This window comes from Streptomyces sp. NBC_01446 (assembly GCF_026340095.1).
GTDB classification, from domain to species: Bacteria; Actinomycetota; Actinomycetes; order Streptomycetales; family Streptomycetaceae; genus Streptomyces; species Streptomyces aureus.
In genome coordinates this window covers 450,086-504,442 of record NZ_JAPEPO010000003.1, presented here as the reverse complement: position 1 = coordinate 504,442, position 54,357 = coordinate 450,086, and the positions used below count along the sequence as shown (strand labels likewise).

General features: G+C 67.9%; 55 protein-coding genes and 13 pseudogenes (2 of these 68 only partly in view). 33 read left to right on the top strand and 35 right to left on the bottom strand.

Going from position 1 to position 54,357, the window contains the following annotated elements:
• Positions 1-215, top strand: the 3' portion of a protein-coding gene (locus OG456_RS46785; protein WP_323136493.1) for a tautomerase family protein. 67 nt of this gene lie to the left of the window's left edge; 215 of the gene's 282 nt are visible here — the last part of the coding sequence; its start codon lies off the left edge, out of view; it ends in the stop codon at positions 213-215.
• 95 nt (positions 216-310) lie between these two features.
• Here OG456_RS46785 and OG456_RS46780 read toward each other — a convergent pair whose 3' ends face one another.
• The 4 genes from OG456_RS46780 to OG456_RS46765 form a co-directional block, all read right to left on the bottom strand.
• Positions 311-574, bottom strand: a complete 264-nt coding sequence (locus OG456_RS46780; RefSeq protein WP_266571196.1) for a hexameric tyrosine-coordinated heme protein — start codon at positions 572-574, stop codon at positions 311-313.
• Positions 575-662: 88 nt separating this feature from the next.
• Entirely contained in the window at positions 663-2,018 is a 1,356-nt protein-coding gene (locus tag OG456_RS46775; protein WP_266571195.1) for an NAD(P)/FAD-dependent oxidoreductase, read from the bottom strand.
• Between the two features lie 195 nt (positions 2,019-2,213).
• On the bottom strand, positions 2,214-5,180 hold the full coding sequence (locus tag OG456_RS46770; protein ID WP_266571194.1) for an aminotransferase: 2,967 nt from the start codon (positions 5,178-5,180) through the stop codon (positions 2,214-2,216).
• 52 nt (positions 5,181-5,232) lie between these two features.
• Positions 5,233-5,673 carry an Lrp/AsnC family transcriptional regulator gene (locus tag OG456_RS46765; protein ID WP_323136470.1) on the bottom strand — a complete coding sequence of 147 codons (441 nt, stop codon included), beginning with the start codon at positions 5,671-5,673 and terminating at the stop codon, positions 5,233-5,235.
• A 779-nt stretch (positions 5,674-6,452) separates the two neighbouring features.
• On the opposite strand from OG456_RS46765, the gene OG456_RS46755 reads away from it, so the two are divergent.
• The 5 genes from OG456_RS46755 (at position 6,453) to OG456_RS46735 (ending at position 10,105) form a co-directional block, all read left to right on the top strand.
• On the top strand, positions 6,453-6,665 hold the full coding sequence (locus OG456_RS46755) for a hypothetical protein (protein WP_266571193.1): 213 nt from the start codon (positions 6,453-6,455) through the stop codon (positions 6,663-6,665).
• A 161-nt stretch (positions 6,666-6,826) separates the two neighbouring features.
• The gene (locus tag OG456_RS46750) at positions 6,827-7,066 is read left to right on the top strand and encodes a hypothetical protein (protein WP_266571192.1); all 240 of its coding nucleotides are present in this window, start codon (positions 6,827-6,829) and stop codon (positions 7,064-7,066) included.
• Positions 7,066-7,443 carry a fic family toxin-antitoxin system, toxin component gene (locus OG456_RS46745; protein WP_266571191.1) on the top strand — a complete coding sequence of 126 codons (378 nt, stop codon included), beginning with the start codon at positions 7,066-7,068 and terminating at the stop codon, positions 7,441-7,443. The genes OG456_RS46750 and OG456_RS46745 overlap by 1 nt, the downstream gene beginning before the upstream one ends.
• A gap of 501 nt (positions 7,444-7,944) precedes the next feature.
• Entirely contained in the window at positions 7,945-9,120 is a 1,176-nt protein-coding gene (locus tag OG456_RS46740) for a serine hydrolase (RefSeq protein WP_266571190.1), read from the top strand.
• A 262-nt stretch (positions 9,121-9,382) separates the two neighbouring features.
• A complete protein-coding gene (locus OG456_RS46735; protein WP_266571189.1) occupies positions 9,383-10,105 on the top strand; it encodes a hypothetical protein in 723 nt (240 codons plus the stop codon).
• Positions 10,106-10,321: 216 nt separating this feature from the next.
• On the opposite strand, the gene OG456_RS46730 is transcribed toward OG456_RS46735, so the two are convergent.
• The 3 genes from OG456_RS46730 to OG456_RS46720 form a co-directional block, all read right to left on the bottom strand.
• Entirely contained in the window at positions 10,322-11,068 is a 747-nt protein-coding gene (locus tag OG456_RS46730; protein WP_266571188.1) for a hypothetical protein, read from the bottom strand.
• On the bottom strand, positions 11,061-11,651 hold the full coding sequence (locus OG456_RS46725) for an RNA polymerase sigma factor (RefSeq protein WP_266571187.1): 591 nt from the start codon (positions 11,649-11,651) through the stop codon (positions 11,061-11,063). The genes OG456_RS46730 and OG456_RS46725 overlap by 8 nt, the downstream gene beginning before the upstream one ends.
• A 169-nt stretch (positions 11,652-11,820) precedes the next feature.
• Complete coding sequence (locus OG456_RS46720) at positions 11,821-12,015, bottom strand: hypothetical protein (RefSeq protein ID WP_266571186.1); 195 nt, start codon at positions 12,013-12,015, stop codon at positions 11,821-11,823.
• 552 nt (positions 12,016-12,567) lie between these two features.
• On the opposite strand from OG456_RS46720, the pseudogene OG456_RS46715 reads away from it, so the two are divergent.
• A pseudogene (locus OG456_RS46715) lies at positions 12,568-13,754 on the top strand (RNA-guided endonuclease InsQ/TnpB family protein); the annotation flags it as partial.
• Positions 13,755-14,145: 391 nt separating this feature from the next.
• Complete coding sequence (locus OG456_RS46710) at positions 14,146-14,769, top strand: hypothetical protein (protein ID WP_266571185.1); 624 nt, start codon at positions 14,146-14,148, stop codon at positions 14,767-14,769.
• A 313-nt stretch (positions 14,770-15,082) separates the two neighbouring features.
• Here the strand turns inward: OG456_RS46710 and OG456_RS46705 are convergent.
• Positions 15,083-15,352, bottom strand: a pseudogene (locus OG456_RS46705) (IS630 family transposase); the annotation flags it as partial.
• A gap of 15 nt (positions 15,353-15,367) precedes the next feature.
• On the opposite strand from OG456_RS46705, the pseudogene OG456_RS46700 reads away from it, so the two are divergent.
• The 5 genes and pseudogenes from OG456_RS46700 to OG456_RS46680 form a co-directional block, all read left to right on the top strand.
• Positions 15,368-15,544: pseudogene (locus OG456_RS46700) on the top strand (IS630 family transposase); the annotation flags it as partial.
• A 1,075-nt stretch (positions 15,545-16,619) separates the two neighbouring features.
• Complete coding sequence (locus OG456_RS46695; RefSeq protein ID WP_266571184.1) at positions 16,620-16,913, top strand: hypothetical protein; 294 nt, start codon at positions 16,620-16,622, stop codon at positions 16,911-16,913.
• Positions 16,910-17,095, top strand: a complete 186-nt coding sequence (locus OG456_RS46690; RefSeq protein ID WP_266571183.1) for a hypothetical protein — start codon at positions 16,910-16,912, stop codon at positions 17,093-17,095. Before OG456_RS46695 ends, OG456_RS46690 begins: the two co-directional genes overlap by 4 nt.
• 123 nt (positions 17,096-17,218) lie before the next feature.
• A complete protein-coding gene (locus OG456_RS46685; protein ID WP_266571182.1) occupies positions 17,219-17,845 on the top strand; it encodes a hypothetical protein in 627 nt (208 codons plus the stop codon).
• A 438-nt stretch (positions 17,846-18,283) separates the two neighbouring features.
• Entirely contained in the window at positions 18,284-18,766 is a 483-nt protein-coding gene (locus OG456_RS46680) for a hypothetical protein (protein ID WP_266571181.1), read from the top strand.
• Positions 18,767-19,096: 330 nt separating this feature from the next.
• On the opposite strand, the gene OG456_RS46675 is transcribed toward OG456_RS46680, so the two are convergent.
• The gene (locus OG456_RS46675; protein ID WP_266571180.1) at positions 19,097-20,104 is read right to left on the bottom strand and encodes an NAD(P)H-binding protein; all 1,008 of its coding nucleotides are present in this window, start codon (positions 20,102-20,104) and stop codon (positions 19,097-19,099) included.
• A 123-nt stretch (positions 20,105-20,227) separates the two neighbouring features.
• Between OG456_RS46675 and OG456_RS46670 the strand changes: the two genes are divergently transcribed.
• Positions 20,228-20,371 (top strand): hypothetical protein, encoded by a 144-nt coding sequence (locus tag OG456_RS46670; protein WP_266571179.1) that lies wholly within the window; start codon positions 20,228-20,230, stop codon positions 20,369-20,371.
• Between the two features lie 233 nt (positions 20,372-20,604).
• On the opposite strand, the gene OG456_RS46665 is transcribed toward OG456_RS46670, so the two are convergent.
• The gene (locus tag OG456_RS46665) at positions 20,605-21,324 is read right to left on the bottom strand and encodes a TetR/AcrR family transcriptional regulator (protein ID WP_266571178.1); all 720 of its coding nucleotides are present in this window, start codon (positions 21,322-21,324) and stop codon (positions 20,605-20,607) included.
• 129 nt (positions 21,325-21,453) lie between these two features.
• On the opposite strand from OG456_RS46665, the gene OG456_RS46660 reads away from it, so the two are divergent.
• The 3 genes and pseudogenes from OG456_RS46660 to OG456_RS46650 form a co-directional block, all read left to right on the top strand.
• Positions 21,454-22,131 (top strand): SDR family oxidoreductase, encoded by a 678-nt coding sequence (locus tag OG456_RS46660; protein ID WP_266571177.1) that lies wholly within the window; start codon positions 21,454-21,456, stop codon positions 22,129-22,131.
• 262 nt (positions 22,132-22,393) lie between these two features.
• Positions 22,394-22,813: pseudogene (locus OG456_RS46655) on the top strand (IS21 family transposase); the annotation flags it as partial.
• A 7-nt stretch (positions 22,814-22,820) separates the two neighbouring features.
• Positions 22,821-22,937: pseudogene (locus OG456_RS46650) on the top strand (TetR family transcriptional regulator); the annotation flags it as partial.
• An 8-nt stretch (positions 22,938-22,945) separates the two neighbouring features.
• Here OG456_RS46650 and OG456_RS46645 read toward each other — a convergent pair.
• A complete protein-coding gene (locus tag OG456_RS46645; RefSeq protein ID WP_353963583.1) occupies positions 22,946-23,521 on the bottom strand; it encodes an ATP-binding protein in 576 nt (191 codons plus the stop codon).
• Between the two features lie 188 nt (positions 23,522-23,709).
• Between OG456_RS46645 and OG456_RS46640 the strand changes: the two genes are divergently transcribed.
• Entirely contained in the window at positions 23,710-24,309 is a 600-nt protein-coding gene (locus OG456_RS46640; protein ID WP_266570991.1) for a TetR/AcrR family transcriptional regulator, read from the top strand.
• Between the two features lie 249 nt (positions 24,310-24,558).
• Here OG456_RS46640 and OG456_RS46635 read toward each other — a convergent pair whose 3' ends face one another.
• From OG456_RS46635 to OG456_RS46615, 5 genes and pseudogenes are all read right to left on the bottom strand, one after another.
• Positions 24,559-24,981: a hypothetical protein gene (locus OG456_RS46635; RefSeq protein WP_266571175.1), complete on the bottom strand. Its 423-nt coding sequence runs from the start codon at positions 24,979-24,981 to the stop codon at positions 24,559-24,561.
• Positions 24,982-25,085: 104 nt separating this feature from the next.
• A complete protein-coding gene (locus OG456_RS46630; protein ID WP_266571174.1) occupies positions 25,086-25,598 on the bottom strand; it encodes a DUF402 domain-containing protein in 513 nt (170 codons plus the stop codon).
• Between the two features lie 150 nt (positions 25,599-25,748).
• A pseudogene (locus tag OG456_RS46625) lies at positions 25,749-25,841 on the bottom strand (HAD family hydrolase); the annotation flags it as partial.
• A gap of 273 nt (positions 25,842-26,114) precedes the next feature.
• Entirely contained in the window at positions 26,115-26,288 is a 174-nt protein-coding gene (locus OG456_RS46620; RefSeq protein WP_266571173.1) for a hypothetical protein, read from the bottom strand.
• Between the two features lie 564 nt (positions 26,289-26,852).
• Positions 26,853-27,200 carry a hypothetical protein gene (locus OG456_RS46615; protein WP_266571172.1) on the bottom strand — a complete coding sequence of 116 codons (348 nt, stop codon included), beginning with the start codon at positions 27,198-27,200 and terminating at the stop codon, positions 26,853-26,855.
• Positions 27,201-27,736: 536 nt separating this feature from the next.
• On the opposite strand from OG456_RS46615, the gene OG456_RS46610 reads away from it, so the two are divergent.
• Positions 27,737-28,000 carry a PepSY domain-containing protein gene (locus OG456_RS46610; protein WP_266571171.1) on the top strand — a complete coding sequence of 88 codons (264 nt, stop codon included), beginning with the start codon at positions 27,737-27,739 and terminating at the stop codon, positions 27,998-28,000.
• Between the two features lie 492 nt (positions 28,001-28,492).
• Here OG456_RS46610 and OG456_RS46605 read toward each other — a convergent pair whose 3' ends face one another.
• Complete coding sequence (locus tag OG456_RS46605; protein WP_266571170.1) at positions 28,493-29,044, bottom strand: hypothetical protein; 552 nt, start codon at positions 29,042-29,044, stop codon at positions 28,493-28,495.
• A gap of 86 nt (positions 29,045-29,130) precedes the next feature.
• Between OG456_RS46605 and OG456_RS46600 the strand changes: the two are divergent.
• A pseudogene (locus OG456_RS46600) lies at positions 29,131-29,513 on the top strand (hypothetical protein); the annotation flags it as partial.
• Here OG456_RS46600 and OG456_RS46595 read toward each other — a convergent pair.
• Complete coding sequence (locus tag OG456_RS46595) at positions 29,423-29,782, bottom strand: DoxX family protein (RefSeq protein ID WP_266571169.1); 360 nt, start codon at positions 29,780-29,782, stop codon at positions 29,423-29,425. The pseudogene OG456_RS46600 and the gene OG456_RS46595 sit on opposite strands and share 91 nt — an antisense overlap.
• A 204-nt stretch (positions 29,783-29,986) precedes the next feature.
• Entirely contained in the window at positions 29,987-30,481 is a 495-nt protein-coding gene (locus tag OG456_RS46590) for a cupin domain-containing protein (RefSeq protein ID WP_266571168.1), read from the bottom strand.
• Positions 30,482-30,576: 95 nt separating this feature from the next.
• On the opposite strand from OG456_RS46590, the gene OG456_RS46585 reads away from it, so the two are divergent.
• Positions 30,577-31,413 (top strand): LysR family transcriptional regulator, encoded by an 837-nt coding sequence (locus tag OG456_RS46585; protein WP_266571777.1) that lies wholly within the window; start codon positions 30,577-30,579, stop codon positions 31,411-31,413.
• A 107-nt stretch (positions 31,414-31,520) separates the two neighbouring features.
• Here the strand turns inward: OG456_RS46585 and OG456_RS46580 are convergent.
• From OG456_RS46580 to OG456_RS46560, 5 genes and pseudogenes are all read right to left on the bottom strand, one after another.
• A pseudogene (locus tag OG456_RS46580) lies at positions 31,521-31,634 on the bottom strand (DUF6221 family protein); the annotation flags it as partial.
• A gap of 84 nt (positions 31,635-31,718) precedes the next feature.
• The gene (locus tag OG456_RS46575) at positions 31,719-32,342 is read right to left on the bottom strand and encodes an NADPH-dependent F420 reductase (RefSeq protein WP_266571167.1); all 624 of its coding nucleotides are present in this window, start codon (positions 32,340-32,342) and stop codon (positions 31,719-31,721) included.
• A 241-nt stretch (positions 32,343-32,583) separates the two neighbouring features.
• Positions 32,584-33,009: a hypothetical protein gene (locus tag OG456_RS46570; RefSeq protein ID WP_266571166.1), complete on the bottom strand. Its 426-nt coding sequence runs from the start codon at positions 33,007-33,009 to the stop codon at positions 32,584-32,586.
• 120 nt (positions 33,010-33,129) lie between these two features.
• On the bottom strand, positions 33,130-33,699 hold the full coding sequence (locus OG456_RS46565; protein WP_266571165.1) for a TIGR03086 family metal-binding protein: 570 nt from the start codon (positions 33,697-33,699) through the stop codon (positions 33,130-33,132).
• Between the two features lie 164 nt (positions 33,700-33,863).
• Positions 33,864-34,598: an SDR family NAD(P)-dependent oxidoreductase gene (locus OG456_RS46560; protein WP_266571164.1), complete on the bottom strand. Its 735-nt coding sequence runs from the start codon at positions 34,596-34,598 to the stop codon at positions 33,864-33,866.
• Positions 34,599-34,706: 108 nt separating this feature from the next.
• Here OG456_RS46560 and OG456_RS46555 point away from each other — a divergent pair, with 108 nt between their 5' ends.
• Entirely contained in the window at positions 34,707-35,327 is a 621-nt protein-coding gene (locus OG456_RS46555; protein ID WP_266571163.1) for a TetR/AcrR family transcriptional regulator, read from the top strand.
• Positions 35,328-35,344: 17 nt separating this feature from the next.
• Here the strand turns inward: OG456_RS46555 and OG456_RS46550 are convergent.
• Positions 35,345-35,840 (bottom strand): annotated as a pseudogene (locus OG456_RS46550) (transposase); the annotation flags it as partial.
• On the opposite strand from OG456_RS46550, the gene OG456_RS46545 reads away from it, so the two are divergent.
• A complete protein-coding gene (locus OG456_RS46545) occupies positions 35,796-35,984 on the top strand; it encodes a hypothetical protein (protein WP_266571818.1) in 189 nt (62 codons plus the stop codon). The pseudogene OG456_RS46550 and the gene OG456_RS46545 sit on opposite strands and share 45 nt — an antisense overlap.
• A gap of 663 nt (positions 35,985-36,647) precedes the next feature.
• Here the strand turns inward: OG456_RS46545 and OG456_RS46540 are convergent.
• Positions 36,648-37,559, bottom strand: a complete 912-nt coding sequence (locus OG456_RS46540; RefSeq protein WP_266571162.1) for a LysR family transcriptional regulator — start codon at positions 37,557-37,559, stop codon at positions 36,648-36,650.
• Between the two features lie 280 nt (positions 37,560-37,839).
• Between OG456_RS46540 and OG456_RS46535 the strand changes: the two genes are divergently transcribed.
• The 3 genes and pseudogenes from OG456_RS46535 to OG456_RS46525 all read left to right on the top strand — a co-directional run.
• Positions 37,840-38,475 carry an NADPH-dependent F420 reductase gene (locus tag OG456_RS46535; protein ID WP_266571161.1) on the top strand — a complete coding sequence of 212 codons (636 nt, stop codon included), beginning with the start codon at positions 37,840-37,842 and terminating at the stop codon, positions 38,473-38,475.
• 97 nt (positions 38,476-38,572) lie between these two features.
• Positions 38,573-39,508, top strand: a complete 936-nt coding sequence (locus OG456_RS46530; protein WP_266571160.1) for an SDR family oxidoreductase — start codon at positions 38,573-38,575, stop codon at positions 39,506-39,508.
• Between the two features lie 649 nt (positions 39,509-40,157).
• Positions 40,158-40,316: pseudogene (locus OG456_RS46525) on the top strand (RNA-guided endonuclease TnpB family protein); the annotation flags it as partial.
• 21 nt (positions 40,317-40,337) lie between these two features.
• On the opposite strand, the gene OG456_RS46520 reads toward OG456_RS46525, so the two are convergent.
• Positions 40,338-41,564, bottom strand: a complete 1,227-nt coding sequence (locus OG456_RS46520; protein ID WP_266568176.1) for an IS110 family transposase — start codon at positions 41,562-41,564, stop codon at positions 40,338-40,340.
• A gap of 585 nt (positions 41,565-42,149) precedes the next feature.
• Here OG456_RS46520 and OG456_RS46515 point away from each other — a divergent pair.
• Positions 42,150-42,359 (top strand): annotated as a pseudogene (locus OG456_RS46515) (zinc ribbon domain-containing protein); the annotation flags it as partial.
• A 163-nt stretch (positions 42,360-42,522) separates the two neighbouring features.
• On the opposite strand, the gene OG456_RS46510 reads toward OG456_RS46515, so the two are convergent.
• Positions 42,523-43,212, bottom strand: a complete 690-nt coding sequence (locus tag OG456_RS46510) for a hypothetical protein (protein WP_266571159.1) — start codon at positions 43,210-43,212, stop codon at positions 42,523-42,525.
• A gap of 579 nt (positions 43,213-43,791) precedes the next feature.
• Here OG456_RS46510 and OG456_RS46505 point away from each other — a divergent pair.
• Positions 43,792-45,462 (top strand): SWIM zinc finger domain-containing protein, encoded by a 1,671-nt coding sequence (locus OG456_RS46505; RefSeq protein ID WP_266571776.1) that lies wholly within the window; start codon positions 43,792-43,794, stop codon positions 45,460-45,462.
• 65 nt (positions 45,463-45,527) lie between these two features.
• On the opposite strand, the pseudogene OG456_RS46500 reads toward OG456_RS46505, so the two are convergent.
• A pseudogene (locus OG456_RS46500) lies at positions 45,528-45,668 on the bottom strand (AraC family transcriptional regulator); the annotation flags it as partial.
• 259 nt (positions 45,669-45,927) lie between these two features.
• Between OG456_RS46500 and OG456_RS46495 the strand changes: the two are divergent.
• Positions 45,928-46,494, top strand: a complete 567-nt coding sequence (locus tag OG456_RS46495; protein ID WP_266571158.1) for a hypothetical protein — start codon at positions 45,928-45,930, stop codon at positions 46,492-46,494.
• A gap of 141 nt (positions 46,495-46,635) precedes the next feature.
• Here the strand turns inward: OG456_RS46495 and OG456_RS46490 are convergent.
• Positions 46,636-47,042 (bottom strand): annotated as a pseudogene (locus OG456_RS46490) (transposase).
• Between the two features lie 26 nt (positions 47,043-47,068).
• Positions 47,069-47,257: a winged helix-turn-helix domain-containing protein gene (locus tag OG456_RS46485; RefSeq protein WP_266571775.1), complete on the bottom strand. Its 189-nt coding sequence runs from the start codon at positions 47,255-47,257 to the stop codon at positions 47,069-47,071.
• Between the two features lie 533 nt (positions 47,258-47,790).
• Here OG456_RS46485 and OG456_RS46480 point away from each other — a divergent pair.
• The 3 genes from OG456_RS46480 (at position 47,791) to OG456_RS46470 (ending at position 49,680) form a co-directional block, all read left to right on the top strand.
• Positions 47,791-48,540: an SDR family oxidoreductase gene (locus OG456_RS46480; protein WP_266571157.1), complete on the top strand. Its 750-nt coding sequence runs from the start codon at positions 47,791-47,793 to the stop codon at positions 48,538-48,540.
• A 222-nt stretch (positions 48,541-48,762) separates the two neighbouring features.
• Positions 48,763-49,161, top strand: coding sequence for a nuclear transport factor 2 family protein (locus OG456_RS46475; RefSeq protein WP_266571156.1), 399 nt, complete (start codon positions 48,763-48,765; stop codon positions 49,159-49,161).
• A gap of 177 nt (positions 49,162-49,338) precedes the next feature.
• A complete protein-coding gene (locus tag OG456_RS46470; protein ID WP_266571155.1) occupies positions 49,339-49,680 on the top strand; it encodes a putative quinol monooxygenase in 342 nt (113 codons plus the stop codon).
• 79 nt (positions 49,681-49,759) lie between these two features.
• Here OG456_RS46470 and OG456_RS46465 read toward each other — a convergent pair whose 3' ends face one another.
• A complete protein-coding gene (locus OG456_RS46465) occupies positions 49,760-50,080 on the bottom strand; it encodes a glyoxalase superfamily protein (protein WP_266571154.1) in 321 nt (106 codons plus the stop codon).
• Positions 50,081-50,212: 132 nt separating this feature from the next.
• On the opposite strand from OG456_RS46465, the gene OG456_RS46460 reads away from it, so the two are divergent.
• Positions 50,213-50,800, top strand: coding sequence for a TetR/AcrR family transcriptional regulator (locus tag OG456_RS46460; protein ID WP_266571153.1), 588 nt, complete (start codon positions 50,213-50,215; stop codon positions 50,798-50,800).
• A gap of 231 nt (positions 50,801-51,031) precedes the next feature.
• On the opposite strand, the gene OG456_RS46455 is transcribed toward OG456_RS46460, so the two are convergent.
• From OG456_RS46455 to OG456_RS46445, 3 genes are all read right to left on the bottom strand, one after another.
• Entirely contained in the window at positions 51,032-53,125 is a 2,094-nt protein-coding gene (locus OG456_RS46455) for a SpoIIE family protein phosphatase (RefSeq protein WP_266571152.1), read from the bottom strand.
• Positions 53,126-53,538: 413 nt separating this feature from the next.
• On the bottom strand, positions 53,539-53,934 hold the full coding sequence (locus OG456_RS46450) for a DUF2267 domain-containing protein (protein ID WP_266571774.1): 396 nt from the start codon (positions 53,932-53,934) through the stop codon (positions 53,539-53,541).
• Positions 53,935-54,023: 89 nt separating this feature from the next.
• Positions 54,024-54,357: the 3' portion of an Hsp20/alpha crystallin family protein gene (locus tag OG456_RS46445; RefSeq protein WP_266571151.1), read on the bottom strand. The gene runs 98 nt beyond the window's last position; only the last 334 of its 432 coding nucleotides appear in the window; its start codon lies beyond the right edge, outside the window — the gene reads right to left on this strand; its stop codon occupies positions 54,024-54,026.

Genomic DNA, 54,357 nt, shown 5'->3' with positions numbered 1-54,357 from the left:
CCGGCACGGTCATCGTCCACATCTTCTCCCAGCGCGGCCGCAGCACCGAGGACAAGCAGCTCGCGTACCGCACGCTCGCCCAGCAGCTCGCCGAAGCCGGAGTCGACGGCAAGGACCTGTTCGTCAGCTACTTCGAGAACGGCCCCGAGGACTGGTCCTTCGCCGACGGCCGCGCCCAGTACATCGAGGGTGACCTCCCCATCCCCGGCCGCTGACGGCGACCGTCCTGCGACAGCCCACAGGTCCGCGGGCACTGCGTCTGCGCCACACCACGATGTCGGCGAGCTCGTCTCCCTCAGTGTTCCGGCTGTCAGGACCGCCAGTAGTTGTTGGCTGCAGCGATCGTCTGGAACTCGATGGCGACCACATGCGCCGCGGCGGTGAGGCTGCCGGGCGTGGTGGAGCAGTTCGGCCTGCCACCCTTCAGAACGTCCAGGTCAGGCTGGATGTTGTGGATGTTGTGGATGGTGTGGCGGGCCAGGGTCAGGGCCAGCGCACGCCCCTCCTCGGGAGTCTTGGTGAGCAGGGATCCGCCGGGGACGAGGACCATTCCTTCGTCAGGAACTCGGTTCATGTCCCCGATCCTGCGGCCGCGACTTCGCCGACCTGCAGCAATACGCGGTCGGCCGTATTGCCCTCCCTCGGAAGGGGTGCCCGGCACCTCACTCCGGCCAGCGATCAGCTGACCGTTGACGACGGGTCACGCCCCGTGTGAGCTCGGCCGGGGAGATCGGAGCACCGAGGATCCGCTCGGCCGCGCGATGCCCTGAGTGGAGCGCGCCGTGGACGGTGGCTGGTTCGTGTCCGCAGGTTGCTTCTCCCGCGAAGTGGAGAACGCCGTCCACGGGTCCTGCCATCGCATCGTGATCGTCGTGCGAGGAGCCGACGGCGACGTAGGAGTATGAGCCGAGGGCGAGAGGGTCGACGCCCCAGCGTGTGATCCAGTGCGCCACGGGCTCGGGGACGGAGTCGCCGTAGATCTCGCGGAGGGACCTGAGTACCGACGAGACCACCTCTTCATCGGTCTTCTGCTCGATCTCCCGCCCCCAAGCACCGCCGGCGAAGGTCAGCAGCATCGGCTTGCCGCTGACGACGGAGACGTCGTACCAGGAATGCCAGGGGACGCCGGCCCGGCCGTGCTGCCGGATCGCGTAGACGTCGTCCTGCCAGAACCGGTCTGCGAACTGAAGGAAGACCTTGTTGAACACGCCCATTCCGAGTCGAGCGATCGGTCCCGCAACGGCTTCGGGCAGAGCGGGTGTGAACTCGATCGCCCCTGCTTTGAGCACGCCCAACGGCACTGTGACGATCACGTGGGCGGCGTCGAAAGACTCGTCCTCCGTGTCGACTCGTACCCCTGTGGCCGACCTGGTGATGGCGGTCACGGTCATGCCCAAACGCACGTCGAGGCCTTCCGCGAGTGCCCGGGGAAGCGCGTCGTAGCCACCCGGGAAGATCACTTCGTCCCCTTCGATGGTGTCCTCATCGAGGGCGTGAGCGGCCACCTGTTCGATCTCTGCGCCGCATTGTTCCTCCGTGCGATGCCGATAGAACGCGCGGACCCGTTCGGCGCGTTCGGGTTCCCAGCCGGTCGCGGCGAGGGCGCGTTCGGCCGCGGTGGCATAGCTCTCGTCGTGGCCGGACGCCGCGACGGTCAGCTGGAACAGGTCATCTGCCGTGTCGACGTCGATGGTCCACTGCCGTGTCGCGGCGTCGTCCAGCAGGCGCCGCGATTCGTCGTAGTCGGCGATGGGCCGTCCGCCGGCCTGGAAGCTCCCGACCGTGAACTCGTGTGTGTCCATCTCGAGCGCGGCGACAAGTTCCGTGAGGGGGTTGCCGGTGAGGCCATGGATCCATGAGGCGCCGCGGTCGACGGAGAACCCTGCCGTGCGGTCCGTCCAGATCCGCCCACCGACACGGTCCCGCGCCTCAAGCACGACCACACGTTGTCCTGCGGCGTGAAGCAGACGAGCTGCGGTGATGCCGGCGATTCCCGCGCCGACGACGATCGTGTCCATCGTCTTCTCTCTTCTTCAGGGATCGCAAGGTCGGATCTGCATGTCGGCTGTCGGAGGCAGGCGTGCCGTCGACGGTGCGGTTGGCGCGGGCCGAGAAGGCAGCGGTTTGCGGTGTACGAGTTCGAGGGCGGTGCGGTCGCCGGCCGGCAGAGCGAGCTTCACCTCGGCGCCGAATCGCGAAGCGCCGCCCCGGTGTCACCAGGTGTGGCCGTGGCCGAGTTGGGTGAGGGCCAGGTCGAGCATGTCGGCGAAGAAGTCCGCGGCGGTGGTGTCGATGCACAGCGGCGGCTTGATCTTGAGGATGTTGAGATGGTCTCCGGTGGGCTGGACGATGACGCCGAGGTCGAGCATGCGGTCGCAGAGCTCGGCGGTCTCCTCGGTGGCCGGTTCCAGGGTGATGCGGTCCCTGACGAGTTCGAGGCCGAGGTAGAGGCCCGAGCCGTGGACGGCGCCGATGATGCCGTAGCGGTCGGCCAGTGCCTCCATCCGGCGCTTCAGATGGCCGCCGACGCGGACCGCGTTGCCCTGCAGGTCCTCGTCGCGCAGGGTGTCCAGGACGGTGAGGCCGACGATGCTGGAGACCGGGCTGCCGCCAGTGGAGGAGAAGAAGTAGCCCTGCTCGCGGTAGCGATCAGCGACCGTCTTGGAGGTGATGACGGCACCGAGGGGGTGCCCGTTGCCCATCGCCTTGGCCACACACACGATGTCAGGGATGACCTCCTGCTGCTCGAAGCCCCAGAACCAGTTCCCCAGGCGGCCGTAACCGACTTGGACCTCGTCGGCGACGGCGAGGCCGCCGTGACGGCGCACCGCCGCGTACACCTGGGCGAGGTAGCCGTCGGGAAGGGCGACTCCTCCGGCGTTGCCGTAGAAGGTCTCGCCGATGAACGCTCCTGCCGGGCGGCCCGCAGCGGCCAGCTCGTCGATGACCGCGGCGGCTTCGGGCCCGTAGCGCATGGCGTCGACGCCGCGGTGCCGACCGCGGTAAGAGTTGGGCGAGTCCACGGTGTGGACCCAGCTGGGGCGGGTGGCCAGGGCGTTCGGGTTGTCCTGGAGCGAGGTGGAGACCGCGTCGGAAGCGTACGTCCAGCCGTGGTATGCCTCGCGCAGTGCGACGACATCGTGCTGTCCGGAGGCGCCGATGGCCAGCCGGAGGCCCAGATCCACCGCCTCGGAACCGGAGTTGACCAGGAACACCGTGTCCAGAGGTTCGGGAAGGAGGCCGGCGAGGCGTTCGGTGAACTTCACCACCGAGGCGTAGTGGAACCGAGAGTTGGTGTTGACCCGTCGCAGCTGCCGGGAGACCGCCCGCTCGACGCGAGGATGGGCGTGGCCCAAGGGGGTGACGTTGTTGACGATGTCGAGGTACGCGCGGCCGTCGGTGGACACGAGATGATGGCGCCAACCACGCTCGATACGGGGAGGGTTGGCGTAGTAGTGCTCCTGCACGGTCGCGAACACGGCGTCGCGCCGGTCGAGCAGGTCCGTCCCCTCAGCGAGACCGGTGGCCGCCGCGAGACCGAGGAGCGGTGCGGGGTCGGCGGTGAGCGGCAGCCAGCCTGCGGCGTACTCGGGACGTACCAGCGGAGGGACCACGGGTCCGGAAGCGGCACGCAGCGCGACGTGGATCGAGACTCCAGCGGGGAGGTGCGCGATGTCCTCACGCGCCTGGACCGATGCGCCGACAGCGAGGAGAGGTCGAACCGTAGGCGGGAAGGACAGGGTCAGCACCCGTGAGCCGTGGGCGATCTCGACCTGGCCCCGGTCCGCCACGAGGACCTCCCCCGCAGCGGGAGCCTGTGCCACGGTGGCCCGACCGAGCCACAGGTCGATACCGGTGGGCACTGTGGCCGCGGAAACGGCTGACAGTGCCGGGGCCTGGGTGAGTCGCGCCTGGGCATACCGTGTGGCGACTGCGGCCGCGCCGCCGGCGAGCGCGGTGGTCACCAGCCGGGCTTCGGTGCCGGAGTCGACCCAGGCTCCGTCGTCCATGGCATCGGCGTCGGTGGACAGGTCGACGAGGACGATGTCGGCGGCGGCGAGGTCCCGGAGAAGCGGCTGCGGCGGCGAATCGGCCCCAGCGGGTACGCCCGCCAGGCCGGTCGCGTCCTTGACGAGGTGGATCATCACCGGAAGGGGCAGACAGGTGGCCTGCTCGAATATGCGCCACTCGCGGTCGAGCGCCGCCTTGGCATAGGCGTTGTCCCCGTCGACGGCAGCCTGGTGACGCCCGCTGACGACCAGGCCGGCGGCGCGCAGGACCACGAGCGGCCACAACGCCTCCGCCTCCTTCGGGGAGAGCGGCCGGACGGTGTGGAAGGCGCGGATGGCCGGCAGTACGTGGTGAGGTTCGACCCCGTCGTGGTGGAGCATCGAGGAGAGCGACACGGCGAGTTCGCCGACCGCCCAGCTGGTGGTCACGTCACCGAAGTCGATGACGCCGTCCGGCATGGGAGGCCGACTGCCGGGCGTACGGATCAGATTGTCGTCGGTGAGGTCCAGATGCACGGCCTGGGACGGCAGTACGTCGGCAACCTGCTGGACGCGTGCCCAGGCTTCGGCGGTCGCGGCGCGGACGGCGGCGCGCCGCTCGGGCTCGCCGATGTGCCCGGCGAGCTTGGCGACGACACGGTCGGCGTACCGCAGGTCCCATTGGAGTACACGATCGAGGCCCGGGTGCCGGAAGTCCCGCAGCGCGGTGCTGACTTTTCCGACGATCGTGCCCATGGCCGCCACGGTGCTGGGGGAGAGGTGCCGGGGTCCCGAGAACGTCCCGCCGGGCAGATGCCGCAGCAGTCTTGCGACGGCCGGCCCGCTCTCGGTGTCCACCGCCGTACGACGCGGGGAACCGTCAGGACGCCGCAGGACGGTGGCGACGCGCAGTTCCGGGTGCGCCGAGGAGACCAGGTCAGCGGCAGCGTCCTGGGCTTCGATCTCCACAGCGCCGAAAGCGGGGTTGGCGATCTTCAGAACGGCCAGGTCCGCCCCGCTTCCCTCGCGCAGCAGGAAGTTGGCGTCCTGCTGGCTTCCCAGCGCTTGTGCGTGTGCGTCGAACCCAAGGTGCTGAGCAGCGATGCGCTCGGCGTCGGCCGGCGTCACCCGCGGTGCGGGAAGGGCGTCCTCGGCGAAGAAGTCGATGGTGCGGTGTTCGTCGTGCGACATGCAGAGTTCCTCGGCTCGTACGGGCGGGCTGGGCTGGGACGCTCTGGTGCCCTCAGTCGACGTGCCACAGGAAACGGTGGGTGTGGATCGCGAAGTAGGGGAAGTTCTCCACGGATGCGACACCCTCGACGGGCCGCACGACATCATTGATGAAGTCCAGAAGATCACGGGGCTGAGCGCACACGACCTCCGCGAACAGATCGAAGCCGCCGGACGTCAGGACCGTGTACACGACCTCCTCATGCCGGGACAGCTCATCGGCCACCGCCCGGGGATCACCGTCGACACGCAGACCCAGGAGCGCCATCGCCTGCTGGCCCATCGTCATCGGATCGGTCACCCCGACGACCTGGACGGCCTTGGCGTCGACCATTCGCTGCAGTCGGAGCCTCGCAGCCGAGGGCGACAATCCCACCTTCGGTCCCAGATCTGCATAGGGAATCCGGCCGTCGACCTGTAGCTCCCGCAGGATGGCCCGATCGATGTCGTCCATAAGCACCTCTCACTCCTACTCAAACAGCCGCCCCGGCGCCTGTTTCAAGCACAATGCCTGACTACAACGCTCGTATCAAGTGTCCGGGCGATCGAATCGCGCGTATCGAGGGCGCTGGGTCTCGAGAGCGCTCGGGCCCGGCGAAGTCCCCGGTCGTGGCGGCATCCCGAGCCGGCAGCGGCGGGGCGTCGCCGGGGTGACCCATTTCCGGGGCGCCCGCGGAGATCACCAGGGCGCCCAGGGGCCTTGTCGTCCCAGCCGGTTTCACGCGCGACCGGAAGCCCGAGGCCGCCGCAGGCGCACTCCGGAGTCGGCGTCGCATGCTGGCGGCTTCAAGCTGCCGGTGGGCGGCAGCTGAGCCGGCCTTCACCGCCCCGACACATCCAGGGCGTTGGCGGGGTCCTCGTCGTGACGGAGCAAGAGGTGGCCCAGGCGCCCTGCATCACCGAGCAGGCCCTTCCCGCGCGCCTGGCCCGCTGAGAAGTCCCAACGAAATGATCTTCGACGCGGTTGGATCGCTCCGGGCGCGTTGATCCGGGGGCTCGTCCTCACCCCTTACGACACTGAAGACTCCGCATTCTCGTCTCGATGCCGCAGCCGACGGCACCAGCCGCGAACGCGCCACTGACGAGCCCCTGCGCTCCTTCTTCCAGGAAACACCGCCGCAGGACACCATTCGGGCCTGAGGCAGCAAAGGAGGCGGCCCGCTGGCATCGCGTCCGTCCTCGCCGCACGCGCAGCCGCCTCGGGGTCACTCAGGGACACAGGGGAGTGCGGCGGTGAACCAGCTCCGTGCCGAGGACGAGCAGCAACTGCTGCCCAGCGCGGTTGAACTGCCCCTGCGGGGTGGGTTCACGACAGAGGCTGGCCAGCTGTCCGGCCCCGGCTGCGAGTTCACCGCGCTGCGTGAGGTAGTCGGCCATGGAAACCCGGTGGACGGCCTGTGCCCGTTCCAGCAGTGCGCCGTCCACCTTCCCGTCAGCACTCTGTAGAGATCCGGCAAGACCACTGATGTCGGCCATCCGCTGGTGCCCGGCATGCGCGCCCAGTCGCCCTCCTTGGCGGGGGCTGGACGGCCGGGGCCATGGACGGCCGGGGCCACCACTCCTGCGGCTGGAGCCCTCAGGGCGGTAACAGCTGTTACCATCGCGGTATGGCGAAGACACAGTTGGGTGCGCGGGTGGATGGGGACGTCGCGGAACTCGCGAAGAAGCGTGCCGCAGACCTGGGACTGAGTGTGGGCGACTACCTCGCCAAGCTGGTGCAGGACGATGCCAGTGGCCTGCGTGCCCGTGCGGTGGATGCGGCTGCTCGCTTCCTGGCCGACCACCAAGGGGTCTTCGACGAGGCCGAACAAGCTCAGCGGACAGCCCGGGGAGCGCGCGCGGCCTGATGGAACTGCACATCGACGTTCCCTGGATCCTGCAGGTCGCCGAGGCCGCCGGAGCCGACGATCCGGCCCCCGACGACTACGGCGTTCCGGTCTCGGCAGTCGCCCGTCATCGGGCCGAGCTGTTCGAGCAGCCGGTCTACGACGGCCCGTACGCCAAAGCAGCCGCCCTGGTACACAGCCTGGGCCGGTGCCGCTGGCTGGAGCGCTCCAACCTGGCCGTCGCCGCCGCCACCGGTGTCATGTACCTCGACGCGGCCGGAATTCCCGTCAAGCCCGCCCGCGAGGACGCCATCGCCCTCAAGGACCTGCTCCTCGATCCCGCCTGCACTGCGGGGAAGATTGCCGCGTTGCTACGGACCTGGCCCACCGCCACCTGACGCCCGCATACCCGGCGCCGCCTCCTCAGAGAACCACCGCTCGCGCGGGACGGCCCCGCACCGTGCACTGACATGCCGGGCAGTCGTCGGCCCGCTGCCTCCCCCCGTGTCAGTGGGCCGACGCTTGCCGGGTGCCCTGTCCCCGTGAACTTGGCGATGCCCTAATGCCGTGAGCTGCGGTTCGCCAAGTAGGGCGGGGAAGGAGGTCGGTCCTGTCGCCCCGCTGGGCATGGCGAATCCGGGAAACGAGACGACGACCCCAGCTCGCAGGGTTCGGGCGACTGGTGTTGCGGCGGAGCTGCAGGGCTGGTGGCGGCCTCACCTGCGTGCCAGATCACCTCGACCATGATCCCTGCCGCCTTGTACCACTCCTCATCCCCGCTGAACGGGCCGGCGGATGCGCGGGCCATCGCCCGGCGTGATGTCCATCCGGCTGGCACCCGTTCGAGATGGGGCGTATGCCGGATGGTCGGTGGTCCTTGCTGTTCCTAGCCTCGGGTCATGATCTTTCGTCGTTTGTGGTTATCAGCTGCGGTGCTGGCGCTGGCTTTGTCACCTCTGCCGTCCAATGCGGCTTCGGCCGCGCCACAGCCATCCGGCCCCGCTTGGTCTGTCGAACGTGACGCGGACGCAGTGCGGGATACCGGGGTCACCGGGGTAGCGGTCCGCCTGGAAACCCCGCGTGGGACGGTCACAGCCCGCTCCGGGGTGGGGGACCTGCTCACTCGCCGCCCGGTTCCGAACGACGGCTACCTGCGTCTGGGCAGTACCACCAAGACGTTCGTCGCCACTGTCATGCTGCAGCTGGTGGGCGAAAGACGAATCTCCCTGGACCAGACGGTGGAACAGCTGCTGCCTGGGGTCGTTTCCGGAGCCCGAAACGACGGCCGGACCATCACCCTCCGCGACCTGCTGCAGCACACCAGCGGCCTGTCCGACTACATCCACGACGTTTTCCCCGACCTCAGTCCCCAGACGTACTTCGCCAACCGGTGGCGTGCCTACAAGCCCGAAGAGCTGGTGGACCTGGCCATGCGCCATGAACCCGCCTTCCCGGCAGGCACCCGCTGGGCGTACTCCAACACGAATTACGTGCTCGCCGGAATGATCATTGAGAAGATCACAGGCCGCACCTGGGAACAGCAGGTCCACGACCGCATTCTGCGCCCGCTCGGCCTGCAGCACACCGGCACTCCCGGCACGTGGCCCTTCCTTCCGTATCCGCACACGGCCAACTATCAGCAGTTCACCGTGGACGGCCCGATGGTCGACACCACGATCCCCTATCGTCCCTTCGACAGCGGGGCCGACGGCTCAATGACTGGCACGGCCCGCGACCTCAACCGCTTCTTCTCTGCACTGGCAAGTGGACGGCTGCTTAAGCCCGCCGAGTTCGCTGCCATGCGGAACACTGTGCCGGTGCCGCAGGACAGCGGTCATCCGGAAGGCACCCGGGACGGCCTGGGCCTCTTCTTCACGCCCCTGCCCTGCGGAGGCGGCTACCTCGGCCATGGCGGAAGCGGCTTCGGGTATGTCATCCGGACAGCGACAACCATGGACGGCCAGCGCACCGTCACCGTCTCCGCGCACAGCCGCTCCGCAGACCCGCAGATCGCGGCCCGTCAGGAAGACGCACTGCGCAACCTCATCGACCACACCCTGTGTCCCACCACCTGAACGTGCACTTAAGTCACCGGTGTGTGACTGAGCACCGCAGACGGCGGATGGGCATGGGACTTGTCGTGCTGTGCATTCGAGTTGGCGGGCCGGGTCAGCGGTGCCGAACAGTGATCAGGCCGGCTTGAGGCCACCGCGTGCGCGTCGGCGCCTGCGCGATCGTGTGATGTGATGTCCGCGGTTCAGGGCGCGGGCACTCGCGACGAGGGCGGGGACGCAATGAAGGGGGCGGGGCGCAGTGTCGGGGAGGCAGGGCATTCCAGTGACGATCGCCAGTGCCCAACGACTGCTGGTCCGTGCGCTGACCCGCGAGTCGATCCGAGCCCGACAGTTGCTGGCTGCAGGGGAATGGCGCCCCGGCGCGGAGGACACCGACGCGGCGGCCAAGGTCCTTGCCCGCCTCAACGCCCCGCTTCCCACCCGCGGGGCCGGCAGTGCACGGGCGCGGGCCATGGATCGAGACCGGCGGCTCCAGCGGATCTGGCGCACCGCAGTTCACCACCTCGACGCAGGTGCAGTCAGTCCGCCGGCCGCCGCCCTTCTGGCCGCTGTCGCTCGCGCCCTCCTGCCGTGGTTCGCCGCCCCGAATCCGCCGGCCGCTGCGGCTCCGCGCTACCCGATTCCCCAGGACACGGCGGACGGCTTGCCGGTTCCGCCGACCGAGGCGGGCGAAGCCCTCCTACCCGACTTGATCGCGCTGTTCGCCGCACTGGCGGCCCCGCGTTCGTCAGGGACCAGCTCGCGCACGCCCGCAGCCGTTCCCTGGCAGGTCCAGTACGCGGGCCGACTCCGGCACTACGAGAGACCGGCCCACGACGTGTGGACGGCAGACACTGTTCGCTGCTCCAAGTGTGCGAATGCGGACGGCCCTTGGACAGTGGCCTGTGACTGGCATCAGGTAACCCTGGGCTGTCCGTGCGGGCTGGTGACCGACCGGCACGGCCTCACCTTCTCTGAAGTCTTCCTCGTTCTGCCGGACATGTGAGCGGGGGCGTCACCTGCCGCTACTACAGCCGACCCTACGGGCCAGTCCGAGAAACCGTCACTCAGGCCCGGCTGGATGCGTTCCCTTGTCCGCACCGCCGGCGTCGGCCTCATGCGCGGGATCCCCACGACCGCGGGCGGCGCGGTCGTCACCGGCGTTCTGTGGTGGATGCAGCGGCGGTGTCGGCGGTGTTGAGCAGGACACCGACAGTCAGGGCTACCCTGCCCCGAAGTGTGCGGTGGCGAGCACCGTGCCGTCGGCGGAGGTCAGGCGGGCGCCGGAGAGCGTGGTCGGGTTCACGGAGGCCGGGGCTCCCCAGTAGCCGTAGCCGTGGTGCAGGGTGAAGGTACCGACGCGTACGGTGCTGCCGTCCTTGTGTACCAACACGCAGGAGATCTTCCCGCCGTACATGTTGCCGGCGTCCGCGAGGTCAACGGACATGTAGACCCAGGTCGGCGGCCCGCGGTGGAGGTAGATCTCGCCGACCGGCCCCCGGCCGTGCCCTACCGTGGTCAACTGCGCATGCAGCATTCCGGCGCCGACCTCGGCGGGACGGGAAGGAGCGGCCGCCTCATTCGAAAGAACCGTGCCGACGGTCCAGCCGCCGAACCCGAAGGCCAGCGCGAGCGCGGCCGCCGCGGCCGCGAGCCGCATTCGGGCACGGCTGCGGAACCCCTTGCGAGGGAGGAGCCCCCGGCCGTGCAGGCGGCTGCGGTCGTCATGTGCCGCCGCCTGGTGCAGCCGCCGCGCCACCCGGGTTTCGAACCCGGCCGGCGGCTCGCTGCCCGGCAGCAGACCGAGCAGACCGTCGCCGACGAGGGTCAGCTGCTCGATGTACTCCCGGCAGTCCGCGCAGCGGTCCAGATGCTCCACTGCCCCGGCCCGCTGGCGGCCCGGGAGGACGCCCAGAGCCAGCTCGGCGCCGATCTCCCGCAGCTGTTCGCAGGTCACGTCATTACCCATGGTCGCCTCGCTTCGGAGACACGAGCGTGGACCGCAGCTTTCCCATGGCGGTCCTGATCCGTGTCTTGGCCGTGCCCAGCGGGATCTGCTCCACATCGGCGATCTGCTGGCCCGTCATCCCGTAGATGCCCGCCATCACCAGAGCCCGGCCCTGTTCGCGCGGCAGCCGCGCCACGGCGGAACGCAGGGCCGCCGATGCCTCGTCGGCCAGGGCCAGCTGCTCAGGCGTAGCGGTGTCGGTCACGACGTCGAGGAGCGTGTCGAGGTCTTCAGGGGCCACGGGCACCGGTCGGCGCGCTCGGGCGACGTCGATGGCGAGGTTGTGCGCGATGGCCGTCAGCCATGTCGTCACCGATCCACGGCGGGAGTCGTAGATCTGCGCGTGCCGCCACGCCCGCTCGAACGTCTGCTGGGAGACGTCCTCGGCGAGCTGTGGATCGCCGAGGACTGCGATGGCGACGCCGAAGACGGTGTGCTGGAACCGCCGCACGAAGGTGGCGGCGAGCTCGGGGTCGCCCGTTGCCAGCCCGGACAGCAGAGCCTCGTCCGGGAGGCGGCCGACCGGGAACCGAAACCTCTGCATACCTGGATATACGGTCCGCCCCGGCTGACGGATTGCCAGGCGGCCACGGAAGATCACCCTCACATTCTCTCCCGATCCCGCCGCCGCATCCACGGGCCGAGGCGGTCCCTCCCCTGGCGGCGCAGGCGGACATCACCCTTCGGTTCCTGCGGCGCTGTCATCTGCCCGGTCATCTGCCCGCGGGCACCTTCCTGCGCAACGGGGCGGAGGGTGCGTGCGCCGACCGAGTGCCGTACCAGGCGAAGAAGGCGACCAGGTACACGCCTTCAGCGATGATCGACAAGACTCCGTACGGGTGGTCCCAGCCCTGTTCGTGGTAGCCGGGCAGCCCGATGGTGCGCGAGAGGGCGAAGCCAAGGATCATGCCAGCGCTGACCAGCGCCGGCCCACCATGCCGTTACGGAGTTCCGTAGCGCCAGGGCGCCGGCGGTGAGGAGCAGGGCCACGCCGCCGGCAATGAACAGGATTCCTATGTACAACGTCTCCGCAAGGTGTTCGGGGGCGATGACGAGGTGGACCACGGCGCTGAGTAGCGCGCAGCAGACGGCAACCCTTGTCGGCGTTGCGGCGGCGGAACAGGAAGACATCAGATCTCCTGACCAGGAACCGCCGACGGCAGACCAACGCCGCGCAGGTGCGCCTGCGGGTGGGACTCGGATGGGGACGTAGACGCCGACGGGAACTGTTGGGCTGGGGCCGCTGGGCGTCAGCCCGGGCCGACGAGCCGGCTTCATCGTTTCTCCTTCGTGGATACCCCGGGCTTTGGCCGGGGGAGGAAATGGAGCTCCCGCGTGAGCGGGGCTGGGAAAGCGGATTCGCCGCCAGGGCGGATCGGCGTACATCGAAACCGCTGGCGAGGGAGACCGCACAGAGCAATGGGGCTCAACTGTCAGTCCTTCCAGGTAGGTTCCGATGCATGACGACAGATGCGACCACGCAGGGGGCCGGCTATTGCCGGTACACCTACCGTGTGCGTGTGTCGGTGTCGGCCCGCACTGCGCTTGAAGCTGAGTGGGACCGGGCGCGTTGGGTGTGGAATGAGTGCGTCGCCAAGTCCAAGGCCGTCCACGTGCACAACCGGGCGAGTGGCGAGAAGGCGACGTGTGGGCCGGTCCAGCTTGCGGCGATGCTGACCGAGGCCCGATCGCGTACGCCGTGGCTGGCCGATGGTGCCTGTGTTCCTCAGCAGCAGCTGATACGCGACTTCGGTAAGTCGCGTGCGAAGGCCCTCAAGGACATCAAGGCGCGGTTGCCGGTGCGGCAGCGGGCCGGGATGCCGAGGTACAAGAAGAAGCGGGAAGCGCTGCCCACCCTCGAGTACACCAAGCGGGGGTTCCGTCTCAAGGACGGCCGTCTGCATCTGGCCGGCCAGATCGTGGTGCGGCCGGTGTGGTCGCGCGTGCTGCCCGGGCCGCCCTCGTCGGTGCGCGTGTACCGCGATGCGGTGGGGCACTGGTGGGCGTCGTTCGTTGTCCCCGCACAGGCCGAGAAGCTGCCCGCGACCGGTCGCGTGATCGGAATCGACTGGGGCGTGAAGGAGACCGCGACCACCACGTCCGACGACCACGACCTTCCGCATTGCCAGCACGGGCGGAGCGCCGCGCAGAAACTTGCCCGCTATCAGCGGATGATGGCCCGGCGCCGCCCTGCGAAGGGACAGGCCGGATCGAAGGGATACCGCGAGGCAAAGCGACAGGCAGAGGGCGAAACTGCACCGCAAGGTCGCGGCCCAGCGGCAGGACACGGGCCGCAAGTGGGCCAAGAAGGTCGTCCGTGACCACGACGCCTTGGCCATCGAGGACTTCAAGCCGAAGTTCCTTGCGAAGTCGACCATGGCCAGGAAAGCAGCAGATGCCGCGATCGGCGCCACCAAGGCGGCGCTTGTCGAGATGGCCAGGAAGCACGGCCGGACCATCCATCTGGTACACCCCGCGCACACCACGATGGACTGCGCGCAGTGCGGAGCGAGAACCAAGCACGCACTACCTCTTTCGATGCGAACGTATGCCTGCACCGCATGCGGAGCCGTCTCGCCGAGAGACAAGAACTCCGCCCGTGTGATGCTGGTCCGGGCTGGTCTTCAACCCGGCTAGTGCTGATCGTGTAAGACCTGCACCCCCGCCGGGGGACAGGCGACGTGAGCTAGGAATCCCCCTCGTTTACAAGGGGGAGGAGTCAAGTGAGGTATACGCGACGGGGGCTGGCAAACGGTTCATGATCAGCCATGAAGCCGGGCCGACTTCACTTCTCCTTCGGATAAATCATGAACTTATTTCGAGGCAGCGGCGTATATCCATAGACAAACCCATTACGGGATACGGTCCAAGTCCCCTGCACGGTGGGGTGAGTGGCCGAACGATCCGCACAAGGCCGCGCGGTGGGACGAAAATCCCCTCGGTAACGAGACGGCTGAGGTGAGCACGCGGCTATTTCGTCTCATGTTCCGCTACACCTATTCCTCTGCAGCGATGTTCAACTAAGGAGGGCCGCAACCATGAGCGCCCCCATCCTTCGTCGTGGTGCCGCCGTCGTGGTGGCGAGCGCCATCGCCGGTACCGCCGGTGTTGCCCTGGCCGGTCCGGCCGCCGCCGCCCCGGCCCCCAAGGGGCACCGGGTGATCGTGGTCGTCGAGCGGGGTCACGAATTCTGCCGCTTCGGCCACCGGACGGTCGTCATCATCGTGAAGAAGGACCACGGCCGAGTCATCGTCATCCGCAAGATCGTGCGGTGTGACGTCCGCCGGCACAACGACTTCTTCTTCCGGCACCACTTCGTCAAGCACGTCGAATTCCGCCGAGCCCACCGGTTCAACGTCGACAACAACCGCGTCCACGTCATCCTGCCGAAGACACCGATGCGCGTCACCATCACGGCGCCACGCGTCACCACACCGACCACGTCGCCGCAGGTGTCGGTACGGACCGGGCCGACACGGGTCTCCGTGCACACGGTCCCCGCACAGCCCAACGCGGTCGGCCCCAGTCATGTGAGCATCTCCGGCGGCTCTGCCGGCGTGGGGGCAGGCAACACCAGCAGTGCCGGCACCGGTGGCATCAACGTCGGATCAGGCGCGAGCGATGTCAGCGTCGGTTCCGGTGGCATCTCCGCCCGCGGATAGCCGGGGATGGAGACCATCCGAGGACATCGCTGGAGGCCGCATGGCGGGCGAATCTGCCCCGCGGCGGGCGGTATTCCGATCGAGGACCCGACCGCCCGGCCGCAGCATGTCCTCGCCGACGATGTCCGGTACAGCCTCCGCGCCCTCTCGAGGTTGAAGCAGGCAAAGGCGCGGCCGTCATCGAACGCAAGGCGGCGTTGCTGGAACGTATCGCCGTCGAGGACGGGCGCCCGGAGTGCGCACAACAGGCTGACGAAGCCCGCGCTTATGCGGCAGTCCTACGTCAGGGAGCCGCCCTAGTAGACCGTCGTAGCTAATTTTTGGGATAAAGGTGACGTAGTTTGATGCGTGCGTCGTGGGTGGTGAACTGCCAGTCCACCTGACGTTGGTCGGCGTTGGTGGCGTTCTGCCAGGCTGTGAGTTCGGTGTTGAGGATGTCGAGGTCGTTGATCCGGCGGTCGAGACATTGCCGGGTCAGCGCGGAGAGTTCGATCTCGGCGATGTTGAGCCATGACCCGTGTTTGGGCGTGTGGTGGATCTCGAGGCGTTGGGCCAGCGCGAAGGCCTCTTCTGGTTCGAAGGCCGCTGCGGAACGTGCTCAATCTTCGTGTGGGTCGAACCCCTGCGCGGGTGGCGTCGAGTTCAGGCACTGTCCCAGCGGACCCGGATCGACTGGGCCGGCCAGATCAAACAGCTGCTGAGCGTGGATTACCCCGACGCCGAGGCCGTGGTGCTGGTGATGGACAACCTCAACACCCACACCATCGCCTCACTGACGCCGACCGCGCGTGTTGGCCCTTCGAGCCCCAGCCGGAACTACCCAGGAACTTCCGGCGCGGGACACTCCCAAGAGCTTCGTGATCGAGGCGAAGGCAACCGGCTGCTGACCCAGGCCCTCACACCCCACAGCATCACCCGGTCGCAGGCCGAGGTGCTGCGACGCTAGCTGCAGACGCACGGCATCTTGAGCCTCAACGGGCTCGGACAGCTCCTGGTGTGCGAGAGCGGCACCAACCAACCCCACTCGGCTGGTCGAACGCGTCGTCGCGGCCGGGCTGGTCGAGCCGGCAGGTCTGGGCGGACGGTCGGTGCGCTACCAGGTCGGGGTCGATCTCCGCCGGGACACAACGGTCACGGTCTGTATGTACCGGTCGCCTTAGCCCGGGTTGCGGGCGGCGCAGGGGAGCGGCTCGGCGCCATCCCGGAGCGTCGACGAGAACCGGCAGGGCGCGCGGCCTCGACGGGCGCAGGCGGCCCGGTGCCGACGGGGGTGCAGCACCGGGCCTGCTCGAACCGTACTCGCTGGGCGGCCGTGGGCGGCGCAGCGTCACGGTGTCCGCGTTGCGGCTGCAGGCGGTGACTGCGTGGCGTCCGGGGGACCTGCCAGGCGGTCAGGTGGGTCCCGTACAGGGGGGTGCGGGCCAGGTCTGCGCGGCGGCCGGCCCCCTGCGGTTCAGACGGGCAGGCCGTAGTTGTCGGCCGTAGGTGAGGCAGGCGGCTCATGATCTGTCGGGGCGAATTGTGTGCCCGAGATCTTTGAGTTCGTCGGAGGCCGTCACGTGCGGGAGTGGTAGCACTTGGGAGATGGCCTTGATGTTTTGCCCATGAGACGCCCCGAGCTGCGGACGGAACGTGGAGACGACACTGCCGGCGCTGACTTCGGCGAGTGGCGAGTGGCGAGTGGCGAGTGGCGAGCGGTCACGGCTGAACGGCAGCCGGCCAAAGCTGTCGCGTGATCGGTCGGAGACCATCGCCCTTGTCGGCGATGCCAACTGGCTCCGTCGTTGGTCTTGTCGATGAGGAAGCCGCGATTCGGCGACAGCCCGCCGCGGCACTCGTAGGATGCCTGGATGCCTAAGCTGATACGGATGAGCCGCCGCGCGTGGGTTGCCGCGTGGGCGGTGCTGTGCGCGGCCGGCCTCGCCGCCACCGCCAATCTGAACGCCTCTTCGGCACCGGACCCGCAGCCTGAGAAGTCCGTCAGTGCCGAGTGCGCCGAGCGCATCGCGGACATCGAGACGCACCTGGCCAAGGCCAAGCAGGAAGGCAAGGGAGACGGAGTGCTGGTCTTCTCGCGAGTTCAGGTCGGCGCCGAGGACGACTGCCGTGACGATCTCCGCAACCACTTCCGTGGCGATCAGTGAGCCGGGGTACCTGGCTCGCCGCGATGGCAGCGCTGACCTTCGTCGGTGTCGGGGCGATCATTGCCGTGGGCGCCACGTCGGAACCGAAGCCGCAGCCCACGCAGCCGCGGGTGTACTCCTCCTGTCTGGCGGCCGACACCAAGCCGGTATCTGCAGACGACGACCCGTGCGACGGCCGCTGAGGAAAAGGAACAGACAGCTCACCAGCCCACCCGGCGCGCCAGATACGGTCCAGCCGTCTGCGCTGGGCAAGCTTCTCCTGCGCGTCGATGACGAGGTTGATGGTCACCACGTAGGTCCGTTCCTTGGCGTCCCGCTTCCGGGCGTTGATCAGGTCTTCTGCGGCCCACTTTCGGCGGATCGCTTCATCGTCGAAGTCGCGTGCCATGGGCGGATCAGCGCGCGAATTGGTCTGGTTGGATTCGGATATGGGCAACGGTAGACACGAGGAATCAGGTCTCTTCAAGAGCACCTGGAGCGACGCGGACTTCGAGTCGATGGGGTGGCATGACGCCACCATCCACGGCTTGTCCGTGCAGCCGACCAATGACATCCTGCCGCGTCTTCTCCTTGACCTCGACTACATCGTCCGCTGGGTTCACCCGGTCCCGCCCGCAACACACTTTTCGTTCTGGGTCTCTCCGGCGACCCTCGTCTTCGAAGACGTCTTCGACCTTCAGGGCGACCTCGACTTCAAGGGTCTGGCTCTGGACTTGGAGGTCGACAGAGTGCACCGGCTGGTGCCGGACGATGCCCGCCCGAACTTTTCGCACTGCCCGCTCTGGCACATCGAAGGCCACGCGTTCGAGTTGAAGTTCCGGTCCTCCGGCTTCCGTCAGTACTTCCGGCAGACCCCGAGGCTCGTATCCCGGCAGGCATTGCCCTATGTCGAACGCGGGGGTTGTGCCTTCACCGAGCTTGGCTTCAGCTGACTTGTGACCTCCCGAGCCCTCGGTCAACGTTCAGCACGGCAGCCGTGTCGACACGGCCTGGGCGGGTCAGATCTCCAACGCGGTCTCAGAGTTGGAAAAGCACGAAGTGGCCCGGCCTCTCCTCACTGACTTCTTTGCCAAGCTGTTGGCTACTTGATGTGCGGAGCGGTTATCCACCACGCCGGCGTCGTGCGCTTGCCGGTCCGCGGTGAACAGACGTCGTTGTCAGTGGCGGCTGGAATACTCTGCCGACGCCCGGTATTGCCGGGACGGTCAGGACTTCGCGGTGGCACTGCCCAAGCCGCCATTGAGGAGCAGGAGTACTGCCCGAGGGCCGGGTTCCGTGGTGAGCACTGTGGTTGGGAAGGGAAGCGCACCGTGCCGACGCGCCAGAGGAAGGAGGTTCTGCGCAGGACCTCCTCCAGGGTTCTGTCGTGGGTGACGACGGTGGGTTTCGGCTTGGTGGCGGTCGGCCTGATCATCAGTCTCACCTACATCCCCGACGGTGGGCCGGCGTCGGGCGTGGCCGCTTGTTTCTTCACCATCGCGTTCTGCCGACGTCTTTTTGGCTCACGCATCGTGCTGGGCTCGTCCGGCGTGACGGTGGTCAACCCGTTGATCACTTACCAAGTGCCGTACACAGCGATCGGGGAGGTACGGGGCGGCAATGGAGGAACGCTGAACCTGGTCACATGGACAGGGGACGAGATCTGCTCCACTGCATTCGGCGGGTCGATCACCGACTACGTCGTGGGATCCACGGAGCGCGCCGCTGACCGCATCGAGAAGCGGGTAAAGACAAGGCGCACGAGCACACAACAGGGCCTGGTGGAGAAGAAGTTCACGACCTCTTGGATAGCTGACTTCTGCGCAGTGGGGGGTGTCGTATGCGTGATCCTCGCGGGTGCCCTGGGAATCTGAGACCTCCCCGCCCAGGTCGAGCAGCCCCGAGGGCTGCAGAGGTAGACGATCTCGGTGCCCCACCCCCGCCGTGCCCCGTACACCAGACCAACGGCCCGTGGTGAGCCACATCTTCCAGCGGCCCCGCTTCCACATCGAGCTGCGCCGCGCTACCCGGGTATGAGGTTCCCCCGGCGTGTGGGAGGTGCTGATCGCCGCACGTGGCGCTGCTGTGTGGACTGCGGGGCGTGAGTCACGCGTCCCTGCCACCCCATAGCGGGTGTCTGGACGGAGGAGCCAACCCAGCAGCCAGCCGGGCACTACCTCCAAGCCCGGTCCTGTAGGGCCGGGTCAAGCTGACTGAGTGAACAGCTCGGGGTTCTTGCGGACGAAATCGGCGACTCCTGCAGCGGGCCGCCCGGCGACCTCTGCCATGCCGTCTGCCTGGCGGTCATAGCGGCCGGCCACGTGTAGGCGAGCCATGGTGGAGATGTGCTGGAGGACATGGTCCGGCAGCCCCAGCGCCCCGAGATCGTTGTCGAGCCATTCCTGCAACGGGACGTCGGTGTAGCCGACCTTGCGGTGCAAAGCATCGGAAATCTCCGTGGCCAAAGCGGCGATGTCCTGTGATCGGGGACCCGTCAGCTCATAGGTCCGGCCGATGTGCCCGGCCGGATCGGCCAGAATCTCCTCGACGACCGCGGCAACGTCACCGGCCGCGATCGGGGAGGTTTTCGCCTTGCCGAAGGGCCACCTGATGGTGCCGTCCTTGGCGATCGAGGAAAACACGGTCTGGAAGAGCGGGTTCTCCATGAAGACGGTGGGCCTGACCTGGACCACGGGCAGGCCTGACCAGTCGAGAACCTGCTCGACCAGCCACTGCTGACGATGCTGATGCGACTCGGAGCCGCTGGTGGCGTCCATCTCGGAGACGGTCAGCTGCGACATGTTCACGAACGCCTCCAGCCTTCCGTAGGCGCGCGCGACCGTCGCTGTGGTCACGGCGGCCAGCAGATACTGATCCGACACGGCCATGCCGAAATACATCCGACCGCAGCCGTCGAGGGCGTCGGCGACATCACGGGCACGCGTCAGATCTCCGACCACGACTTCGGCACCCGTCGCGCGCAGCGCCTTGGCACGGTCGTCATCCAGGCGCACCAGAGCACGGACCCGGAGGCCCCGGCGCCGTAGACCTTGGACCACGGTCCTGCCGACGGCCCCGACGCTGCCCGCGGCACCGGTCACCAGAATGGGCCGCATACCTGCTTCCGGGCTGTAGTCCATGGCGGCAGCCTGCGGCCCGCACGGCCAGGGCGCAACCGGGGTGACGTCCAGCCCCGGCGAAGCGATCGGCATGCGTCCAAGGTCTGACCCGCTCGCCCATCCCCTCGCCCGCCGCCACTCCCGGGCACGCGGGGCAATGAGCCCGACGCATCCGCGGCAGTGCCGCAACCAGCGGCTAGGAGCGCAGCTCATGCCGTGCCGCCAGACTACGTGGCTGGCGATCTCACCGGCGCCGAACTCAGCGAGACCCTCGACGTCCTCGAACGCCTCGAAACCAACCTCGCCACCCACATCAGTGACGCCGAATCATCTTCGCCCGCCTGTGCATCCGACGCCTGACCGGGCGATCGACAATCGACCGTTGGACGAACACACCCCAGTACCGGCGTTATTGACCTTGGCCAGTGCCGTTCTCACCCAGGAGAAGGAAACATCGACGGAGCCCGGGGCGACACAGGGCACCGTCATCTCGCTGCGCCCGGCCGCTGTTCGGGGCCCCGATCGCGAGTGTGCTCCGAGGCGCTGATCGGCACCCGTACGCCGCGGCCGTCGTCGGGCCACGGGTCGGTCGCTCAGCGCCGCTTCCCGGTCTCGGGGGAGGTGACGCCGTGGCTGGCGCGGCGCATGGCCTCGTACAGCGCGGCGTCCTCCGGCGGGTCCGGGAGCGGGCCGCGGGCGGGGGCCTGGAAGGACTGGATCATCCATGCCACGAGGCGGCGCCAGGCGTCCGGGGCGGCGTCGCCGGTGGCGCTGAGGATGCCGGCGTTGGCCATCAGCAGCAGGACGAGATCCCGGCTGGTGAAGTCCTCGCGCAGCTGCCCGCTGTCCTTGGCGCGGCCGATGAGTTCGAGGAAGCCCTGGTACGCCTGGGCGCGGAGTGCTTCCAGGGCCTGGGCGCCGGGGAAGCTCATGGTCAGGATGTCGGCGAAGCCGCGGTCGGCGGCCTGCATCGCACAGACTTCCTGGATGTAGCCGGTGAAGCCGTGCCACGGGTCAGGGTCGGCCAGGGCCTCGGCGGTGGCCTGCGCGTATGCCTCCATGCGGTCGGAGAAGACCGCGACGACCAGCTCCTCCTTGGTGGGGAAGTGGCGGAAGAGGGTGGCGATCCCTACCTCCGCCTCCCGCGCGACCGAGGCCATCGATGCGTTCAGTCCGTCGCGACCGAACACTGCGCGCGCGGCGGCGATGATCCGTCCCCGGTTGCGCTCCGCGTCGCTGCGCTTTGGCTGGGCTGCGGAGTCGGCGGTGCTGCCGGTACCGGTGCGGTTGGCGTGCTGGTCTCGGGGGTTCATGCCGATCAGGCTAGCAAACCGGAAAGCCCTATCCGATTCCCGTGTTACGCTCGATCGATAACCGGATAGGGCTTTCCGGATCAAAAACGGATAGCCCTATCCATCTCTATCTCCAGGAAAGGCCCCCTCATGCCCACCATCGCCATCGTCGGCGCCGGCCCCCAGCTCGGTCTCGCCATTGCGCGCACGTTCGCCACCCACGGCTACGACGTCGCGCTGATCGCCCGCAACCGCGCCAGGCTCGACGACCTGGTCGGCGAACTGACCGCCGAAGGCATCACCGCCGCCGCGTTCCCCGCCGACGTCCTCGACCGCGACGCGCTCACCCAGGCGCTCAAGGATGCAGCCGCCCACTTCGGCGGCATCGACGTCCTGGAGTACTCCCCGGTCGGCGGCTTCGACTCGACCGTCCTGACCACCCCGAGCGCGACCGACCCCTCGCATGTGCAGCACGAGATGGAGTTCCAGCTCTACGGAGCGATCGCCGCCACTCGCGCGGTGCTGCCCGCGATGCGGGAGGCCGGTGCGGGCACCCTGCTGTACACCACCGGCGCTGGCTCCATCGACCCGGTGCCGCAGGTCGCCAACGTCAACGCTGCCGCGGCGGCGCTGCGCAACTGGGCGATCAACCTGCACAAGGAGCTGGACGGAACCGGCGTCCAGGCTGCCCATGTCGGCATCGACGTGTCGATCGGAATGTCGGTCGTCCCCGGCTTCCCGACCGCCGAGCCTGAGGAGATCTCCCCGGTCTACTGGGAGCTGCACACCACTCGCCGCGACCAGGCCGAGCTGGTCTTCAGTCGCTGACACCCCACCGGCCTCCCGGCCGCCTGTTCCCCGAATCCAGGTCGTGCCGTGGCGTGCTCCATCGCGGCACGACCACTGGGGGTACATGATCTTCCGCGTCCTCGCCGCGTGCGCGGAGCGTGCAGCCGCAGGTCAGGTCAGGTCAGGTCGTGCCGGGGCGGCTGAGGCGGACCATCGCGCGGTACAGGGCGGTGGGCGGGGCGCGTCGGGCAACGGGAGGAGCGGAGCATGTGTGCGCGACGAGGCGGCGCCAGGTGCGCAGTGGGTCGACCCGCGCTCCGGGAAACGGCACCGGGTCTGGGCGTTCGTGACGGTGCTGCCGTGCTTGCGGCACATGTTCGTGCGCCCGGTGATCCATCTGGACCGATACGCCTGGACCGAGGCCCACGTCGCGGCCTTTGACTTCTTCGGCGGTGTCCCGCGCCGGTTGGTGCCGGACAACCTCAAGACCGGGGTGGACAAGCCCGACCTCTACGACCGGAAAATCAACAAGGCTTATGCCGAACTGGCCACCCACTACGGCGCGTTGGTGGATCTGGCACGGGCAGCGAAGCCGAAGGACAAACCAAGGGGCGAGCGGCCCTATGTCCGGGACTCGTTCTGGCGCGGGAGGGCGTTCGTCTCGCTGGAACACATGCAGGCCGAGGCGGCGACGTGGAGCCGCCAGGTCGCCGGCCAGCGGCAGTTCCGGCCTCGGCAACTTCACCGTTGGCGAGGTCGCAGCCCGCGCGGGCGTGGCCGACAGCAGCATCTACCGCCGGTGGGGCAGCCTGGAAACCCTGCTTACCGACGTGGCGCTCACCCAAAGGCCCCCTCAGGCTGCCGTCATCACACTCCTTGCCCCTCTCTCAGTCCGATTCCGGTCTTCGGCTTGCAGTTCGAACCAGATGGTTTTGCCGGTTGCTGTCCGAATGTTGCCCCAGGCATCCGCGAGCAGGTCGAGGAGTTCGGTGCCGCGGCCGCCTTCCGCGTCCAGGTCGATGACGTTGCGTACGGGGCCGGCGGGCTCGGTGTCCTCGACCTCGCACAGCAGGCGAGAGTGGCGCAGGCGCAGGTTGAGCCTGAGCGGGCCCTGGGTGTGACGCAGGGCGTTGGTGACCAGTTCGCTGACCAGGAGCTCGGCGGTGTCGACCAGTTCGTCCAGGGCCCAGTCGTCCAGCTGCGCGGTCACCAGATGCCGGGCTCGGCTCGCCGAGGTCAGTTCTCGTTGCAGGGGCCAGGAGGCGTCCCAGGCGGTGGCGCGGCCACGGGGCGCGTCCAGCGGTTTCAGTGGTGCCAGCATGCGGGACCACAGAGCCCACTGCCTGGCAGCCCACGAGGGTGCGGCGGCGCGAGAGGACCGGTCTCCTCGGCGGGAGGCGGCAGAGCGGCCGATGGCCTGGATGGCCATGGGGATCAGTCCCTTCTGAGCCTGCGGCGGACGGTCCGCCTGTGTACGCCGGCCGGGTGTGACGCCCGGTTCGTGTAGCAGGTGCTACACGCAAATATACACGTAATGCCTGCTACGGTAAAGGTCTATACAAAAGACGTAAAACGGACAGCCGTAGTGTCGCCGCCTTAACACATCTGGGAGCCTGCATGCCTCGCCCGCCCGATCCGGCCAAGCGACGTGACCTTCTCGACCGGGTCCGTAAGTACGTGATGCGCAACGGGCTCACGGAACTCTCCCTGCGCCCCCTGGCCAGGGCCCTGGGGACCAGTGACCGCATGCTCCTGTACTACTTCGGCACCAAGGAGCGGATGGTCGCCGAGGCGCTTTCCGTCTATGAGGGCCGGCCCCTGCTGCGCAGCCGCGACCTGGTGGAGGCCGTCGGCTCGCCCACGGACCCGTCGGGCCTGCGCCGCTTCATGGAGGAGGTGTGGCGACAGTTCAGTGCCCCCGACGTACGCGCCTCACTCCCGCTCTACCTCGAGATCATGAGTGCCAGCGTGCTGCACCCGGACCGCTACGGGCCCGTCATGCGTGACCTTGTCACCGGATGGACGGACCTGCTCACCTCCGTCTTCCGGGACCTTGGCATGACCCAGGCCCGGGCCCGGACGCAGGCCACTCTCCTGACCGACGCCTGCTTCGGCCTCCTGATCGCCCCTCTGGCGGACGGCGACTGGGGACGGGCCGACAGCGCCTTCCGCTCCCTCCTCGACAGCCTGGAACCCGGATGGCAAGCCACGGCCTGACTCTGTTCGACGTGCTGCTCCAGGATCGTGGGGTCCTCAGGCGGCGAGCACGCTCATGCCGTCCGTGGTCCTGAAGTCTCGGCCAACATTCGTAAGCCTCATCACCTGGGCTCGCCCTCACTCTGATGACCCGCCTCCTCGCCCGCTGAGCGGCCACGCACCGTCACCGCACCGGTCGCCATGGTGGGCCCGTCGTGGTCGCCTGACGTTCGGGTCAACTGGCGACTGCACGGGACCAATGTTCTTGGATCAGGACCCGCTTGGATGGAGTTCCGCGTCCCGCATGCGATGGGTGAGGGTTCCGGGAACCGTGAGGGAACGCCCCCGAACCCGGACGATCCGCAGGTCCCACCAGAGCCCACTCCGCGACGCTCGCAACCTCTCCTCAACACTGGCGATCTCGCACCAGGGGATCGAGCGCCTGCTGGCGAAGGTACGGAGCTCTATCCCGGTTGTGGTCAGGACCGCCCGGCCATAGATTCGGTTGATCATGTCGATGTCTGCGACCACGCCAAACGCGCCGAAGCCGCCGACCCACCACCAGCGCTCCGAGGTCGGCGCGGTCAGGCCGACCGCCACCATCCCACCGGTAAACACCAGCGTCACAATGCCGGTCCGCCACCAGCACCTTCGTCGAGCGGCGCCGCTGAAACCGATCAACACCTCGGACATGTCCGTGATGCTACCGACACGCACTCGCCCAACGAGCCGTCTAACTGAACGAGTTGGACGCCGGTGTGAAGTGCTGTTGTGGTGCCGCATCAGCTCTGCTGAGCTCAACTGACTTGGGCAAGCCACGCGCGGTAGCGGGTAGCGAAAGGTTCGGTGCCGTCGCGCAGCGCCGCTGACAGCCACTCCGCCGCGTTCTCTGCGTGGCTGATGACGTGCGGCGGATAGCCGTAACGCCCCTGATGGCTGGCGAACTCATCCTCATCGGCGATGTAGACGGATGCGTCTCCACGCGTCCGGCAGACGTCCAGGTCCAGGTCGACCGTGGTCACTTCACCCGTGTGCACCCACTCTGGCGGCGTGGTGACGTCGCAGTACACATCCAGCCGCGCCGGTGCCTCCTGGAACATGGCCGTCCACCAGGCGTCACGGGGAAAGAGCATGACTCGTGGCTCTTGAGTTGCGTAGACCTCGGACTCCTCGCCCTTGCCGTAGATCGTCCCGACGGGCGCACCGAGCCAGACTCCGTACTCGTCCTGTCCCAGCCGCAGCATGGTGTGGTGCCAGTGCAGACTGCCGTCGAACTTGCGCACGACCACCCGAACCGCTCTCTCACCCATGGCGGGAGGCTACGGTGTGCACGCCAACCGGTGAACCTTCCCGGTCAGAGCACGAGCGTGCCGGTGATCATCCGGTGAGCCAGCCGAGGATGCGGTACTGACCGCGGCCTCGAGGTCGTGCGGTCGCTTCCCATGGTCAGTATGCGAGGGTCACGCCTGGGTGAGGAGGGCCGGCAGCTCTCGCATGTCATCAAAGACCACTGTGTCCGGTCCGTTCAGCCACGGTGCCGGCGTGAGTCCGCCGCCGGAACAGATCGCGGGCTGCGTACCGTGCAGCGCCAGTCGCCCCCGCGCCCGCGGGGACGGTCCGTACATCGCACAATGTCGGCATCGGAATCAGCATCGACGACCCGCGCCGGATTCACGACGCCAACAGGGTGGGGTGGTCCAGCAACATCGACTATGCCTGACCCGGCGTAGTGGCTACCGCCGTTGCATCCACTGTCGCAGGGCATCCAGCAGTCCGCCGTTGCACTTTGGTTCGGTGCAACGGCGGACTGTGTCGGCAGAGGCGTACTACAGCTCCCGCTCGATCTGGTTCTCGCTGATCTTGTCTTCGCTCAGGGTCGCCTCGTTCTGGACGGCGTAGCGAGCCTGCGCCCCGCTGCCCTCGGCGCTTCGGATCTCGCCGCGCTGAAGCTCGTCCTGCTGGTCCCGGTACTCCACGTGCTGTCCCTTGCGGTAGGGCATGGGGATCTCCAAGTCTCGTGTGGGTCGGCGGGGGCTGGCCCTGCTCTTCGGCAGGGCGCCCCGCCCTCATTGGCGCCCGCGAATATCACCGGGCGCACTGACAGCTCACCCCCAAGTCCGCCCTGCGGCAATCCCTGCGGGCCGAATGGAGGACGGACGCCTCGCCCGCCAACCAGGGGCCGGACGAGCGCCGGCGCTCTCCCCCTGGAGCCGCAGACAGCCCAGATCGAGGGCGGTTCCTCCGGTCTCCCAGGCGAGGAAGGAGCGGATCCTCCGTCCCCGGGGTGGGTCGCGCCAACATCGGCAGCGCGCGAGGGACGTAGCGGGGCTGAGACCGCGTTCAGCCAGCCGGCGAGGTCGTCGACGGAGCGGACCGGACGCCCGGGCTGAGGCACGCTGTGATGACGAGGACGAGGAACTGCTCGCTCCTCACCGTCAATCCGAACCCCGCCGGGGTCAGGGATTGGCCGATGCCCACCCATTGACTCGTCTGGACCACTCCTCAGCGCAAGCGCACCGGTGACGGCCGCGGCCCGGATCACGATGACTGCGTCCTGGCGTAGGTCAGGCGGGGATGAAGGCGTTCTGGTCGGCTCCGTCGAGGATAAATCCGTTGTCGAAGCGGACCCGTACGCTCACGTGAGGTGCCTGTTCCTGGTAAGCGGTCCACGCGGGTTCCAGAGAGGCTACCTTTTCTTCGAGTTGTCTCCTGCTCTGCGTGGGCATGTCGGGTCCGAAAGCGTCGAGCAGTGACGTGAGCCGCTCGTACTCACGCACGTCTTCGCTTTCGTCCTGGTGGTCGGTCACCCGCTCGATGGTCCCGCCGGTGCCCGCCGCCAGGGACAGGAACCCGACGACGACCCCTGACACCTCAACCGAATCGGTCAGCCTGGTGTCGGCTGCCAGCTTCACCCGCTGGCCTTCCTTCAGAGCCATCGACTTCCTATCTCTCCTGCGCACTGTTCGCCGGCCGCAGCCGACTGTGGAACGGGCCTCCGCTGAGGCTATATCGGCCCCAGACTCGCACGTCGGTTCGCCCAGGAGCGGGCCACCGCGAAGGCCAACCTCCGCGCCTGCGGGGATGGCCCTGTAGTGGTCGGCGGCCAGGTCGCGTCAGTGCCGGTGCTTCCCGCGCCTGCGGGGACGATCCCCTCGTGCCGATTCTCCCTGGGTGGCTGCAAGTGCTGCCGCACGCCTGGGGCCCTGGCCGGCGGGTAGCCTTCGAGGAGGCCCACCCTCGAGGGCTACCGCGTCCGCCTGCGGCCCGCCCGGCTTGACCCTCGCCCATGCTCTGTACGGCCCACATGACTGCCCGGCACGTTTTCCTGCGCGTCAGGGGCGGCCAGTTTCCCAGCAACCCCGAGCACGCTGACCACGGCCGCCCCACCCCGTAGACCACGGGGTGCGCACCGGTCGCCGGGCGGGGGACGCCGCCATACCGTGGCTACATGAGACGCATCGACAGCGAACAAGCGCGGCAGATCGTTGAGTCGGGCCAGGTCATGCCGCGCGACGAGCTCGAGCGGATCGCTGCTGCACGTCATCCGGCAAGGAAGGACGTCTTCGGGTTCGAGTACGGCGAGGAGGAGACCGCGCCCGGCCGCTACCGGTTCGCCGTCGAGGTCGAGGATGCTGCCGGGGTCGTGTGGTGGATCGAGCTCAACGCCCACACAGGCGAGATCCTCGAGGAGGACAACTCCGCGAACCGGTGAAGGCACGGCTCCAGCGGACGTGACCCCCGGGCCGGGTGCGCCGCATAGGGGGTGAGGGAGCCCACCAGGGGCCCGTCATGTCCGCCTACGCCGACACTCCGGGGATAGGGGTAAGAACATCCCTGCCGACCCGGCGGGCGGGGAGGGCGACCCCAATGCCATGCCGACGAGCATTCCCCGGAGCCGACTGAAGGGCCGCCGGGCCACTTGAGCCCTCCGAAGCGAGTCACGGACCGAACCCGGGAACGAGGCCCCGGAGCCCCATGTAAGCAGCCTCTGCGCCTACTGGGCTCACGGGTGCCAACTCGGGCGCTCAGCCATAGCAGTTGGGGAGATGTCAACTGCCAAGGCACTGTCATAGCCGGACTTGTGGTGCTCGCCGGGCTCAGACGCATTGAAGCGGTCGCAGGACCCACCCTACGCAACATCGCCGACATCTTTTCGCACTGCACCCGCGCGGCGCGGCAGGGCCGCGGGGGTGCCAAGGCTTGGTCAACTGTCGTGCCGTTGCCCCAGTAGGCGGGCCTGTTCCCTCTTTAGCTGGGCGAACCCCTTGCGCGCGTCCGTCGCAATTTCCTCGCTGGGGAACGATACGACGGAGAGGTGTTGGTCGTAGCTGCCCTGTGTCCATCGGGCGGCTGTGATCTCGTAGCCCGATACATGTGCGCACAGGTGCAGCAGGAGGGGCGGCATCTCTGGTTCGGTCAACAGGTCGGCGTGTTTGATGACGAGGTCGCGCATGGCGCGGATGTTCGGGAGGAAGACGGTCGTGACCCACAGTCGCCACTCGGTGAGTTCCTCTTCGGTGGGCGGGGTCTCCCGCACGAAGGGTGATCTGCCGTCAGGGCGAGCGTTGCGTTCCATGAACGCACCGAAGATGCGGCTGTTGGCCTCCGTGAGGGCGAACAAGGGGCCATAGAAGTCGCCGATCTGGCGATTTACGTGAGCGAGGCGTTCATGGCGCTGCGACAGGCGAAGCCCGTTGAGGTAGGTGACGACATAGCCGGCGAACGCCAGCCCGATAGTGACGACCACGGCGACCATGAAGGGTGAGGCTAGTAAGTGTCGCTTCCCCTTGTGAGTCTCTTGAGCCAGTCCTTCTCATCTCCCGCACACCGTTTGTTGTAGCCGGAAGATGACCTCGGACCACTCCTGACGTTCTCTTCGCGACAAGGCGTATTCATCCCGGGCTATCCGCAGCCATTTACGTCGTCGAGGCATTCGAGCCGTTATCCTCAAGCGAGCCGACCAGATCGGCCACCGCAGACGCCGTGGATTGCTCTGTCCACGAGTTGCGACAGCAGATGTACGACTCCCCGAGCAGCGCGTGGACGGCGGCGTGTTCGATGTTCATGCGAAGTGACAGCGGCTGTGGGGTGGTCGGCCCTGTAGGCGCATCCACCGGTCGAGGACGGTGCTCGATCACAGCCGGGTGGCCAGCCAGATGGTCACGGCCGCGGTAACGGTGAGTCCGGCGTTGAGCGCGATCCGGCGGTCTTCGCCCATCAGGTGAACGGCGATCGCGCCGGTCTGCAGGAGTACGAAGCCGAAGGCCGCGGCCGTCGCCAACGAGGGAGCGATGCCGGTCAGCTCCGGCAGGATCAGGCCGGTCGCGCCGAGTATTTCGACCGCTCCCAGCGCCCTGAGGGCAGGCAAGGGTATGTGGTCGACCCAGGCCATCATCGGCCGGAGTTGATCGCGGCTGCGGATCACCTTCAGCGTGCCTGCGTAGAAGTAGAAGAGCGCGAGCAGTCCCGCGACGATCCAATAGGCGATGTTCATGGTTCCCGTTCATGGTTCCCGTTCATGGGCCGCCGGTTCATGGGGCCCGTCGAGTGCGTCGCTTGCCAGGGGAGACCTCGTGAAGGCCCGGTCCGTCGTCCGAGGGACCCGGACGCGCGGGCCGCCGCCGACGGCGAACGGCGGCAGCGCCACCGCCCTGCCGGTCCGAGGGAGACTGGCCGGGCACATGCTGTGCCGTCGGCTTCAGGTGAGGTCGGTGGCGGGCTCGGTGGCGTAGCGGCTCATTGCGTCGATGTTGGCCTGTTGCGTCAGCGGCCGGCCGCCGGCGAGCACCTCCTGGAGTTCTCGGAAGTACTGCACGTACAGGTCGGGGGTGAATGTGCTGAGCATGACCGCCGGTTGGTCGGTCAGGTTGGCGAAGGTGTGCGGGGTTTTGGGCGGAACCATCACGAGCGTGCCCGAGGCGGCGTCGTAGTCCTCGTCCCCGACGGTGAACCGCACGGTGCCGGAGAGGATGTAGAAGCCCTCGTCGTGTCGGGCGTGGCGGTGTTGCGGCGGTCCCTGGGTGTGCGGGGTGAGGACGGACTCGGCGATCGCGAGGCGGTGCCCGGTGTGGCTGCCGTCCTCCAGGATGCGCATGCGCGTGGTGCCCAGAACGATCGTCTCGCCGTCGCCGGGACCCACCACCGATACAGCGGGGTGGGTCTGGGGCTCGCTGGTCTTCGCTTCTTCGGTCATGCTCACAAGTGCACTGCCCGGCACTGCCGGTGTCCAAGACCCATCCCGCGGAGCCGATACCTCGTGGGTATCGTTGCAGTGTGGAGCTACGGACCTTGCGCTACTTCGTGGCGGTCGCCGAGGAACTCCACTTCGGCCGGGCCGCCACCCGACTGCACATGAGTCAGCCGCCGCTGAGCCGGGCGATCAAGCAGCTGGAGGCCGATGTCGGGTCCCAGCTGTTCGTCCGCTCACCCACGGGGGTCACGCTCACTCCGGTGGGCTCGGTGCTGCTCGACGAGGCGCGGGCCCTGCTCGACCATGCCGACCGCGTCCGGGTACGAGTGAGCGCGGCGGCCGGCGTCGCGATCATCACCATCGGCATCCTGGGCGACGGCACCGACCCAGGAGTGGCCAGGATGGCCGCCGCCTACCGCCGAAGCCGCCCCGGCATCGACATCCGCATCCGCGACACCGATCTGACCGACCCGACCTGCGGGCTGCGCGCCGGAATGGTGGACGTCGCGCTGACTCGGGCGCCGTTCGACGAGACTGCCCTGACGGTGCGTGTGCTGCGGACCGATCCGGTCGGCGTGGTCCTGCGCGCCGACGATCCGCTGGCCCGCCGCGACGGGCTGCGGCTGGCCGAGCTGAGCGACCGCCGCTGGTTCCAGTTCCCGCAGGGCACTGACCCCATCTGGCAGTCGTACTGGAACGGTGGCAGGCCGCGCGAGGGCCCAGTGGTGCGCGCCGTCCAGGAATGCCTGCAGGCCGTGCTGTGGAACGGCACGGTCGGCCTGGCCCCGCTCGGACACGACCTGCCCGCGGAATTCACCGTGGTGCCGCTGATCGACATGCCGCCGAGCCGAGTGGTGGCGGTGTGGAACGAGGGTGACACCAACCCTTTGATCCGATCCTTCATCGAGACCGCGACAACCGCGTACCGTCGCTGAGCACCGGCGAGCAGGTCGTCGCATGGCCAGGTCTCGCCGTCGTACTGACAGTCATCGCGGTTGTCCCACGGTAGTTCGGGGTCGCCCGTGGCTGGACCGAGCACATGGCGGGCGAGCACGCGTCGCTTGGCCTCGACCTCACGCATGACGCGAGCCGGGTCGTGCAGCGCCACGTGTAGGGCGATCGCGGCCGCGCGGGCTGCGGGCGTGGTACTCGACATCACCGGGCGAGGTCTGGTCGAAGTGCCACACCACAACCAGGTGCGAAAACCGACGGGGCCGTTCTACGAGGCCGAGCGCTGGGCTCAAGCGGGAAGTTCCGTGACGCCGAGGGCGAAGTTCCAGCCCCCCACCCCGTGGCGTGCGAGGCCCATGGTGAGCACACCCGCACCTTCCAGCCAGTGCGCCATCACCAGTCCGCCGGCGTCCATCGGGCGCATCCCGAGGCTCTTGATGAACGCCTCCACGATCGCCTTGGCCTGCGCATCGTCGCCGGCGATGAAGACGTCGGACCGGCCCTGCTCCAGGACATGACGGAAAATGGTGTTGAATCCCTTCACCACGCTGGCACTGGCCGGGGCCACCTTGGCGGCTTCCTGCGCGATCGAGGTGACCCCGCGGTGGGCCAGACCGTCGGCCGTGGCATTGAAGGGGTTGCTGATCTCAATGATGACCTTGCCCGCGAGGGCGTCTCCGTAGTGGGCGACGACCGGAACGACACTGTCGAACAACAGGGCCACGATGACGATGTCGCCGGCCGGGACGGCACCCCACTCTCCCGTCGTGGCGCCGCCGCCGAGAGCCTTGGCCAGGTCGGCGGCCTTGGCGTGATCGCGGCCCATGACCTCGACGGTGTTGCCGCCGGCCACCGCCAGCGCGCCGATCGTACGGGCCATGTTCCCGGTGCCGATGATGCTGATGCTGCTCATGAGGTGTGCTCTCTTCCTTGTTCTCGAACTTTCGCTTTGTTTCGTTGGTGCCGAGTCGCCCAACGGGGTGAGCCGCGGAGCTCGGCGCCGGCCGAGGAGCCGGGAGTCCGGCCGGATACCGGCATCCGGCCGGACCCCCGGCTGACATTCCGCCGGTAGGTCGGGATGCGTGAACCTGTCCCGCGATGACCTGCTCCAAGGAGGTCAGGTCACACACATGCGACGAGGGCATCCCTGATCCTTACGCCCCGTTCGTGCGCAGTTCCCAGGGCTGCATGCCGAGCACATTCGCAAGGTGTCCCTGCATCGCGACGGCGGACGGCAGCGGACGCCACCAGATGGTCACCTCGGCGATCTTGCCGTCCGCGTCGATCAGGGCGTAGTCCATTCCGTTGACCACGGTGTCCTCGATCTGCAGCCGGAAGAATGCGGCGTGGTGGGTCTCGCCGCTGAGGGCCTCCTTGTACGTGAGGTCGGCCGCCAGCCTTTTGACGGTCTGTATGGCTTCCACGACGGCCTCGCGGCCGACGAGCGGCTCATCGCCGAGCGGGCTGTTCAGCACCACGTTCTCGGCGAGCAAACGGGTAAGGGTTTCTTTGTCTGCGCCGCTGTGCATGCAGTCGATGAAGGACTCCCAGACAGCGCGGTGCCGGGCGAACTTGGTCATAGCTACTCCTATTCTCGGTGTGTATGAAACCTGGTCGGGGCGCCTATCCGCGGGGCCGATTCGGCATGCCAGATCAGCAAGGCGAGATAAACCCCTCAACCAACCGAGAATCGGTCTCTTTCAGGGCTTGCGGCCGGCCATCCCGATAACACGGTCCAGCAGGGGCGCGTCCGGCGACACGGGCACCGCCGTACCCCAGGGGGACCGGGCTGGGGCCGGCAGTTTCGGCAAGAACTCGGTGAGGTACTCCAAGCACCCGCGGAGGGTGGGTTCGGGCACGTCAAAGGGCTGACCGGTGGCCGTGGCCAGGTCCCAGCCGTGCACCACCATCTCGGTGAGCGCGATCCGACCCCACACCTCGTTGGCCAGCTCCAGCCCCAGGTCGGTGCTGCCCTGCCAGGCGCTGGGCTCCTGCCACGCCGTGGCCAGCGCGCGCACGTGATGGCCGATCAGCTCGCGGGGCGAGACGCCCTGCGGCTCGGCAGCCTCGCCGCGAGTCACCGCGGCGAGCCGAACGGCCGCGGCGTCCACATGGGCGAGCAGGTCGGCAACGGTGAAGTCGTCGCACGGGGTGCCGCCGGCCAGCTGGCCATCGGTGATGCCAGCCACCACATCAATCATGCGTTGGCAGGCCGGCCGCAGATCGAACACGAATTTGCCTCCAGAGTTCTGTTTCACGAGCGACACCACTTCGCCAGTGGATCCCGACGGGTGCGGCTTGAATCAGCGATAACACGCGAATTCGAGCGCGCACGCAACACTTCAACGCGTTGCGCATGTCCGCATTCGAGGCCAGTTCCTCGGCCCGTGACGACTGCGTTCTCGCGGGTGTGTGCGTATACCGGTGTGTTCGTTCAGATCACCGTGGTGCCGCCGTCGGTGGTCAGTTCCAGTCCGTTCACGTAGCTTGAGTCGTCCGAGGCGAGGAACAGTGCGACCGTGGCGATCTCCTCGGGGCGGCCCATCTTGCCCCGCGGAATCAGGGACTCGAACTGCTTCTTGGTCTCCTCGTCGAACAGCTCCTCCTGCTTGGCCGTGGCGACCTGGCCGGGGGTGAGCACGTTCACCCGGATCCGCCGGTCCCTGAGCTCGTTCAGCCACACACGGGCCCACGCCTGCTGCACGGCCTTGCTCCCGGCATACACACTCCACCCGGGGAAGCCCCTCAGCGAAGCGTTCGACCCGGTCATGAAGATCGAGCCACCCTCGTTGAGCAGCGGCAGCGCCTTCTGCACCGTGAACAACGTGCCGCGCGCGTTCAGCCAGAACGCACGATGGAACTGCTCCTCGGTGATCTCACCGAGCTTGCCCTGCTCCCCCGTCCCGGCACTCGCCCACAGCACGTCGATCGAGCCCTTCTCCCGCCTGACCGTCTCGTACAAACGGTCCAGGTCGGCCAGGTCGGCCGCGTCACCCTGCACGGCGGTCACGTTCCGGCCGATCACCTTCACCGCCTCATCCAGCGCCTCCTGCCGCCGGCCGGTGATGAAGACATGTGCCCCCTCCTCAACGAACAGCTTCGCGCCGGCCAGCGCCATGCCGGTCGACCCGCCCGTGATCACCGCTACCTTGCCATCGAGCTTTCCCACAACCACTCACTCCTTAGTAAACCGAGCTGTGTACATAACGTATCCGGCGACCGGTGGGAACGCAAGCTATGTACACCGAGCGGTACCGAACTGAGGTATGATGCAAGCATGACGAAGTTGGAGAAGGGCCCCCAAGGCCGGCGCCGCGGCAGGGGTGCGCGCGAGCGCATCCTCAGCGCGTCACAGCAGCTGTTTCGCGCTCAGGGCATCAACCGCACCGGTATGGACCAACTCTGCGCAGTGGCCCAGGTCTCGAAGCGCACGGCCTACCAGCACTTCTCCGGCAAGGACAAGCTGGTCGCCGAATATCTGCGCCGGTTCGATCCCGGCCTCATGGCCGCGGTGTTCGACCGCACCGACCTCACACCCCGCGAACGACTCCTCGCCGCCTTCGAGATGCCCACGTCCGGCCCGGGCGAACTCACGCCCCTGTGCCCCTACATCGCGGCGACCGTCGAAATCCACGACCCCCAACACCCCGCGTCCGAATACGCACGCGAGTACAAGCTCGCCATCGCCGCGCGGCTCGCCGAAACGGCCCGCGAAGCCGGCGCCACCGACCCCGAACAGCTCGGCGAACAACTGGCGCTGCTCCTCGATGGCGCCTCGGCCCGCACCCGAGTCCTCAACGCCGAGTCCTTCCCCGCCGCCGCCGCCATCGCCGCCGTCCTCATCGACAACGCCCTCCCCGTGACGGGTCGGGAGGGGCCTGTCAATCTATCGGCGTAACTGGTCTGGTTGGTGGGTCAGTTGTGGACTAATGAGAGGCGTCCGTCGAAGGCGATGTCGAACGCCTGGAGGGCTCGCTTCCAGCGGCCGGTCCACCGCTTGCGGCCCGTTCCGGTCGGGTCCAGCGACATGGCCGCAAAGTAGACGCACTTGAGTGCGGCGGTCTCGGAGGGGAAGTGACCGCGCCCCGCACGGCCCGTCGGGTGCGGGCGTTCACGGACTCGATCGCGTTGGTCGTGCAGACGATCCGGCGGACCTCAGCGTCGAACTGCAGGAACGGCACGAACTCGGCCCATGCGTTCTCCCAGAGCCGCACGATCGCCGGGTATTTGTCGCCCCAGGTCTCGCTGAACTCCAGGAAGCGAGTGGTGGCAGCGTCCTCGGGCGGCGCGGTGTAGACGGGCTTGAGGGCGTTGGCGATCTTGTCCAATCCTGGCGGGCTGCGTAGCGGGACGATGCTCCCAGGAGGTGAACTACGCGCGTGACCCCTTCTGGGGCGAGGGACTTGACGGCGAGCGCGAGCCGGTCGACGCGGCCGGTGGCCTCGACGGCCAGGTCGAAGCCGTACGGGATCGGTTCGATCGCCTCGGCGGTGCGGGCGCCGTAGCTTTCGGAGCCTCGGCGCGCTGCTGCTCTGAGAGCCAGGCGCGGGCGTAGCGGAACTCCTCGGCGAGGATCCGGTTGTACCGCTCCACCTTGCGTTGTGGCGTGTGTGTAGGGCGCGGTTCGTTGATGCCGGGAGCCGAGTGGCGCGCGGGCGAAGGCATCCCGGTGGATCAGGGGCGACTACGCACCCAACTACCACACCCAGCTCGCCATAGTCGCGCTCGAAGGCCTCCTGCCCGAGGCGATCCACGCTCACTGCTGGCCGGGATGGCTCCTGCTAGCCCTGCCGGATCACACTCTTTTCGCCCTCCCGTGGACGGCCGAGTTCCCTCCCGATCGAGAGGGGGGAGTCACGTCACCGCGCATGCCGTGGAACCCCGTATCCGCTGTCACAGCTGAGCTCTCCGGGCTGTTGATCGCTCACGCAGCCATAGCGCTATTACCGGCGGCCAAGGTGCAGATCACGCCATCCGCGCGGATTCTTCGCATGCTCGGTGAGATTGAGATCGAGGAGTGGAAGTGTCCTCGCGGAATTGATCGACAATGCCTTCGACGACTTCAACGAGATCATGATTTTCATCATCCTAGAAGCGGCCGCGTGACAATGTCGATTCTCACTGTGCGCCAACATCGCCTCCGCCCCCGAGCTCAATGCCTTCGCCATTGCTGTGGCCGCGTGCCCCCTGTTGGCGCTGCTGTTGTCAGTCGGACTGCTCAACCGTGCTTTGAAACGGCATCGCTTCCAAGCTGCCACATTTCATAGTTCCCACATTCTGCCGTGATCTCGGCCGTGGCCTGAGCCGCGGTGAAGAAGTCATCGACCACTGGCGAGGTGCGCGATGCCGCCACCGCGAGGCACACCTGGTCGGGCGCCAGGTCGGGGATGGGCATATAGATGACTTCCGGATGTGAGTAGAACACGGTCGCCGAACGGGCCAGGAACGAGATGCCCCGGCCGGCCGCGACATGCTCGAGCGTCTCGTCCACCCCGCGCACCAGGTACCCGGCGTTAGGGTGCGGGCGCCTGGTGGGCTGCGTGCTCGGGTCGGCATGCCAGACCAGCGGTTCGCCGGCCAGGTCGGCCTCGGTGACCTCCTCCTTGCCGGCCAACCGGTGGCCGGCGGGCAGCACCGCCACCCGCGGCTCGGTGTACAGCGGGGTGACGCGCAGGCCGGCCTCGTCGATGGGCAGCCGCACATAGCCGACGTCGATGCGGCCGTCGAGCAGCATCGGGGCCTGGTCGTCCCATTCGATCCGCTGCACGTCCACGACCACGTCCGGGTGCCGGGCCTCGAACGCCCGCGCCGCCGGGATGACCGGGATGCCGGCCCGGAAACCGACCATCAGCCGCCGGCTGCCGCGGGCGGCCATGGACACCCGGCGGCGGACCGCGTGCGCGGAGGCGAGCAGCGGACCGGCGTCGGCCAGCAGTTGTCGGCCCGCGTCGGTCAGCGCTACGCCGTGGCGATCCCTGGTGAACAGCGAGGCGCCGAGATCCTGCTCGAGCGCGCGGATCTGCCGGCTGAGCACCGGCTGCGCGATATGTAGCTCATCGGCGGCGCGGCCGAAGTGCAACCGGTCGGCCACGGCGACGAAGTAACGCAGTTTGCGCAGGTCCAGATCCATGGCGCCTCCCGGTCCGGTGATGCCTTCAGGGTATCACCACGGCTAAAAGAAGTCTTGGACACCCGCTCAGGCCAATGGCAACCTGAATAGGTACCTAATGGGGCCGAAGTGAATTCGGCATAAGAATTCGACATCGGAACTTGATAGCAAGGCCCATGGAATGAGCGCATCAGGAATTGAGCGTCGTCCATCGCGTCGTTCGACGGCGTCGACGACACAACCGTTGACAACGACGGGGTGGGCATGGCTTCCAATCCAGCTCCAGAAAGCAGGCACAGCAATGAGCAGCATCAGCATTATCGGCCTGGGGAACATGGCCAGCGCCCTGGCCGACCGGGCACTCGCCGGCGGCAACGCCGTCGAGATCATCGGCCGCGACCCGGCCAAGGCCAAGGAATTGGCCGCGGCGCTCGGCGGCGCCACTGTCGGGACGGCCGGCGCCGCCCCGGCCGGGGACATCGTTATCCTCGCCGTGCCGTACGCCAGCGCGGCGGCGGTGGTGAGCGAGTACGGGGACGACGCACTACAGGGCAAGGTCATCATCGACATCACCAACCCCGTGTCCCCCGATTTCCAGGGCTTTGTCACCCCCGACGGCAGTTCCGGCGCGCAGGAGATCGCCAAGGCCGCCCCCGCCGGCGCGCATGTCGTCAAGGCGTTCAACACCCTGTTCTCCCATGTTCTGGCGGCCGGCCCAGCCGAGGGTCGCCTATTGGACGTGTTCATCGCCGGCGACGACGCGCAGGCAAAGACACGCGTGTCGGCGTTCATCGAGAGCCTGGGACTGCGCCCGATGGACACCGGGCAGCTGGCAATGGCGCGGTCACTGGAGAACGTCGCCTTGTTGCAGCTGGGCCTCGTCGCCCACTCCGTCAAGCACACCAACTTCTTCCTCGGCGTCAGCATTCTCAGCTGAGCGCACCCGCACCACCGCTTCTCGTGCCCCATCACGTCAGTCGATCTACGGCACGAGGAGAACAGCCCCTCCACTTACTCTCACAAGGAGCAGTAGCATGCGCGTTTTCGTCACTGGCGGGACCGGCCATTCCGGTTCGTACATCATCCCCGAGCTCATCGCCGCCGGACATGAGGTCACCGGCCTGGCCCGGTCGGACACGGCCGCGGCGGCAGTGTCCGCGCTCGGCGCGAAGGTGCGTCGCGGCGACCTCGAGGATCTCGACGGGCTCAAGGACGCGGCCGCGGACTCCGACGGCGTCATCCACGTCGCGCACAGGCAAGACCTGCTTCCCTCCGGCGGGATCGACGCCGTGGCTGCCGCGGAGCTCCCGATCATGCTCGCGTACGGCGAGGCACTGGCGGGAACCGGAAAGCCGCTGGTCGCGGCGGGGAGCATAGGCTCGCCAGGGAACCTGGGCCGGCCGGCCACCGAGGAGGACCCGGCCCTTCCCGGCGGCGATGAGTACAAGGGCACCCTGCGGGTTCGTAACGTCGTGGAAACCGCCGTAGTCGGCCTCGCTGAGCGGGGAGTGCGGTCTTCGGTCGTGCGGATTGCCAACATCGCGCACAGCACGACCGATCGTGCCGGCTTCCTCGTGCAGCTGATCGCGCTCGCGAAGGAGAAGGGTTTCGTCGGCTACCCCGGAGACGGCGCGAACCTGTGGAACGCCGTGCACGTCCGCGATGTCGCCTCCTTGTTCCGCTTGGCGCTGGAGAAGGGGCCGGCTGGCAAATACTGGCACGCGGTTGGGGACGGGGCCATCCCGCTCCGCGAGATCGCCGAGGCCATTGGCAGCCGTCTGGGCCTGCCCGCCTTGAGCGTTCCCGCGGACGTACTGATGGTGCCGGGATACTTTGGGTTCCTCGCGAACATCGTCACGCAGAACTACCCGGCGTCCAACCTCATCACCCGCCGGACCCTCGGCTGGGAACCCGCTCAGCCCAGCCTGCTCGCCGATTTGGACAACGGCCATTACTTCTCCGCCAGTTGATGATCCCGGACGTGAAATCGACGCTCGGATGATCAACGCGTGGATCGAGACGGCGCCGCACCGCATTGACCACGGCGTCCGGGATCTGCGCTCGGTCCGGTGGTGCCGATGGACCGCGTGTGCACCCTGGGCCCCGCCATCTCGACTGCTGGCGGCCTCGACACGACAGTGCGGCGTGACGTCGTCGGTGTGGAGTTCACTGCGGACGGTCTTGTGTCCCGTGCCGCGCGTGAGGTCAGCCTGCGAGCAGACCAGCTGATTCATGACATGGAGCGGTCCCTGCAGCGTGGAGTTCCTCAGGTGTGGGAAGCGCTGACATCGCTCGCATGACGGCGGAGAACGTCACCGAGCACGTTCTCGCGGCCTTGGCCGGCTGGCGCACGGCATCGAGCCAGGCCGGATCGAACTGCCGGCCGCCGACCCGGTCCGTGCGCGTCGGCTTGCCCGGCACGGGACGCCCGTCAGCGTGATGCTGCGAGCCTTCCGGCTCGGGCAGGGTGTCATCCTCGAGCGGCTACTCGAAGAGATGGCCCAGTTGACGGACGATGCCGAGCTGATCAGCGCAGCCGCGCGCAAGCTGATCGCGACGATGGCCGGATACGTCGACCGCTTGTCGGAGCAGGGCGTCGCGGCGTATCAGGAGGAGCGGGACCTGCGATTGCAGTGGCGGTTGTCGGCTCCCGCGCCGAAGCCCGACCCCGGGATGCCGGGCGGCTTCCTGCCCAACGGGGCCGGCGCGAAGACCGGACTCAACCGCTCGATTGCCGATGCCGGATGGGGGGTGTTCCTGACGATCCTGGCCGCCAAGACACCTCACGGAGCTAAGTCGTCAAGCAGCTTCGAGAAGTTGTGTGGGGAAGGCGAGGTTCTCGTCGAACAGGATGTGCTTCTGGAGGCAGTGGTAGAGCTGGCCGATCATCTTGTTGAAGAGGTTTCTCTGAGCGGCGGCGTGCCAGTCCCCGGCCTCGCGGCGGCGGTCGTAGTGGGCCTTTGCGCCCGGTGAGTGGGTCAGTGAGGCGAAGGCCCACAGGTAGCCGGCGTGGTTGAGCCGGTCGTTCTTCACCCAGCGTCTGGTGATGCTGGACTTCTTGCCGGACGCCCTGGTGATGGGGGACGCACCGGCGTAGGCCTTCATACCGCGGGCAGTGGCGAAGCGGGCGTGGTCGTCCCCGATCTCAGCGAGGATCCGGGCGCCGAGCTGGGTGCCGAGCCCGGGGAGGCTCAGGATGATCTCGGCGTCCGGATGCTGAGGGAAAACCTCTTCAACCGCCTCGGCGAGCTGGTCGGCGGCCGTGCAGGCGGCTTCGAGCTGCCGCAGCAGAGCGAGCATCTGCTTGCCGAGCGCGTCCTCGACCAGTGGCGGCTGGTGCGCGTATTCGGCCCGCAGGACCTCGCGGATGCGCTCGGCGTCGGCATCGATCCGGCGCTGGCGGCCGGCGCGCTTGAGCGCCGAGCGCAGTTGCGCGAGCGACAGCCGGGCCGCCCGCGAGGGCGTGGGGGCGAGCTCCAGCAGGACGCGGGTCTCGGGGCGGCAGAGACCGTTCTGCCAGTGCAGGTAGGCGTCGAGGGCGGCGGGGAAGTACTCGCGCAGGAGCGAGCGGAGCTGGTTGGCGAGCTGCTGCCGGTTCCAAACGGCATCCTGCTGGGCGCGGGCGAGGACGGCGATGGCGCGGGCGAGATCGCTGTCCTGGGGCAACGGCCGGTGGGCGTGCATATCGGTGCGGAGGATGTTCGCCAGGACGAGGGCGTCGCCGGGGTCGGACTTCTTCCGTGTGACCGCGTGGCGGTCGCGGTAGCGTGCGGCGGCCATCGGGTTGATGGCGTAGACCTGGCGCTTCCCGGTGCGCAGGACCGCGACGAGCAGGCCGCGGGAGGTCTCGATGGCGACCGGGATCGGGTTGTCCTCGGTGTCGCCGTGCTCGGCGAGCAGATCCAGCAGGATCTTGTAGCCGGTCGCGTCGTCGGTGATGTGGCGCTTGGCCAGGAGCGTGCCGTCGTCGTCGACCAGGGCGACGTCGTGTGTCTTCTCGGCCCAGTCGATGCCGCAGTAGATCAACTTTCCCTCCTCGAAGTGTGGGTGTTTGCGCTGGTCACGAGCGCATGCGGGGCCACGCAGCGACCTAATTCCAGGCCTCGATCAAGGAACGGGCCGACACCTCACAAGCCGTTCGTGGCACCAGCTCACCGCACAGGCCCCGGTCTGTTCCCAGAGCTCAGACGGCTCGGGGAATGCAAGAGATCACCGTGCGACGGGCTCGCACCACCAACTCCAACGAGTGATCAAGCAAACGGTGTTGACGCCGCTGGCGGCAGTGAAGGCGCCGAACACCGCCGATCTTGGCGGAGACATCATGGCCGGGCTGAAAGAAGGCGTGTGTCCGGAGCCCACACAACCGCCAGCAGCGTCAGTGCTGGGTGGGTGGCGGCCACGAGAGCACCGAATGGCGCCGCTCTCTGGGAAGGCATCTTGGCCGTGACGTTGAGAGGTATCCACCGGCACTCACGAGACCACCACCCGCCAGCTGGGTTGCGCAGCCGTGCTCGTCGCAGACCTTCGGCCCGGCGGAGTGCAGGCGTCACAACCCGTTCGAACCACCTCACCGACCGGCGAGGGCCGGTGAGCTCGTTACACGGGAATTAGGCTGAAAGCGCCGGACGGGAAGTGATCGCCGTGGACCCCCGCAACACCTCCCGCCAATGCCCCGAATGCGGGCACACCAGCGCGGAGAACCGGCCCACACAGGCAAAGTTCCACTGCGTCTCGTGCGGCCACACCGCGCACGCCGACACCGTGGGCGCCACCAACGTTCTACGGGCCGGGCTGGTCCGTCGCAAAGCCCCACCGGCGTAGCGAGAAACCACCTCATTCATGAGGGGGAGGAGTCACAGCTGTGCGATGCGGTGGGCCGCCTGGCGGAACGGGCTGGCGCACCGACACGGGCCGCGCTGCGTCCGCATGGCCGGATACTTCGTTTGGCTGCTCGCCGAGAGTCTTCTTCGGGTGTCCTCGGCGGCTACGAGCTGACCGCGTCGGCCTTCTTGCGCTTGCTGCTGTCCTGCTCGGGCTGGGACGGCACGGTAGCCGGGGTCTTTTCCGGTGCGGCGTGCACGGCAGCTGAGGTGTAGAGGACCGAGGCGCCCTGCTTCGTCCGGTGGGCCTGGCTCTTGGCGACAAGATTCTCGAGCGTGGTGCGCACGACGGTCGTCTTGATATTGCGCTGGGGGTGGGCCTCAGCCAGCGCCGTGGTGACCTCCGCCGCGGAACGGGGTTCCTTCTGCTGGTCGAGGTGGGTGCGGATGAGCGCGATCAGCGTGGGCTGCGCCGATGCCGTTACCGCCTTCGGCTCCGCGCCCTGGGTCTTGTCCTTCTTGGCCTGCGGAGTGGTCTTCTTCGCGCTGGGGGCCTTGACTCCTGCAGTCTTGGACGGGGCGCGGCGGGTCGTGGTGTTCTTGCCGGATGCCTGCTGGGGGAGGGACGTTGAAGGCTCCGGGGTTGCCGGCGCGGATGCCGGTCGGTTGCCGAGCGTCTTCTGGATGCTGTGCAGCACGCTCTGGTCGTCCTGCAGGATGCGCAACTGTGTCTGCAGGGCGGAGAGCTCCGCGCCGATACGTTCCTGCTCTTTGGTGTTGAGCTCGAGGTCCTGTGCGACCTGAGTGGCGTACTGAGATGTCACGCTGGTGATGGTGGCGGGGTTGTCAGTCATGGTGTTTGCCTCTCTTCAATTCGGCAGCAATGGTGCATCACCGTGAGTGCGACCGAGGTAGGTGCGTCCGCGTGTTCGTGTACTTCCGCGGCGAATGGTGGTGTGGCGACGTAGCGATAGTACGCGTGGGTGATGGCTCATGGTCTCATCGAGTGGTGGTCAACCCTGCATTCAGGGTTGAAGCTTTGTGCAGGGCGGCCCTTTGGGGGTTGGGGCTGCTGCGGGGGAACCTCACTCTTCGGCGGTCTGCCGCTGTTGTTTGCCTGCCCGCACCAGCGCGGTGGCACGGGCGCGGAACTCGGCGGGGGAGGCGCGGGGCATGTCTCGCAGCCTTTCGTGAAAGGCCGTCAGTTAGCCACCACAACTGGAATCTGAAAGGTGGGGCCGTCAGGACAGGGCCCGCCGCCTCGGTGTGAAACCGCCCGCGCGACCGAGCCAACTCCCGCCGCTGTGCGGGCCGGGGAAAACACGGCAGACGTCGTCGCCGTCGAGGCCCGTCGGGCCGACAAGAATGCATCCGGGATTGACCTCGACGTGATCTTGCGAGAGCGGTTGAATATCTGTGTGGCACGGAACGCGGTGGGATTCGGCGAGGACGAGTTGCGGACCTTGGCCGGGGCTCAGTCCTTCGAGCGGGGCGTGGGGTATCTGGATGCGGTCAGCGGCCTGGAGGTGGGTGACGGTTCGGTCATCGCCAGGGTGCACGGTACCGACGTCTATGAGGTGGAGCTCACCTTCGGTGAGGGCACCGGGACCGGGGTCCTGGGGTGGTGTGACTGTCCCTACGGGCAAGAGGGCAACTTCTGCAAGCACTGCGTGGCGGTGGGATTGACCGTGCTGCGGCAGGCGGCGATTCCACGTCAGCGGGCCGCCGCCCGGGCGCGGGTCTTGGGCCTGGAGGCGTGGCTCACGGAACTGTCTCGCGACGAGCTTGTGGCGTTGGTGCGGGAGCAGGTCGCCGGGGATCGGGAGCTGCGCAGGCGGCTGGAGCTGCGGGCTGCGGCCGCGCACTTTGATCTGGATACGCTCCGGGAGCGGGTCCTGGCGCTGGTCGACCCGCGGCCGTTCGAGCGGTTCGGGTATGTGGAGTATTCGGACGCCCGTGGGTACGCACGACAGGTCGAGGAGGCGGCGCACGCGCTGCGCGCCCTGACCGTCGGGGGGCAGGCGGCGCAGGCAGCCGGATTGGCTGAGGAGACGATCCGGATGCTCAGCGAGGCGTATGGGGAGATCGACGACTCCGACGGCGTGGTCGGGCAGGCCGCCCATGCGGTGGTTGATGCCCACAAGCAGGCGTGCCGGAAAGCGCGCGCCGACCCGGAGCGGCTGGCCGAGTGGCTGGTCGGTCATGTGCTCGGGGACGGGAACGACGTGACGGACCTGGATCCGCTCGACTATGCCGATGTGCTGGGCCCGGCCGGACTGGCCAGCATGCGGCTGCTGGCGGCTGAGGCGCTCCGGCGCAGCCCGCGCGGCTGGGCGGAGCAGTACCTGATGGAGCGCCTGGTCAAGGCGGAGGGCGACGTGGATGCGCTGATCGCCCTGTATGCAAAGGACTTGCTCCCCTCCGGTGCCACGCATCTGCGCATCGCCGAAGAACTCGACGCGGCGGGCCGCGAAAGCGAGGCGCTTGCCTGGGCGGAGCGCGGGCTGCGAGACACCTCGACTGAGGCGCATGTCGACGGCCGCCTGGTCGATTACGTGTGCGCCCGATACGCGCGGGCGGACCGGACGGCCGAGGCGGTCTCGGTCCGACGGGACCGGTTGCGGGCGGAGCGCTCCCTGACTGCCTACCAGCAGCTGCGCACCGCTGCTGGGGCCGTGGGAGACTGGGAGAGTGAGCGTGAGGCGGCGCTCGCGGTCCTGCGGGAGGACGCCCGCCAGGGGCGCGACAGCCGCTTCGGCGGGTCTGTGCTGATGGACGCGCTGCTGGATGACAGAGATCTGGACGCCGCCTGGCGGGAGGCGTCCGGTGGCGCCGACGACCGGCAGTGGCAGCAGCTCGCCGACCTCTCGCGCACGACGCGGCCGGCCGACGCGCTTGCGGTGTACCTGCGGATGGTTGAACAGTTGAAGGAGCCGACCGGGGACCGTGTTTATGAGCGCATGGCTCTGCTGCTGCGGGGCGCCCGTGACTGTCACCGAGCGCTGGACACCCTGGGTGAGTTCACCGCGTACGTCTGTGCACTGCGGGCGGAACTGAAGCGCAGGCGCAAGCTGATGACCATTCTCGACCGGCACGAGCTGTGACTCAGCCCGTGCACAGGGCGCTGTCCTCGGCCGCGCCTGGCGTCTGCTGAGGAGCCCGGGTGCCGTCACGGGTGGGTCGTGGCGCCGCGGGCCGCGAAGGCGGCCGGGGTGAGACCGGTGCGGTCGCGGAAGAAGCGGCCGAAGTTCGCGGGGTGGGTGCGGACCGAACAGCCGAGCAACTCGGCGAATTCCGCGGCCCGGTGCAGTCGTCCCTTCGCTGGTTCATCTCTTCGGCATGTACGAGCGTGGGCGCCTGGACACAGGCGGGTGAGCAAAAGGTCTCTGCCACTGATGGTGAGGCTCCGGTCGCGGAGTGAGCCGTGCGATGTATTTACTGAGACGGTGCGGAGCCCCGCCGGCTCACACGGCAGCCCGGCACGGGCCACGGTCCGCACGGTTTCGCCCGAACACACCCGAAGGTTGTCGACCCCGCGCAGCTGGACTTCGTGAAGGGATGAGCGGCCTATGACAGGAGTCAGCGGTCCGGCCCGGCACTTGCGTTGGTTTTTGGCCGGGGCTGCCGCGGGCGCTGCCGGGACCACGGTCCTGGACGCGGTCGGGTACCTGGACATGGTCATCCGCGGCCGGGGAGCGAGTACGACACCCGAGGTCACCGTGGAGCGGCTGTCGGAGACCCTGCACGTTCGGATCCCGGGCGACGACAACGTACGGGAGAACCGCGTCAAAGGTCTGGGCCCCCTGACCGGTATGGCAGCGGGTGTGGGCATGGGTGGCCTGCTCGGCCTCGCTCTGTCCTGTGGTTGGCGGCCGGGCAACGCGGTCCTGACCGCCACGGCGACTGCGGGGGCGCTGATCGGGACCAATGGCCCGATGACCGTGCTGCGCGTGACCGACCCGCGCACGTGGTCTCGTTCCGACTGGGTCGCCGACATCGTTCCGCACGTGGCCTACGCGCTGGTGACCGTTGCTGTCGTCAGGGGCCTGGAACCTTGCCCACCCGATCACAGCGGCGGGATCCGCGCGAGAGTACGGGAGCGCGGCGCCACGCTCCGGCAAACGTTGTGTGCCTGACCGACGAGTACTCGGGAGGCGGCCGGGGGGGAGCGTCGAACCGTCCCCGTTCCACCGGCCCCGGGCCGGCTGGGTGAGGGGCCCAAAAGGGTTCCCTACAACGGAATTGCTGAGGTTGAACTCGTGGTGTCGTGCTGCTGATCAGGCGGGTCGGATGGTCAGGCCGGTCTCGGTGAGGCAGCCGTCTATGAGGTGCCTGCGATATTGGATGTGTCGTAGGCCGAGTCGGATGCGCTGGTCGAGGTGTTCGGGAGTGCTGAAGGCAACGTTGGAGAGCCAGGCGCGCCGCAGGAGGGACCAGATGCTTCGACCGGGTTGAGGTCGGGTGCGTAGGGCGGTAGGTAGTAGATGGTCAGCCAGTTCCGGGCTTCGACGAACTCCCGCAGGCCGGCGGCTTTGTGGACGTTGAGGTTGTCCCGGACCAGTACGAGCGGGCCGCCGAGCTGCTGGTGGGCGGCGATGGATATCCGTCTGCGGGAACGTCCGCGGACCCGCACCACTGGAGTGCGGCCTCTGTGCGACCAGGTTCTCGCCGGCGGCGGCGTCATGGAGAATCCGGCTTCGTCCTCGAAGATCAGCCAGGCCCCACGGGCAGCCGCGAGCCTTCCGCGCAGGGCCACACCTCCTTGACCCACCCGACGAGAGGATCATCGTTGCGTTCCATGGCTCGTCGGGCCGGAACCTGGCAGGACCAGCCGTGACGGACCAAGAGCTTGCGCACGCCCTGGATCGTGTAGGTCAGGTGGAAGCGTCGGCCGATCACCGTCTTCACACGGCTCGGGGTCCAGCGTTAGTCCTCCCAGCGTGCGCGGCCGGCCCCTTGACCAGCTCCGCTTCCAGCTGCGTGAACTGCTTCTCGCTGAGTCTCGGCAGCGATGCCGGTCCCTGTGACCGCAGAGCACGTGGACCGCCCTCGTTCCACGTCTGCCGCCACCGCACCCGCACCTGCCGACTGGAGGGGGCAGCTCAGGCCCGAACGCACAGGCTGCCGAGCTGGCACGCGGCGCGCACCCTGTCCGCTAGGCCCTCAGTAGCGGCCAATCACTTTCCCTGGCTCAAACGCGTCGCACGTGGAGATCGCAAGGTACCCGGGGCGCACCTCACCCCCATTTTTGACCAACCGGTCCGCAACGCTATATTGGACCGGTCGGACCATAACGCCGCCACCCCGTCCACCGGCCCCGGGTGACTTGCGCAGCGGCGCCGACAAGAGGGAAGACCACACCCGGATGCCGGCCCGGTGATGAATCACCGGGCTTCCGTTCGACGATCCCAACGAGCCACCAGGAGAAGACCATGGGGCAGCTTGACGGCAAGACCGCGCTGGTCACCGGCGGAACCACCGGGATCGGTCTGGCCACCGCTCGGCGCTTCGCCGCCGAGGGCGCTCACGTGTTCATCACGGGCCGCCGGCAGGAAGTCCTCGATGCCGCAGTGGCCGAGATCGGCGCGAACGCCACGGGCGTCCGTAGCGATGTCGCCAACCTCGCCGACCTCGACCGGCTCTACGTAGCCGTCACCGAGCAGGGCCGCAGCATCGACGTGCTGTTCGCCAACGCCGGCGGCGGCGAGTTCTCCACTCTGGAGCAGGTCACCGAGCAGCACTTCGACTCCATCTTCGACATCAACGTCAAGGGGATGCTGTTCACCGTCCAAAAGGCGCTCCCGCTGCTGAACGACGGCGCCTCGGTGATCCTCACCGGCTCGACAGCCGCCACCACGGGGGCCGAGGCATTCGGTGTCTACGCCGCTTCCAAAGCCGCCGTTCGCTCCTTCGTCCGCACGTGGGCTAACGAGCTGAAGGACCGTGCGATCAGGGTGAACACCCTCGTACCCGGCCCCATCGACACCCCCGGGATTGCCGGCCTGGCTCCCGACCCGGAGCAGGCAGCGCAGCTCCATAGCTCTCTTGCAAGCCAGGTGCCCCTCGGCCGCATGGGGCGGCCGGACGAGGCCGCCTCGGCAGCCCTCTTTCTGGCCTCCGACCAGAGCAGCTTCATCACCGGCACCGAACTGTTCGTCGACGGCGGCCTCAACCAGGTCTGAACCCGGAGGCCGGTCCTCGAACGGCCGCTGCAAAAAAGCGGCCGACGTCCCGACGAAACCCTCCGCACCCTCAGCAGAGCGCCCGCCCCACGCAGGCCCCGCCAGGTTCGTCCCAGGCAGGCGCCGTGCGCCCCCAACCAGCTTCTTGACTCAATGGCCCATATCGGCCCGCCCCCTGAACAACAACCGTTTCTGGTACCTCATGGTGAAAGGTGTTTGATCATGGCTACGCGTGACGTCGTGGAGCAGTTCCTCGGCCTGCTTGCGGCCGGTGACCCGGACAGGGTCGCCGAAATTTTCGCAGACGACATCGACTGGTACGTCCCCGGCTCGGCAGCGCTGCCCTGGACGGGGCAGCGTTCCAAGCGCAGCGAGGTGGCCGACTACCTGCGCACACTGAGATCCAACATCGTGCCCGACAAGAACGTCGACGAGGTCGAAGCGCTCCTCATCGACGGCGACCACGCGATCCTGCTCGGTCGCTTCACCCGGGTCGCGAAGAGCACCGGCCGGACCTTCGCTATGCCCATCGCCATGCACCTGCAGGTGGCCGGCGATGAAATCGTCACGATGCACCTCTACGAGGACACTCTCAAGGTCTCCGAGGCGTTCGCCGAGTAACCCAGCAACCAGCCCGGTCGCGCGAGGACTCCCAGGGGCCCCCGGCCCACGGATGCGCCCGGGGGAAACAAAGCCGAGGGATGCCCTTGTTGCTGCTCGCGTACACCGGAAGCGTCAACGATCCCGACAAAGCGGCAGATCTCTTCGCAACACCCACCTTCAGAAAGGTGGAATCACATGTCGCAGCCCAGCATTGTTGTCGCCGCTCTCTATGAAATCCACCCCGATGATCGTGAAGAATTCCGCACGCACGCCCGAAACGACATCGGGCACACTCGCGCCAAGGACGGCTGCATCTGGTACGACGTGGCGGAGAGCGTCGTCGAGCCGAACGTCTTTCGTCTCACCGAAGGCTGGGAGAGCCGCCAGCACCTCGACGCGCACATTGCCAGCGAAGCCTTTCAGGCGACCATCGCGGCAGTATCCAAGCTCCACATCGTGCGCAGGGTGGCAACGATCTACAACGTCGTCGGCAGCGAGTCCGCTGACGTCGAGGGCATGGAAGATGTTTCCTCCTGATAGGCCGGCCGCCGGCGGCTCCTTGCACAGATGCGGCCTTCTCAGGGATGGAATCTGCTGGCTCGCGCCGACCTGCCGCTCAGCGACAACCTGTAGGGACGGAGCGTGTCAGTGCGGCGCACGGGAGGCCGCCTACTGCGCCGATGCGGATGTTGCCGTTCGGTTCGGTGACCTGCATCGGCGGCCCGCCGGGCGCGTCCGGGTCGTTCCGGCTCGCATCGGGCGCGTTCGGACGGGCGAGCAGCTCCTTGTGCAGCGCGGACACGTCGCGAACTGGGAACCAGGCCACGCCATGCGGGCTGCCGTCGCCGTGGTGCTCGGACAGATGCAGGACGGCTGCCGAGCGGGAGACTTGGACGTACAGCAGCAACCCGGGCCTGAAGCGGTGCTCCCAGTCCAAGGTGAATCCCGGGTATTCGAGGTAGAGGCAACACCTGGGCGACGGGCGTGACGCGCAGCACCGGCACAGACGGGCTGATGGCCGGTACGGAGTTATGGACCGGAGGGTCAAGAATCAGGTAGTATGGCTGCCATGGGACGCCCTCGAAACTTCGACGAGAACCAGGTTCTGGAGTCCGTACGCGAGGAGTTCTGGAACCGAGGCTATGCGGCCACGTCGCTGCAGGACCTGATGGGTGCCACGGGGCTGGGCAAGGGAAGTCTGTACGGGGCGTTCGGTGACAAGCGCCAGCTCTTCCTGCAGGTGCTGGACAGCTACCGTGACGAGCAACTGAACAGCGTACGGTCGATCCTCACCGGGCCGGGCACGGCCATGGAACGCCTGACCTGCCTCCTCGAGGGCGCGGCCGAGGAGTTTGCAGAATCCCCGCAGCGGCGCGGCTGCCTCTTGGTCAACAGCACTTCAGAACTGCACAGCCAGGAGCCCGACGTTGTCTCGCGGGCCAGAACGACATATCAGGCCGTCGAAGACCTCCTGATTGCCTGCGTCGAGGAGGCACAGGGCGAAGGAGCCCTGTCCCCGGACGCCGACCCGCAGGAGCTCGGACGAGTGTTGCTCGCGGTGATGCAGGGCATCGAGTTCCTCGCCAAGACCAACATGGACGAGTCGGCCATGCTCCAGATCGGCCGCGCCGCCCTCGCCCAGTTGCCCCGCCCTTAAGACTCCTTCGCGTGCACCTTTGGCTAACGGTTCCGGGCCCGACCCTGGCGGCATGAGAGGCGGGGCCGTCCCGCCTTCCTGCATGCCATGTCGGCATCAATTGCAGGTGTTTGGTCGCAGTTGCCCAATTGGAGTGAGTAACGGTCCGGTTGCCTGGCGACGCGTCGCCGGATCACGTGGGCGCGGATCAGGCGAACAGGGGGCGGCGTCGAGAAGGGGACGTGCTCATAGTTACCCGTCGTTTGCGGTGATCGGCTGGGCCCGTGCGATCAGGAGGGCGACGTCGTCGTGCTCGTCGGGGTCGCGCAGCGCGTTCAGGAGCCACTGGCAGGTGGATTCGAGCGGTGGGTGCTCGCTTTCGAGGATCTTGAGGAGGGTGTTGAGGCGTTCGTCGATGGAGTGGTGGCGGGTCTCGACGAGCCCGTCGGTGTAGAGGAGGAGCCGGTCGCCGGGATTCAGGTCAAAGGTCACGGTGCGGAAGAGGTCCTCGCCGACGCCGAGGGGGACGCCGGCGGGCAGTTCGAGCAGCTTTGGGCGGCTCCTACTGCAGATGAGGGCGGGAGGCAGATGTCCGGCGTTGGCAATGCGGCACTGGTGCAGGTGTGGGTCGTAGACCAGGTAGAGGCAGGTGGCGATGTACGGCTCGAGCCCTTGTGTGATCGTGTCGAGATGCCGGAGCACTTCGTCGGGGGCGAGATCCAGGTTGGCGTAGGCGCACGTGGCGGTGCGCAGACGCCCCATAGCCGCGGCGGCGTCGATGCCGTGGCCCATCACGTCGCCGACCACGAGCGCGGTCCGGTCGCCGGCCAGCGGGATGACGTCGTACCAGTCGCCTCCCACCTCGCTGGATGCCTGAGCCGGCTGGTAGCAGGAGGCAACCGCCAAGCCGGTCAGCGGGGGAGGGGGGCCGGGCAGGAGGCTGCGCTGAAGGCTCTCAGCGGAGTTGCGCACGCTCTCGTGCCAGCGGGCGTTGTCGATGGCCACCGCCGCCCGAGCGGCCAGTTCCCCGGCGAGGACCACGTCGTCCTCGTCGAAGGGCAGCGGGTTGCGTGCGCGCAGCAGGTCGAGTGCGCCCAGGACCTGGTTGCGGGCGCTCAGGGGGACCGCGAGATAGGAGTGGACACCGGCCCGGACCAGCGCGGCCGCGGCCTCAGGGGCGTGCGCAATACGCAGAAGATCGTCTGTGCTGGTGTGGGACACGACGACGGGCTGTCCGGTGTGGACGCATTGAGTGATCAGCCGGTTGGCGCCGTACGAAGCGGTGTGCCCGACCTCGTACGCAGCCGAGGCGGCCTCGGTGGGGTAGGCGGAGGCGACGGCGAGTGTGCGGAACATCTCGGTGCCCTCGACGGGACCGCCGGTGCGGCGGAAGGCCAGAACTGAGTCGAGCAGGTCCACCGCCGCGACGTCGGCCAGCTCGGGAACGGCGACCTGGGCAAGCTCGTGTGCAGTCCGCTCCACCTCCAGGGTGGTTCCCACGCGCACGGAGGCATCAGCGATCACGGCCAGGCGGCGCCGGGCACGTTCGGTCTCGGCCGCAGCGCGATGGCGCTCGGTGACGTCGACGACGGAGTTCGCCACCCCGATCACCCGCCCGCCGGGCCCGTCGATGCGGTAGTACGACACGGACCACGCATGATCATTGTCCGGGTCGGCGACGGTCCGGCCGATGAGTTGCCGGTCGATCAACGGAGTGCCGGTGATCAGTACGCGGCGCAGTGCGGACTCGATGGAGTCGACGTCCAGAAGCGTGAGAATGTCCCGCGGCCGGCGGCCGATGTGGTCCACGGCGGGGACGCCGTTGATGCGCTCGAGGGCAGGGTTGACCAGAAGGTAGCGCAGGTCGGCGTCCAGGAGAGCGATCCCGAGGGGGGACTGGGACACGAGATGGTCCGACAGAGCCAGCTCGTTCTCCACCTGCTGCAGCTTGGCCTGATCGGCAGCGATCCCCAGGGCGTAGACGTCGCCGCGGTCGTCCAGCAGCCGCATGTTGCGGAACTCCACCAACCGGACACTGCCGTCCTTGTGCCGGATCGGGAAGGCCCCGGCCCAGCTCGTCCCGGTGGCCATCACCTCGGAGAACAGCTTCACCACCAGGTCACGGTGTTCCTGCTGGATCAGGAGCTTGGCCGCATACCGGCCCAGCGCCTCCTGGGCCGTGTAGCCGAACACCTCACTTGCTTGGGGGCTCCAGAACACGATCCGCCCGCTGTCGTCCAGTACGACCGCAGACACACTGAGCAGGTCGAGGAGCTCACCGGGAGGCAGCGCGGTCGGTGCCTGGTGTGGCGGTCCGTCGCCAGTGAGCGGTTCGCCTGAGCTCATCTCGCCAGCACCCTCTCCGGTGGCCCGAGAGCTGCCGCATCCATGGTCCCGCCTATTCGGATGGCCGACGACCGGGAGGACGGCGCTCCCGGCCGGGGCCGCGCGGGCACCGCGGTGTCAGCCGGTTGCCCGGCCTGTGCGTCCGTTTCTCGTGTTCCCATTGTGGACGATGGATTCAGAGCCCCGTCGTCCTCCACTCGCCCCTTGTCGGGCGGGGCTCGCTGGCGTATCGGCAGCGAGCCGGTTCTCCGTTCTTCTCCGCAAGTGGGCCTTGGTGGCCGGCGGGGCTGTGTCCCGCGGTCGACGCGATGACCTGGAAGCGGTGTCGCCAGTCAGGGAGAGCCGTGGGAGATCCGCTCCGGCCTGCGGGTGAGGTGCCCGGCGGGGTGTGCGGGCACCGGGTGCGTGGTTGCTCAGGTGGGCTGGGGGCGGCCGAAGAGCAGGTCGTAGCCGGCTGGAAGCTGGAGCAGGATCTGGCCCATCAGTTCATCGCCCGCCGCGTCGGCGACCGTGCTGAGGACGGCGCTGACGTCCCAGGTGGCGGTCTGTTCGGTGGCTCCCTCGATCCAGGCTGCCGTTGCTCGCACGAACCGCTCCGGTGTCAGTGGCTCGGCGCTTTGCAGCGGGTTGAGTAGGATCAATGCAAAGTCTTCCGGCAGGTGGGCCGCCAGCCGGGCGCGTACCTCGCCGACCAGGTGTGCGCCCAGCAGGGCGAGCACCACGCGCGACGCGCGTTCTGCTTCCTGCCCGCTGTCGTACTCGCCGCGTTCCTTGACACGGTCAAGGAAGGCTTCCCATCGCAGAGTCACGTCGGCCGCCACCCTTCATGAGTCCGGGGGCGGAGGACGGTGGAGGGGGAGGCCCGTCCTCCGCCGCTGGTCGGCCCCGGCTGACCGGCTCAGCCGGAGATCTCCCTGCGGTCGGTTCCCTCGCCGATGGCGATCTTGCGGGGCTTGGCGCGTTCGGTGATCGGGATGCGCAGGGTGAGCACTCCGGCGTCGTAGTCGGCCTTGATGTGCTCGGTGTCCAGTGTGTCGGCGAGCACGATCTGGCGGGAGAAGACGCCCAGCGGCCGTTCCGACAGTTCCATCTGCACGTTGTCGGACTTAGCCGCGGGCCGGCGTTCGGCCCTGACGGTCAGCATGTTGCGTTCTACGTCGATATCGATCGCTTCCGCACTGACGCCGGGGAGGTCGAAGGCCACCACGTACTCGTCGCCGTCGCGGTAGGCG

Coding starts and splice junctions, on each gene's coding strand:
- OG456_RS46780 (WP_266571196.1), bottom strand. CDS start 574: ATGAACCGAGTTCCTGACGAAGGAATGGTCCTCGTCCCCGGCGGATCC.
- OG456_RS46775 (WP_266571195.1), bottom strand. CDS start 2,018: ATGGACACGATCGTCGTCGGCGCGGGAATCGCCGGCATCACCGCAGCT.
- OG456_RS46770 (WP_266571194.1), bottom strand. CDS start 5,180: ATGTCGCACGACGAACACCGCACCATCGACTTCTTCGCCGAGGACGCC.
- OG456_RS46765 (WP_323136470.1), bottom strand. CDS start 5,673: ATGGACGACATCGATCGGGCCATCCTGCGGGAGCTACAGGTCGACGGC.
- OG456_RS46750 (WP_266571192.1), top strand. CDS start 6,827: ATGGCGAAGACACAGTTGGGTGCGCGGGTGGATGGGGACGTCGCGGAA.
- OG456_RS46745 (WP_266571191.1), top strand. CDS start 7,066: ATGGAACTGCACATCGACGTTCCCTGGATCCTGCAGGTCGCCGAGGCC.
- OG456_RS46740 (WP_266571190.1), top strand. CDS start 7,945: ATGATCTTTCGTCGTTTGTGGTTATCAGCTGCGGTGCTGGCGCTGGCT.
- OG456_RS46730 (WP_266571188.1), bottom strand. CDS start 11,068: ATGGGTAATGACGTGACCTGCGAACAGCTGCGGGAGATCGGCGCCGAG.
- OG456_RS46725 (WP_266571187.1), bottom strand. CDS start 11,651: ATGCAGAGGTTTCGGTTCCCGGTCGGCCGCCTCCCGGACGAGGCTCTG.
- OG456_RS46720 (WP_266571186.1), bottom strand. CDS start 12,015: ATGATCCTTGGCTTCGCCCTCTCGCGCACCATCGGGCTGCCCGGCTAC.
- OG456_RS46710 (WP_266571185.1), top strand. CDS start 14,146: ATGAGCGCCCCCATCCTTCGTCGTGGTGCCGCCGTCGTGGTGGCGAGC.
- OG456_RS46695 (WP_266571184.1), top strand. CDS start 16,620: ATGCCTAAGCTGATACGGATGAGCCGCCGCGCGTGGGTTGCCGCGTGG.
- OG456_RS46675 (WP_266571180.1), bottom strand. CDS start 20,104: ATGCCGATCGCTTCGCCGGGGCTGGACGTCACCCCGGTTGCGCCCTGG.
- OG456_RS46665 (WP_266571178.1), bottom strand. CDS start 21,324: ATGAACCCCCGAGACCAGCACGCCAACCGCACCGGTACCGGCAGCACC.
- OG456_RS46660 (WP_266571177.1), top strand. CDS start 21,454: ATGCCCACCATCGCCATCGTCGGCGCCGGCCCCCAGCTCGGTCTCGCC.
- OG456_RS46645 (WP_353963583.1), bottom strand. CDS start 23,521: ATGGCCATCCAGGCCATCGGCCGCTCTGCCGCCTCCCGCCGAGGAGAC.
- OG456_RS46640 (WP_266570991.1), top strand. CDS start 23,710: ATGCCTCGCCCGCCCGATCCGGCCAAGCGACGTGACCTTCTCGACCGG.
- OG456_RS46635 (WP_266571175.1), bottom strand. CDS start 24,981: ATGTCCGAGGTGTTGATCGGTTTCAGCGGCGCCGCTCGACGAAGGTGC.
- OG456_RS46630 (WP_266571174.1), bottom strand. CDS start 25,598: ATGGGTGAGAGAGCGGTTCGGGTGGTCGTGCGCAAGTTCGACGGCAGT.
- OG456_RS46620 (WP_266571173.1), bottom strand. CDS start 26,288: ATGCCCTACCGCAAGGGACAGCACGTGGAGTACCGGGACCAGCAGGAC.
- OG456_RS46610 (WP_266571171.1), top strand. CDS start 27,737: ATGAGACGCATCGACAGCGAACAAGCGCGGCAGATCGTTGAGTCGGGC.
- OG456_RS46605 (WP_266571170.1), bottom strand. CDS start 29,044: ATGGTCGCCGTGGTCGTCACTATCGGGCTGGCGTTCGCCGGCTATGTC.
- OG456_RS46595 (WP_266571169.1), bottom strand. CDS start 29,782: ATGAACATCGCCTATTGGATCGTCGCGGGACTGCTCGCGCTCTTCTAC.
- OG456_RS46590 (WP_266571168.1), bottom strand. CDS start 30,481: ATGACCGAAGAAGCGAAGACCAGCGAGCCCCAGACCCACCCCGCTGTA.
- OG456_RS46575 (WP_266571167.1), bottom strand. CDS start 32,342: ATGAGCAGCATCAGCATCATCGGCACCGGGAACATGGCCCGTACGATC.
- OG456_RS46570 (WP_266571166.1), bottom strand. CDS start 33,009: ATGACCAAGTTCGCCCGGCACCGCGCTGTCTGGGAGTCCTTCATCGAC.
- OG456_RS46555 (WP_266571163.1), top strand. CDS start 34,707: ATGACGAAGTTGGAGAAGGGCCCCCAAGGCCGGCGCCGCGGCAGGGGT.
- OG456_RS46540 (WP_266571162.1), bottom strand. CDS start 37,559: ATGGATCTGGACCTGCGCAAACTGCGTTACTTCGTCGCCGTGGCCGAC.
- OG456_RS46535 (WP_266571161.1), top strand. CDS start 37,840: ATGAGCAGCATCAGCATTATCGGCCTGGGGAACATGGCCAGCGCCCTG.
- OG456_RS46530 (WP_266571160.1), top strand. CDS start 38,573: ATGCGCGTTTTCGTCACTGGCGGGACCGGCCATTCCGGTTCGTACATC.
- OG456_RS46510 (WP_266571159.1), bottom strand. CDS start 43,212: ATGACTGACAACCCCGCCACCATCACCAGCGTGACATCTCAGTACGCC.
- OG456_RS46495 (WP_266571158.1), top strand. CDS start 45,928: ATGACAGGAGTCAGCGGTCCGGCCCGGCACTTGCGTTGGTTTTTGGCC.
- OG456_RS46480 (WP_266571157.1), top strand. CDS start 47,791: ATGGGGCAGCTTGACGGCAAGACCGCGCTGGTCACCGGCGGAACCACC.
- OG456_RS46475 (WP_266571156.1), top strand. CDS start 48,763: ATGGCTACGCGTGACGTCGTGGAGCAGTTCCTCGGCCTGCTTGCGGCC.
- OG456_RS46470 (WP_266571155.1), top strand. CDS start 49,339: ATGTCGCAGCCCAGCATTGTTGTCGCCGCTCTCTATGAAATCCACCCC.
- OG456_RS46460 (WP_266571153.1), top strand. CDS start 50,213: ATGGGACGCCCTCGAAACTTCGACGAGAACCAGGTTCTGGAGTCCGTA.
- OG456_RS46455 (WP_266571152.1), bottom strand. CDS start 53,125: ATGAGCTCAGGCGAACCGCTCACTGGCGACGGACCGCCACACCAGGCA.